The organism is Rubrivirga marina, from assembly GCF_002283365.1.
Classification (GTDB): Bacteria; Bacteroidota; Rhodothermia; order Rhodothermales; family Rubricoccaceae; genus Rubrivirga; species Rubrivirga marina.
In genome coordinates, this window is record NZ_MQWD01000001.1 from 2,389,358 (window position 1) to 2,445,611 (window position 56,254).

The following is a 56,254-nucleotide window of genomic DNA, read 5'->3' on the forward strand; positions in this document are numbered from 1 at the left end:
CAGCGGCCCGAGGTCGATGGTGTGGCGGATGACCGGGAAGTGGGCGTACTGGTTGGGACCGACGTAGACGTTGGTCGAGACGACGCGCATGGGCGGGCGGGGCGAGGGGAGGCCAAAGGTGCCCTACGCTCGCTTCCCGCGCAAGCTCCGTGCGGCCGACCGGTTCCGCCTCGGCGGCCCGCCGGTCGAGGCGGGCGGGCCCAACCCGAACGCCCCGCCCAGGCTAGACCCGGGCGGGGCGTGACGTGCCGGGAGTGTCCTGGCGCTCGTCAGGCCTGCCCTTCGCGTCCACGCATGCGGGGCGCGGGGGCCAGTCGGCGAGGTGCGGGCCGCGGCTGGGGGGAAGTCCGAACCGCCGCAAGCGGTGACGAGAAGGGAGGCCTCGAATCCTAGTCAAGACATGTGCCAAACCGGAGGCGCCCCTCGGGACACATCGGCGACCCGTTGGGAGGAGAAGGCGTCCGCCGTGCGCACGGCCTGCGGGTCCCGCGCACCGCGTGCGCACCCCCTAAAACGAGGCCCGAAGGCGGAGCCCGGTGCCCTCCTCGGCCGTTGTCACCGAGACGCGGCGGACGGGCTCCGGGCCGCCCGTCAGGAGCGCGTCGAGCATCGACGCCCCCCACACCACGGCCGCCCCGCGTACGAGCGCGCTGCTGAGCCGGTACCTCTGGTCGTACTCCTCGTAGAGCTGGGCGATGACCTCTTCACCGGTCGCCTCGAGGTAGGCGTCGCGGGCCTCGGCACGGCGGAGGTCGGCGACGACGGTGGCGGCGCCACCGGCGAGGGCGAAGACGAAGCCTTTCGCGCGGTCGCCCTTGTAGAACTGGCCCCAGCCGGGGAGGATCATGGACCGCAGCGCACCGGCCGTCCGGCGGTCCTCGATCAGGACGTAGCGGAGCTCCGGGGGAGCGGCGCTCGCGCCGTCGGTCGAGGTCGTCGCGCGGACCTCGTCGAAGAACTCGACGGTCTTGGGCGAGACGAGGACGGGGTCGAGCGAGAGCGTGGGGTCGATGGAGAGCGCGGCCTCGAACTGGCGGCGGGCCTCCACGGGCTCGTCCTTGGCGTGGAGGAGGATGCCGAGCGTCGAGTGGACCGTCACGAGTTGGTCCGGCGAGAGCGCGTCGAAGCGGGAGAGGGCCTCGCGGGCGCGGTCCTCGGCCGTCTCGTAGTCGAACCGCGCGACGGCGGCCTCCATCGCGACCAGGAGGTCGGCCGGGGTCGTGCCGGGCTGTGCGGCGGCCGACGCCGCCATCATCAGAGCGAGCAGGAACGCCCTCATCGCGCGACGGTGAGGGGAACGCTGACTGTGCCGTCGGGCCCGTCGAGGCGGACGACGTAGACGCCTGCAGGAACGCGGGCGCCCCAGGCCACGCGGGTGGGGCCCCCGCCCAGGTCGCCGTCGTGGAGCACGGCGACCTCGCGACCGAGCACGTCGAACACGGTCACACGGGCCGATCCAGGCCGACCGAGACGGAGTTCCAGCGTCGTGCCGGCCCGGCTCGGGTTGGGGCCGACGACGGCGATCGCCGGCGACGAGGCCGGGCCGTCCTCCGTCGGCACGTTGACGGGGAAGAGGGACAGCACGCGGACGGCGTCGAGCGCGCCCCCGAACGCGTCGGCGCCGCCGAGGACGTAGAGGGAGTCGCCGAGGACGGCGGCCACGGCGGCCTCGACGGGCTGAGGGAGCTGCGGCTGGGGCTCCCAGACCCGGTCGATCCCCGCGATGAGCTCGTAGACGTTGGCGGTGACGACGTCGTTGTCGTCGCGCCCGCCGACCACCCAGATCGTCTCGCCATCCGTCGTTGCGGCGACGCCGCCGCGGGGGAACGGGAGCGGGTCGAGCGCCCGCATGAGGCCGGTCTCCGGGTCGAACTCGGTGGCCCGGCGGAGCGGCCCGACGGCGCTGAACCCGCCGGCCGTGACGAGGAACCCGCCGCGCGCCACCATCCCGAAGCCCGCGCGCGGCGGGTCGAGGGTCCAGGGCGGCGTGAGCGCGGACCACGTGTCGCCGAACTTCTCGGCGCTCGCGAAGAGGACGCCGTCCGCTCCGGTCCCGCCCGTCACGTAGAGCGTGCCGTCGAGGACGGCCGCGCCCAGGCCCTCCCGGGGAGCCGGGAGGTCGGGGAGGGCCATCCACTCGTTCGCCGCCGGGTCGTAGGCCTCGACGCTGCTCAGCGGCTCGCCCTCAGGCCCCCGCCCTCCGACCACGACGATCCGCCCGCCGAGGACGGCCGAGGCGGCAAACGAGCGGGCCACGCGCAGCGGGGAGAGCGTCGTCCACCCCTCGTCCGGGTCGAATGCCTCGACGGTCGACAGGGCCTCGCCCGTCGTCGTCTGGCCGCCGATCACGACGATCCGCCCGTCGAGGACGACGCCAGTCGCGCCGGCGCGCGCCGTCGGCATGGGCGGCCCCTCGTCCCAGGTCTGGGCAGAGGCCGTGGCCACGAGGGCCAGGAGGAGGACGGGTGCGAACAAGGTGCGCATCGCGCAGGAGGATAGGCAGATCTGAGACGGATCGGACAAAGGGCGTACCGATCCGTCTAGTCCTCATCCATGCGCACGCGAATGGTCCGCCGCTCGCCCGCGGCCACGCGGATCGTCCGAACGATGGGGGCGGGGAACGCCGGGTTCGTGAACGTGAGGGTGTGGCTGCCGGGCGCGAGGATGAGCGGCCTGTCTTGCGGCGGGACCGTGTCCCACAGCTCGCCGTCGACCGTGACATCGGCCCAGGGGAAGACCTCGACGTCGATCCGGCCGACCCGCTCCCACAGGGACACCGAGGCGGCCGTCCGCTCGCCGGGCGCGATGCGAACGCGGACGGTCTGGGGCGGGAACTCGGGATTGACCAGCGTCAGCGCGTGCTCGCCGGCCGGGAGCGACACGGCCGAGACGGGCGTCGTCCCGAGGTCGCGGTCGCCGAGGCGGACGCGCGCCCACGGTTGGGCCGAGACGGTGAGCGTCCCCATCTGGGCCGGCGCGGGCACGTCCGGCTCGTCGGTCGACGCCACGGGCGGCGTCGGTTGGGACCTTGCGGGCGGATCGTCGTCGGGAAGCGTCGGGCTCGGCCGCGGACTCGGTGTCCGCGCAGGGTCGGCCGCGGGTGGAGCGTCGGGCACCGACGCGTCGTCGAGGGGCTCGTCGGCGGTCGAGAACTCGTCATCCGGTGTCACGAGCTCGCCGTCGGCCGAGAGGGGAGAGGGCGGCCCCGACTCGATCTCGACGGGGACGGGCGTCGGCTCCTCCGCGACCGCCGCGGGCTCACTGCCGGGACGGTTGAGCAGCACCACCGCGGCGACGAACGCGACGACGCCACTGACGGCCAGCGCCGCTGGCCAGCGCGGGCGCCGGCGGGACGAGCGCGCGGGCCGGCGCGACATGCCGACCGGCGCCGCCTCGGTGGGCTCGTCGGGGGAGTGGGCTGGAGGTGGGGCGGGAGCAGGGCGGGCGGGCGGCTCGTAGGCCGAGGGATCCGCGAGGAACGCCGCGAGGGCCTCGCCGTCGGGCGTGCCGAGCGCGTCGAGGGCCGCGGAGAGCCGGTCGGCGGCGTCGGCCGCGCTCGGCGGCCGGGCGGCCGGGTCCTTGGCGAGCAGCGCCGCCGCGACGCCCGTGAGCGCGTCCGGGACGCGCGGGTCGGCGGCGAGCGCGGCGGTGGGATCGTCGTGAAGGACCGCGTCGAGCGTGTCGGAGGCGCCGTCGCCCGCAAACGGCGCGCGGCCGCTGAGCGCGTGGACGAGGACGGCCCCGAGCGAGAACAGGTCGGACCGCGCGTCGGCCGTCTCGCCGCGGACGATCTCCGGCGCGAGCGTCCCGAGCGTCCCCCGGACCTCGTCGTCCCGGGCGTCGGCGAGCGAGGCGAGCCCGAAGTCGGTCAGCTTGACCGCCCCCTCGGTGCCGACCATCACGTTCCGCGCCGAGACGTCGCGGTGAAGCACGCCGGCCGCGTGGACGGCGTCCAGCCCGAGCGCCGCCTCCCGCGCCACGAGCGCCGCCAACTCGGGCGGCAGCGCGCCGCAGCGGGCGACGACGCCGGCGAGGTCCTCGCCCTCGACCCACTCGGCCACGAGCTGGTCGTCGCCGGCGTGGAGCACGCGGACGACGTTGGGGTGGTCCACCTCGGCCGCGAGGCGGGCCTCCTCGGCGAACCGCGCCCGCCGCTCGGGGTCAGCCGCGTGGAGCCGCTTGAGGAGCACCATCGACCCGGACGCCTTGTCGAACGCCTTGTACACGGTCGCCACCGGACCGCGGGCGATCTCGGCGAACGGGCGGACGTCGGGGGCGTCGGTGACGATGGCAGGGGGGGCGGGGCGACCGAAACGTACGCGTGCGCGCACTGGTGCCGGCACTCCGGGGATCGGCTTCGTCGACGCTCCGCCCGAGGCGGGCCGGGCTAGGCGTCCTCCTCGCCGGCGTCGTCGGCCGCCCACTCTTTGAGGCGGTACTGGATCCACCGGCGCGAGACGCCGAGCGTCCGGGCCGTCGCCGAGACGTTGCCGTCCTGGGCCTCCAGCGTCTGCTCGACCGCGAGGCGCTCGATCTCCTTCATCGTGAGGCCGGGCGCGAGGTCGACCACGTCCTCCGAGGCCGCTTCGGGCAGGCGGAGATCGTCCACCCCGACACGTGCGCCGCGGGCAAGGACGACGGCCCGCTCGACGGTCCCCTCGAGCTCGCGCACGTTGCCGGGCCAGCGGTACCGCCGGAGCGTGTCGAGCGCCTCCTGCGTGAACCCCTCGACCCGCTCGCGCGGCCCGACGGCGTACCGGTCGAGGAAGTGCGTCGCCAAGAGCGGGATGTCGGCGCGGCGCTGGCGGAGCGGCGGCGTCTCGATTCGGATCGTGTTGAGCCGGTACATCAGGTCCTCCCGGAAGTCGCCGTCCTCGACGAGGTCGACGAGCGGCCGGTTCGTCGCCGAGACCACGCGGACGTCGACGCGCCGCGTGGCCGTGTCGCCGACGCGCCGGACTTCTCCCGTCTGCAACACCCGGAGCAGCGCCGTCTGGAGCTTCGGGCTGAGGTCGCCGACCTCGTCGAGGAACACGGTCCCGCCGTCGGCGGCCTCGAAAAGCCCCTTCTTGTCGGTCGCGGCGCCCGTGAACGCGCCCTTCTTGTGGCCGAACAGCTCCGACTCCAGCAGCTCGTCCGGGAGCGAGCCGCAGAACAGGGCCACGAATGGCTGCTCGGCGCGCGGCCCCTCGTAGTGGAGCGCGCGGGCGACGAGCTCCTTGCCCGTCCCTGTCTCGCCCTCGATGAGCACCGTCGCGTCGGTGTCGATCACCCGGCGGAGCGTCTCGTAGAGCGCCTCCATCGCAGGGCTTGTCCCGACGATCTCGTCGAACCCGTGGCGCTCGCGGGCCTCCGCGAGCAGGCGGCGGTTCTCCTCGCGGAGCGCGGCCTCGCGGCGGGCGCCCTCGATGGCGATGGCGGCCTGGTCGGCCACGGCGCGGAGGAACGGGAGGTGCTCGCGGGTGAATCGCCCCCGTGTCTTGACCGCGTCGAGGTAGATGGCGCCGATCTGCCGCGCGCGGAGGCGGAGCGGGACGCACGCGATCGACTGGATGTGCTGGAGCACGACGCTCTCGACCCCACCGTACCGCTCGTCCTCCTCGGCCTGGTAGACGAGGACCGGCTCGCCCGTCCGCAGGACCTCCTGCACCACGCTCGTCGAGAGCGGGCGGACGCCGGCGAGCTCCTCGCCCGAGAAGTTCCGGCTGGCGCGGACCTCGAAGGGCGCGTCGCCGCCATCCGTCTCGAGGAGGACGAACCCGCGCTCGGCGCCGAGCGCGTCGAGCGCCGCGTCGAGCACGGCGTCGAGCACGGCGGCCGGGTCGCGCGCCGAGTTCAGCGCGGCGGCGATCTCAGAGAGCGCCGCGAGGGCGCTCCGAGCGTCCTGAGGGGCCTCCGTGGCCACTACAGGACGACGCTGAAGCCGGCCTCCTTCGACCGGCTCCGGTTGCCGGCCGCGTCGACGATCCAGACCGTCCAGTAGTAGTTGCCCTCGCCGAGCGTCCGCGTCACGTCGTAGCTCGTGACCGAGGCGTCGATCCCCGACTCGCTCTCGAGGAGGCGCGGGATGCCGGCCCCGTCGACCTGGTAGAGGTCGACGCGGTACGTGAACGTGAACGGGATCTGGGCCGGGCGCCACACGAGCGTGGGCGACGGGTCGGAGATGGTCTCCGTCCCCTGGGGCGAGGCCGTGAGCGGCGTCTGCTCGACGACGCGGACGAGCGTCATCGGTGCCCCGGTGCCGACGTTGCCGTTCACGTCCGTGACCTCGATGCGGAGCGGGCGGCCGAGGAACGCCTGGACCTGGCCGCCGGGCAGCTGCGCGGCGTCGAACTTGCCCTCGTAATGCCCTGGGGCCACCTGCGTGAGCGCGATGCGGAAGCCGATGTCGTCGACGACGAGCTCGACGCCGTTCACGTCCGTCGCGCGGTCCCTGTCGGTCACGATGGCCTCGACCTCGAGCTGGAACAGGGACGACTCCTGGACCCACTGCTCGATGTGGACCGTCCGGGCGTTCTGAGTCAGGATCACCGGGAGCGCGTCGAGACGGAAGTCGACCCTCGCCGTCTGGCCGGCGCGCACCGAGACCGTGTCCGTCTCGGTGCGGAGCCCCTCCCCCTCAGCCATGACCACGTACTCCCCCTTCGGGACGCGGTCGATCATGAACTCGCCCATCGCGTTGCTCGCCGTCATTCGCTCGATCCCCCCCCCGCCGAGGGGACGGACGCGCACGCTAACGCCCTCCCGCGCGGGCGTCGATGGGTAGATCCCCCCCACGGAGCCAAGAACCGCGCCCTCGTCCTCGTAGCGCTCGGACTCCGGGTCGAACGGATTGTCGTGCGGCGCCGAGTCCATGCAGCCGGCGAGGGCCAGGATCAGCAGGAGGGCGGTCGGGTAGCGAAGCACGGATGCGACGTCGGGGGGTGTCGAAGATAGGTGCGAGTGGGCCCGCCTCGGCGCCGGGGTGGGCGGGACCGTGGGTGTGGCGTCAACGTCTTCGAGGACGTGAGCGTACCGCGGAGGTGTCGAGCCTCTGCGAAGCCCGTCGACGGGCGGCGACGCACGCTCGGTGCGCGGGGGTGCGCACCGACTGCGCGGGGCCCGAACACGGAGCGCCCCGCCGGGCCGAGGCCGGGCGGGGCGCTGGGGGGACGACTGGGGCGTCGCGACCGGGGCGCTCGTCGGTCAGCTCCGCGTGCGGGACCGCTCGGGGCGGGCGGCCAAGAGTAGGAGCGCGAGGAGAGCCGCCGGCACCGCGAGTTGAAGCGCAAGAACCATGACGTGCGGCGGCTGGTGAACGGGGACAGGGGGACATTCGTAAAGACGCCCTTCGAGTTGCGGAGCGTCGACGAAACCGCCCCATCTGTCGGAGGCATCTGTCGAACGGGCCGACTGGAGCAGTCAATCGCTTCGGGTAACCGCAACAATGGTGCCGCCGGTAACCTCCGCTCCCCCCTTCACCGCCCCCTCATGCCCCGACACGTCACCGCCCCCACCCGCATCCCCGTTCCCGGCGACAAGACCATCAAGGAACACGTCGGCCGGGTGAACACCGGGACCTCGAGCCTCTCGGTCGCCCACATGATCGCGCCGCCGGGATGGCAAGAGCCGGCCCAAGCGCCTGCGTTCGACGAGGTCACGATCGTCGTCCGCGGGACGATGCGCGTCGAGTACGACGGTGGCCACCTGGATGTCGAGGCGGGCGAGACGGTCCTCTGCGAGGCGGGCGAGCGGATCCGGTATCTGAATCCGTCGGAGGCGGACGAGTGCGAGTACTGGGCCATCTGCACCCCCGCCTTCTCGCCGGACGCCGTACACCGCGAGGCGTAGGACGCGACCGACGGGGAGGTCCGTCGGGCACTCGCCACCGTGGGCCCGCGTTCGGCCGGAGATGTCCACAGACTTCTACGCCCGCCTCCTCCCTGTCGATCGCTTCGAGCAACTCGTCGAAGACGCGGCATACACCCCGCTCCCCGCTGACTGGTCCGTCGTGCTGACCGACGTCGTCGGGTCGACCGAGGCCGTCCGGGCCGGCCGCTACCGCGAGGTCAACTACGTCGGGGCGGCGTCGATCGCGGCCGTCCTCAACGCTGCCGGCCGGGCCGACCTCCCGTTCGTGTTCGGCGGCGACGGCGCGACGCTCGTGGTCCCGCCCGAGCACGTCGGCGCCGGGCTCGCCGCGCTGGCCGCCCTCCAGGAGCACGCCCGCGACCGCCTCAACCTTGGTCTCCGCGTCGGGACGGTGCCCCTCCACGCGGTCCGCGCAGCGGGGCACGAGGTGGCCGTCGCCCGGTACCAAGCGTCGGAGAACTACGCGCAGGCGCTCTTCCGCGGGACCGGCCTGGGGTGGGCGGAGGACCAGGTCAAGGACCCCTCGACGTCCGATCGGTGGGCGAGCCGGGCCTCGCCGCGGGAGAGCGACGGGGACCCGTACGAGGGGCTCGAGTGCCGGTGGCAGGACGTCAAGAGCCCGCGAGGCGAGACCGTCTCCCTCCTCATCGAGGCCGTCAGCGATGACCGTGACGTGACGTACCGCGAGGTGCTCGGCCTCATCGGCGAGGTCTACGGCGCCGACTCGGCGCACCCCGTCGCGCTCGACCGGCTCCGGCTGGCGACGACACCGGCCAAGTTCGGCCCCGAGGTCCGCCTTCGGCACCCCGACCGGCCGCTCCGCCGGCGCGCGACGCTGTGGGCGCTCAACGTGATCGGCCGCGTCCTCATTCGGTTCGGCATCGAGACGTCCGAGACCGACTGGGAGCGGTATCCCAAGCTGTTCCGCGCCTCGACCGACTACCGCAAGTTCGATGGCGTCCTGCGGATGGTTCTTGCGGGCGGGCCCGAGGAGCGAGCGCGGCTCGAGGCCGCTCTCGACCGACTGTACGAGGAAGGCCGGCTGGCGTACGGCCTCCACGTCTCCGACCGCGCCGTCCTCACGTGCCTCGTCTACCGGCGGATGGGCCAGCAGGTCCACTTCGTGGATGGGGCCGGCGGCGGCTACACGAGCGCGGCCGTCGGCTTCAAGCGCCGCCGCAAGGCGCTCGCCGGCTGACCGCCTCCACCTCGGCGCCGAGGCGGGCGGGGCCGGCCCGCGCTTGATGTCGCGCCCGTGGGGGCCGATACCCCTCGCGCGCCCACTCGACCCCCGATGGTCCTCACAGAGACCACCCCGCTCGGCCGGCCAGCCGAGTCGCCCGAGACGACCCTCGCCCGGCTCCGCCGCCTCCTCGACGTCAGCGTCGCGCTCAACGCCTACGGCGACACGTCCCGGCTGCTCGACTACATCGCCCAGACGACGACCGACGTCCTCGACTGCGAGGCCGCCTCGATCCTCCTGTTCGACGAGGTCACGGGTGCGCTCCGGTTCGAGGCCGCGACGGGGGTCGCCGGGTCGACGCTCGTCGGAACCGAGGTCCCGCTTCTCGGCAGCTTGGCCGGCACGACGTTCCGAGAGAACCGGATCCTCTACGCCGCCGACACCGACGCCGATGCCCGCCACCACAAGGCGACCGACCGGCGCACCGGCTTCGCCACGCGCTCGCTGGTCGGCGTCCCGATGCGGATCGACGGGAGTCCCGTCGGCGTGCTCCAGGCGCTGAATCCCCGCCGCGAGGCGTTCGACCGGGCCGACGCCGAGGCCCTCCTCATCGTCGCGTCTCAGGCGGCCGTCGCGATCCGGAACGCGCGCCACGAGGCGGCGCTCCGCCGGGCCCACGACCGGCTTTCCGAGCTCGACCGGCTCAAGACCGACTTCATGGCCATCGCCTCCCACGAGCTCCGGACGCCGATCACGGCGGTCCAGGGCTTCGGGGCGATCCTCGCCGAGGAGGTCCGCGGCGACCTCCACGGGTTCGCCGCCGCCGTCGTCAAGGCCGGCGACCGGATGATGGACGTCGTCGAGACCATCGACGTGATGGCCGAGCTCCGCGCGAGGACGGGCGTCCACCCCGGCGCGCTGACGTCCCTGGCGGGCGTCCTGCGGGACGCCGCCGCCGAGTGGGCGCCGCACGCCGAGATCGCCCTCCCGCCCGGACCGCTCCTCGTGGAGGGCGACGGCCGCCGACTCCGGCTCGCGTTCCGCAACCTCCTCCGCAACGCCGTGCAGTTCTCGGCCCCCGACGGCCCCGTCCGCCTCGGCGCCGAGGTGGCCCACGCCGAGGTCCGTGTCGCCGTCGCCGACGAGGGGCGTGGCCTTGACACCCGCGACCTCGAGCGGGTCTTCGAGGCGTACGTCCAGGTCTCGGACCCCGACCACCGCGACCACGAGGGGCTCGGCGTCGGGCTGACGGTCGCCCGCGCGGTCGTGCTCCAGCACGGGGGGCGGCTCTGGGCGGAGAGCCCAGGGCCCGGCCGCGGCGCCACGTTCCACGCCCGGCTCCCGCTGGCCGCCGCCTAGTTCGGGCTCTCGCGGGGAGTCTCGCAGGCAGAAAAGGGGGGGCGCCTGCGTGCAACGTTGGACAGGCACGGCAAACTCGCCCTGCCGTGCACGGAATCGGAGCGGGTCGAAGACGGCGAGGGAAGGGCGTCGGGAGGAACGGACGCCCACGTCATCGACGCTCTCGGTCTCTCGCGACGGAATCCCAACGACCCCGACGCGGTCCTCCGGTGGGTCGACGGCGCCGCGCCCTCGACCCCTCGGCCACATCGCTGGCTCGCTGGGGGATCGTCCACCACCGCGGTCAGCTGTGGGCCGAGTGCCCCGGCCTCGGGAAGGGGACGACGTTCCACCTGTCGCTCCCGCTCCTGGGGTCGTCCGCCTCGGCGTCTCGCCGGGGGGGCGGAGCTTGCGAGCCGAGGCCGCCCGTCCTCGCTGGAGGTGGGACCGGCCCCGCACGGCCGCGCGTAGGCCCCGGCCCGCCCTGCCGTCTCGTGCCGAACCCGTTCCTCTCCGCGCTCGTCGCCGCCGAGCGTGCCGTCGACCATTCCGTCTCTCGCATCCGCCGCCGCTTCGGACTCTGGGACGACCTCCACGTCCTCCCGTACCACGGCCTCGGCAGGCCCGACCGCGTCCGCCTGCTCGGCCGCGTCCTCGACGACGAGGAGGTCGACCACGAAGGAGCGCTGACCCGGTGGGAGAGCGTCCGTCTGAACGCCCGCCGGTTCCTCAGCGACGAGGTGCCCCACGCCCGGCTGGCCGTCACCCTCGGCCGCCGGACCGTCGAGGTGACGACGGACGACGACGGGTTCTACGACCTCGACCTCGCCGCCGATCTCCCCGACGGTCCCCTCTGGCGGGAGGCCGTCGTCCGCCTCCTCGAGCCCGCCGAGGCCGACCGCCCTGCGCCCGAGGTGGTCCACCGTTTCCAGGTGCCGCCTCCCGGCGCCCGGTTCGTCCTCGTCTCCGACCTCGACGACACCGTCGTGCGGACCGGCGCCACCGACAAGATCCGGTTCGCGCGCGTGGTGATGCTCAACAACGCCACCACGCGCGAGGTCTTCCCCGGTGTCGGCGCGTGGTACCGGGCGCTGGGGGAGGAGGGCGGCGTGGCGACGAACCCCGTCGTCTACCTGTCGTCGTCGCCGTGGAACCTGTACCGCCAGTTCGTCGGGACGCTGGAGCACCGCGACGTGCCGCCGGGCGCCGTGTACCTCAAGAACTTCGGCGTCGACCCCGGGGTGTTCATCAAGTCCGGCCACCTCGACCACAAGCTCGCCCGGATCCGCGAGGTGCTGAGCTTCTACCCCGACCTTCCCGCCGTCCTCGTTGGCGACAGCGGGCAGGAGGACGCCGAGATCTACCAGCAGGCCGTCGCCCGGTACCCGGGCCGCGTCCGGGCCGTGTTCATCCGGGACGTGGGCGACCCGGCGCGGACGCGGGAGGTCGACCGGATCGCCCGCGACGTTGAGGCCCGCGGCGTCCCGATGCGCAGGATCGAGACCACGGCCGAGGCCGCCGAGGCCGCCGCCGAGCTGGGGCTGATCGAGGCCCGGGCCGTCGAGCGCGTCCGCGAGGCCGCCGCTCGCGAACGGGGCGAGGTCGACGGGAGCGCCTGACCCGGCCCGCCTCGGCGCCGAGGCGGGCCTACTCGTCCGCCTCGGGCGCGTCGTCCGCGGCTTCGGTGGGGACCGCGTCGCCGTCGGTCGCGAGGATCGCGACGTCCTCCTCGTCCTCGATCACCACGCGGGCCACGTCGGCGATCGCGTCGTGGTCCTTGAGCCGGAGGATGCGGACGCCCTGCGTGTTGCGGCCGTACGTCGAGATGTCCGAGACGGCCATCCGGATCATGATGCCGGCCTCCGTCGCGATCATCAGCTGGTCGTCGTCGAGCACGCTCTTGAGCGCCACGAGGGGGCCCGTCTTCGCCGTCGTCTTCTGCGCGAGGACGCCCTTGCCGCCGCGGCTCTGGAGGCGGAACGTGTAGTTCGAGTTCGTCTCGCCGTCCTCGCCGCCTTCTTTCAGCGTCTCGACCGGCGTCCGCTTGCCGAAGCCGTTCTGCGAGATCGTCAGCACCTGGGCGCCGTCGCGGCGCACGGCGATCATCCCGACGATCTGCTCGCCGTCGGGGAGCTTCATGCCGCGCACGCCGCGGCTCTTCCGGCCCATCGACCGGACGTCCGACTCGTGGAACCGGATGGCCTGGCCCTCTGACGACCCCAGGAGGATCTCCGTGCCGCCATCCGTGAGGTGCGCCTCGATGAGCTGGTCGCCGTCGACGATGTCGATCGCGATGATGCCGGTCACGAGCGGCCGCTTGAACGCGCTGAGCGCCGTCTTCTTGACGAGCCCCTGCTTCGTCGCCATCGTGACGAAGTGGTTCTCGAGGAAGTCGTCGTCGCGGAAGTCCTCCTTCTTGAGCGCGATGACGGCGCGGACGCGGTCCTCGGCGTCGATCTGGATGAGGTTCCGGATCGAGCGGCCCTTCGCCGTCCGCGAGCCCTCCGGCACGTTGTAGACCCGGAGCCAGTAGCACTGGCCGTGGTCGGTAAAGAAGAGGAGGTAGTCGTGGGCGCCGGCCGTGAACAGGTGTTCCACGAAGTCCTCGTCGCGCGTCCCCGTCCCGCGGTGCCCGGTCCCGCCGCGGTTCTGCGACCGGTACTCGTCGATGGCCGTCCGCTTGATGAGGCCCTGGTTCGTGATCGTCACCACGACGTGCTCGTCCTCGATGAGGTCCTCGAGGTCGATGTCCCCGCCGCCCATGATGTCGATCTCCGTCCGTCGCGGGTCGGCGTACTTCTCGGCGACCTCGCGGAGCTCGTCCGCGATGATCTGCATGCGGAGGTCGCGGGAGGCGAGGATGGCCTGGAGCCGCTCGACCTCTTGGAGGATGTCGCGGTACTCGGCGGCGATCTTGTCGCGCTCCAGCCCGGTGAGGCGGCTGAGGCGGAGGGCGAGGATGGCGTCGGCCTGGGCCGAGCTGAGCCACGGCTGCGGCGTGAAGTCCTCCCGCGAGAGCGCGTAGCCCGTCGCCTCGCGCTCGCCGGTGATCTCCACCGGCGACCGCTCCGGCAGCCCGAGGCGGTCGCGCTGCTCGGCCGAGAGCCGCTGCGGGTAGACGCCCCGCATGAGGTTGACCTTGGCCGCGTCGGTGTCGGCGGAGTGGCGGATGATCGAGATGACCGCGTCGAGGTGGTCGAGCGCGATCGTCAGGCCCTCCAGGATGTGCGCCCGCTCCTCGGCCTTGCGGAGCTCGAACTCCGTCCGCCGGACGACGATCTCGTGACGATGATCGACGTAGTGCCGAATCATGTCCTTCAGCCCCAGCGTCTTCGGCCGACCGCCCACCAGGGCGATCATGTTCATGCCGAAGGTCTGCTGGAGCTGGGTGTACTTGAACAGCTGGTTCTTCGTGACCTCCGGGACCGCGTCACGGCGGAGCTCCATCACGATCCGCATCCCGTCGCGGTCCGACTCGTCGCGGAGGTCGGCGATGCCGTCGACCTTCTTGTCGCGGACGGCGTGGGCGATCTTCTCGATTAGTGTCGACTTGTTGACCTGGTACGGGATCTCGGTCACCACGAGCGCCTCGCGCCCGACGCCGTCGCCGCCGCGGCGCTTGATCTCCTCCTCGTGCATCTTGGCGCGCATCACCACGCGCCCGCGGCCCGTCCGGTACGCCTCGCGCACGCCGCCGACGCCGTAGATCACGCCGCCCGTCGGGAAGTCGGGGGCCGGGATGTGCTCCATGAGCACGTCGAGCTCGACCTCCGGGTCCTCGATGTACGCCACGATCCCGTCGACGAGCTCGCCGAGGTTGTGCGGCGGGATGTTCGTCGCCATCCCGACCGCGATGCCGGAGGCCCCGTTCAGGAGGAGGTTCGGGAGCGCCGCCGGCAGGACCGACGGCTCGTTCAGCGACCCGTCGAAGTTGGGCGTGTAGTCGACGGTCTCCTTGTCGAGGTCGCGGAGCAGTTCCTCCGAGAGCCGCGTCAGGCGGGCCTCGGTGTAGCGCATGGCCGCCGCCGAGTCGCCGTCGATCGAGCCGAAGTTGCCCTGCCCGTCGACGAGCGGCCCGCGGACGTTGAAGTCCTGGGCCATCCGGACGAGCGCGTCGTAGACCGACTGGTCGCCGTGCGGGTGGTACTTGCCGAGGACCTCGCCGACGATGCGCGCCGACTTCTTGTGGGCCCGACCGGCGGCCAGCCCCAGCTCCTGCATGCCGTAGAGCACGCGCCGCTGGACCGGCTTGAGCCCATCGCGGACGTCGGGCAGCGCCCGGCTCACGATCACCGACATCGAGTAGTCGATGTAGGAGGACTTCATCTCCTCCTCGATGTTGATCGGGATGATGCGCGAGGCGCTGTCGGGGATCTCAGCCATGGGGCGAAAACAGGGGCGGGGGGATCTCGGCGAAGATACCGAAAGCCAGCGACGCCGACCTGTCACAGGGCACCCTCTGACCTGCCTCGGCGGGGACTTCGACGGCACCTCACGGACCGCCCTTGGGGGAAACCCTCACGCACTTTCGGCGCGGATGGCTGCGGCTCCGCCTCGAAGCTGTGGTACCCTTTTCCCCCGCTTCTCCTGCTCGCCATGGATTCCGCCCCGACGAACGGCGCTCGCGTCCGCATCCTCATCGTCGACGATCACCCCATCGTCCGCCAGGGGCTCGAGCGGCTCGTCGAGCGCGAGCCCGACCTCGAGATCGTCGCCGAGGCCGCCACGGCCGACGAGGCGCTGGGGGTGATCGACTCGGAGGAGGTCGACTTCGTCGTGCTCGACATCGGGCTCAAGCAGGGGTCGGGCCTCGACGTGATCGGCCAGATCCGCGCGCGCCGCGACGACCTGCCCGTCCTCGTCCTGTCGATGCACCAGGAGCGGTTCTACGCCGAGCGGGTGCTCCGCAACGGGGCCCAGGGCTACGTCATGAAGCAGGGCGACCCGAGCGAGATCATCCCGGCCATCCGGCGGATCCTGTCCGGGGACCTCTACCTCAGCCCGGCCCTCGCCGACGAACTCGTGCGCCGGGCCGTCGAGGGCCCCGAAGAGAGCCGCCCGCCCGCCGAGCAGTTGTCCGATCGCGAGGCCGAGGTCGTTCGCCTCATCGGTGGCGGGATGTCGACGCGTGAGATCGCGGGGGAGCTCAACCTCTCGGTCAAGACCATCGAGAGCTACCGCGCCAACGTCAAACGGAAGCTGGGGCTCCGGAGCGGCGCCGAGCTGGCCCGCTTCGCCTACGACTGGACGAGCCGGTCGATGGGCGTCACGGCGGGGTAGGGCGAGCGACAGCGTCCGCCTCGGCGCGGCGTCGGTCCGAGCGGTTCGGCCCGGACGACCGAGGCGGGCGGAGTTGAGGCCGCGTCCCCGCCGGCCGATACCCCGGCGGAACTCCTCGCACCGCCATGCGCCTCCTCGGCCTTCTCGTCGCCCTCGCCGCCGTTGCGGCGCCCGCCTCCGCCCAGCAGCGGTTCGTCCAGGCCTGCGCCGCGTCGCCCGACGTCCAGCAGGTTGAGGGGATCGACGCCGGCCAACTCTGCGGCTGCGTCGCCGAGCGGACGATCGCCCGCGGCATCCCGGCCGCCGACCTCGACCGGAGCATCGAGTACTCCTCCGCCGACCTCGCCTCCGCGCCGGACGAGATCCGCGCCGTCGCCGAGGCGGCGATGGAGGCGACCGTGCCGTGCGCGCTGGCACAGGCCGGAGTCACCGAGGCGATGATGGACGGCGTTGCAGCGGCTTCCCCGGCTCCGGAGGCCCCCGCGGCCTCGGCCGTGACGGGGACGCCCGTGCCGATGCCCGCCGAGCCCGCGCCGACGGTGTACTCGGGCCTCCGCACGGGGGACGGGACGGGCTCCGTCCGCGTCGAGCAGGAGGGGAAGGGCGGCGCCATCCGGATCCTCGGCGAGTGAGCGGGGGGCACCCCGCCGTGTCAGCCGTGCCGATGAGATTTAGCGGGCCCGCCGCGCAGGTCGCGCGGGGCGAGGCGTAGGTTGGACCCGCCGCACACGTCGCGGCGTCCCCTTCTGCCCGTCCTCTCAGCCCGACCCATGCCCCGGCCCACGCCCCGTCGTACGAAGATCGTCTGCACGCTCGGCCCGGCCGTCGCCTCCCGCGAGGGCGTCCGCGCGCTCATCGGGGCCGGGATGGACGTGGCCCGACTCAACTTCTCGCACGGCTCGCACGACGATCACCGCGAGATGATGGAGATCGTCCGCGAGGAGGCGAAGGCGGCGGGGCGCGTGGTCCCGATCCTCCAGGACCTCCAGGGGCCGAAGATCCGGCTCGGCAAGGTCAAGGACGGCGGCGTGCTCATCCACAAGGGCGCGCCGCTCGTGCTCACGAGCGAGCGGATGGACGAGGGGACCGCCGAGCGGTGCTACGTGAGCTACGACGCGCTCGCCGAGGAGGTCTCCGAGGGCAATCGGATCCTCCTCGACGACGGCCACCTCGAGCTCGTCGTGACCCGCGTCGACGGCAACGACGTCCACACCGAGGTCGTGGTGGGCGGGCCGCTGCGGAGCCGGAAGGGCGTCAACCTGCCGAAGCTCAAGACGGCCCGGCCGTCGCTCACCGACAAAGACCTCGCGGACCTCGCCTTCGGGCTCGACCACGACGTCGACTTTATCGCCCTGTCGTTCGTCCGCTCGGGGTCCGACGTCGAGGACATCAACCGGCGCATCCGGGCCGCTGGCAAGGACATCCCGGTGATCTCGAAGATCGAGAAGCCCGAGGCCGTCGACGACTTCGAGGCGATCCTCGCGGCGACGGCCGGCGTGATGGTGGCCCGCGGCGACCTCGGCATCGAGATCCCGATGCAGGAGGTCCCGATCGTCCAGAAACAGCTCATCCGGGCCTGCCTCGAGGCGGCCAAGCCGGTCATCACGGCGACCCAGATGCTCGAGTCGATGATCGAGAACCCGCGCCCGACGCGGGCCGAGGCGACCGACGTCGCGAACGCCGTGCTCGACGGGTCCGACGCGGTCATGCTCTCGGGCGAGACGGCGGCCGGGAAGTACCCCGTCGAGGCCGTCCGGATCATGGACGAGATCGTTCGTCAGGCTGAGGCCAACCGGCGCGTGCTCGGCGGGCGACAGGCCATGGAGGCGGTCTCCGACGCCGCGCAGCCCGTCTCCGACGCCGTCTCGTACACGGCCGTCCGGCTGGCCGACGAGACCCGCGCGGAGGCCATCTGCTGCCTGACCCACTCGGGCTCGACGGCCCGAGCGATCGCCAGCCACCGGCCCGGCGTCCCGATCTACGCCTTCACCGACGACGAGGCGGCGCTCGGCCGGATCGCCCTGACGTGGGGCGTCGAGCCCATCGCCATCGGGTTCCAGGAGCACACCGACGACGGCGTCCGGACGGTCCACCAGCAGCTCCTCGAGCGGGGCGACTACGAGCCCGGCACGCGGATCGTCATCACGGCCGGGCTCCCGCTGCCGGCCATGGGGCTCACGAACATGGTCCACGTGTCGTCGCTGGGCGAGGACTGGGTGTAGGGGATCGGGCGAGGCACGACCCGGCACAGGAGGATTAGGGAGGAGTCGAACGCGACGCCGTGCCGAGGCGCGTCGGTTTGCCCGAGGTGGTCCGCCTCGGCGTCGAGGTGGGAGGGGGCGAGGGAGGAACGGGGGGCGGTGGCGGCCCGTTGAGATCGGCCCCTCTTTCTCCCGTCCCCCACTCATGGCCCGCTTCCTCTGCGCCGTCCACGCCACCGACGGCGCCCCCCGTGCCTACGCCATCGTCGAGGTCCTCGGCGACGGCTCGGCCCCGACCTACGCCGTCCGCGACCTCCGCCGCGTCACCGGTGACGACCCGCTCCGCGCCGTCCTCGACGCGATCGGGAGCGAGAAGCAGTATGCCGGGCAGACGACGCTCGTGACGTCGGGCGGCCAGGCCGTCGCCGACGCGTTCCACGAGATCGGCCCGAGCGCCGTCGCCGTCCACGTCGGCTCCGGCGATTCGGACGCCCACGACGTTCCGGCGCAGGTCCTCGTCGACACGTTCGAGCGGCTCTACCGCGACGGCGCCATCGACGCTCCAGGCTCGCTCGATGCGGCCTCCGAAGCCATCGAGGCGATGTACGCCTCCGCCGACCTCGAGGCCGCCGCGCCGGATTCCGACCGCGACGCCGAGGGCGACCTCGACGACGACGGGACCGACGGCCCGGACGCCGTCGTCGTCGAGCAGTCCGGCTCGGCCGCCAACACGTCGACGGAGGTCATCAAGGCCCCGATCACGGCCAACGAGGCGAGCGCTGCCGCCGTGGATGCCCGTGAGCCGCAGGCCCGCATCGCGTCCGCGACCGGCGGGGAGGTCGACCTCGGCGACCACGAAGACGTGGCGCTCGCGCTCGCGCTAGCGTGCTGGTACGGAGAGGCCTCCCGCGACGACCTCCCCCAGACCGACAAGGCCGACGAGGCGCTCGCCAACCGCGTCAACCGCCCGACGCGCCGGAACTAGCCCCGGTGATTCAGAGTCGCGCCCCGCCGGTCCGCCTCGGGGAGTCGCCCGACGTGGGCCGAGTCGGACTAGAGGCCGGAGCCGGCGGGCTCGACGGGGAACTGGGGGCGCGGCGGCGGCTTCGCGGCCGGCTGGCGGACGGCCTCCCACACGAGGTGCTGGAGGTCGGGCAAGATGAGCCGGTGGAGCGCGAGGTCGACGGCGGCCGTCGAACCGGGGCAGCAGAACAGGAGCGTCTCGGGGTCGCCGTCCTCGGGTCCGTAGAGCCCAGCCGTCGCCCGCGAGAGCATCGCCGCGGCGCCGATCTCGTCGTACGACAGCATCCGGAACAGCTCGCCGAAGCCGGGCAGGGGCTTCTGGATCAGCCGGTCGGCGACCTCGATGGTCCGGTCGCGGCGCCCGATGCCGGTCCCGCCCGTGGTGATGACGGCCTCGACGCGGCCGGCGAGGTGGAGCAGGACGGCCCGGATGGCCTCGCCGTCGTCGGGCACGATCCGGTAGAACTCGAGCGTGTGGCCGGCCTCGCGGACCCCGTCGCAGAGGAGCTTCCCGCTCGTGTCGTCGGCCTCGGTGCGGGAGTCGGAGGCGGTGACGACGGCGCAGGCGACGGGCGTGTCGCGGGCGAGCGTACGGTGGAGGTCGGCGGACATGCGGGGGTGAGCGTGGGGCCGCTCTCACCCCGGGCCGGCACCGTCCGTTCCTGCGTTCTCCCCGAACCAGCGCGGCGGGTCGTGTCCGTGGCCGCCCCACGGGTTGCACCGGAGGATGCGCCACGCGGCGAGGATCGTGCCCCGGACGGCGCCGTACTCGCGGAGCGCTTGGACCGCGTATTCCGAGCACGTCGGGGTGTAGCGGCACGACGCCGGGAGCCACGGCGAGATGGCCCCCTGGTACAGTCGAACGAGCCCGACGAGCGCCAGACGCGGAAGACGCCAGAGGGTGGGGAGCACGGACACGATGGGGAGAGCGTGGGACCGGACAACGGGCCCCACGCTCTACGTCCTACGCCCTAGGCGTAGATCCCCCGCATCTTCAGCGCGCCGGCCACCTTCTCGATGGCGATCACGTACGCACCGATCCGCATGGACGTGTCGTAGCGCTCGGCGGCGTCGTAGACGCGGTCGAAGGCGGCGCGCATCATCCGGTCGAGCCGGCGGTTCACGCGGTCCTTCGTCCAGAAGTAGCCCTGGCGGTCCTGGACCCACTCGAAGTACGAGACGGTCACGCCGCCCGCGTTGGCGAGGATGTCCGGGATGACGAGGACGCCGTTCTGCTGGAGGATCTCGTCGGCGTTCGGCGTCGTGGGGCCGTTGGCGCCCTCGGCCACGATCTTGGCCTTGACGTCGGCCGCGTTCTTGGCCGTGATCTGGTTCTCCTTGGCGCACGGCGCCAGCACGTCGACGTCGAGGGTGAGGAGCTCCTCGTTCGAGATCGTCTCGGCGCCGTCGAAGCCGGCGAGCGACCGGCCGTGCTCGGCGGCGTACTCGATGGCCGCGTCGACGTCGATCCCCTTCGGGTTGTAGTACCCGCCGGAGACGTCGCTGACGGCGACGATCGTGCAGCCCTGCTCGCGGAGGAGCTGGGCCGCCACCGACCCGACGTTGCCGAAGCCCTGGACGGCGACCGTGGCCTGGCCCGGGCGCATCCCGAGGCGGTCCATCGCGCCGAGCGTCGTCGTCATGACGCCGCGGCCGGTCGCCTCGCGCCGGCCCTCGGAGCCGCCGATGAGGAGCGGCTTGCCGGTCACGACGGCCGTCTCGGTGCGGCGGGCGTGCATCGAGTACGTGTCGAGCAGCCACGCCATGACCTGCTCGTTCGTGTTCATGTCGGGCGCCGGGATGTCCTTGTCCGGCCCGAACACGTCGAGGAGGTTGGCCGTGTAGCGCCGCGTGAGCCGCTCGATTTCGCCGGCCGACATCTCGGACGGATCGCAGCAGACGCCGCCCTTGGCCCCACCGAACGGGACGCCGACGACGGCGCACTTCCACGTCATCCACGCGGCCAGCGCCTTGACCTCGTCGACGTGGACGTCGGGCGCGAACCGGATGCCGCCCTTCGACGGCCCGAGCACCTCGGAGTGGATCACGCGGTAGCCCTCGAACACCTTGAGCCGGCCGTCGTCCATCACGACCGGGATGCTCGTGATGTGGATCCGAGTGGGCGAACGGAGGACGTCGTAGAGGCCGGGGTCGAGCTTGAGGAGGTCGGCGGCGACGTCGAACCGCTCCATCATCGACTGGAACGGGTTCTCCTTGTCGACGGGCGGGGCGGGCTCTTGGTAGATCGCGCGCGTCTCGACGTCGCGCTTGAACGGGGTGGCGGGCATGGCGTCCCGGCGGACCGGGGGAGGGCGGGGGGAGGGCGCCCGGAAGGTAGAGCGCGGAAGCGCTTCCGAACAGGCGGAACAGGAAACTACCCCGCCTATCGGTGGGCACGCCGCTCCGTTCCATCTCCGCGAGGCGTTCATGGATCGGAGGGCTTCGGGGCCCGGAAATGGCGCATCTCGACTCCCACCGGAGTTGGCGAAGGGGCCCCGGTGGGCCCACCTTCCAGCCTTCACCGACGCGTCCCGTGACCCGCCAGCAGCTCAAAGACCTCGCTCAGCTCTCGCGCTCGAAAGGCCGCCGCCAGCAGGGGCGGTTTCTGGTCGAGGGCGTCCGGTCGGTCGAGGCGGCCGTCGACGCGGGGGCGCCGGTCGAGGCGGTCCTCGTCACGGCCGAGGCGGCCGGGGACCACCGCGTCGCGGCACTTCTGGAGCGGACGGGCGCGGTCGTCCACACGGTCGCGGCGCGCGATCTCGACCGGGTCGGCGATGCGCGCACGTCGCAGGGCGTCCTCGCCGTGTCGCGGTCCGTCGTCGGCGACGGCGCGGGCCCGGTCGACGCGCCCGTCCTCTTGCTCGACGGCGTACAGGACCCCGGCAACGTCGGCGCCCTCGTACGGACGGCCGCGTGGTTCGGCGTCAGCACGGTCGTCGGCGACGAGGACACGGCCGACTTCGAAAACCCCAAAGCGGTCCGTGCCTCGATGGGTGGGATTTGGGACGTGGCGTTGGTCCGGGTGCCCGACCTCGGGGCCAGCCTCGACCGACTCGCCGGCGACGGCGTCGCGCTGTGGGGCGCCGACCTCGGCGGCACGTCCGTTACCGAGTGGGCGCCGGGACGCTCGGCCGCGCTCGTCATGGGGAGCGAGGCGCACGGACTGTCCGACGCAGTCGCCGAGCGGCTCCGGCACTCGGGCGGCGGCCTGGTCCACATCCCCGGCGCGGAGGGCGCGCGGGGCGTCGAGTCGCTCAACGTGTCGGTGGCCGGCGGCGTGCTGCTGGCGCGCTGGCTCGGCTAGATCCGCGTGGTCGTGGCCTCCGGCAGCGGGCGGCGCGTGACGCCGTCCGTCATCCAGCAGCCGTCGAACAAGCCGCCGTCCTGGCGCGAGAGGATGAACACGTAGACCGCCCGGCGGCCGTCGTCGTGCGTCAGCGTCACACGCTGGGCGGCCCGGTCGTCCTCGACCGCGATCCGCCCGAAGTCGGCCCGCGCGAAGTCGAGCATGTCGCCGTAGACGGGCCCTTTGACCATCGCGGCGAACCGGTCGAGGGGCCCCGTCGCCACCTGGTTGGCCGGCGACGCGAACCGGAAGGCCGTCTCGATGCCGGCGTCGGGAGACGGGTCGTCGTTGCGTTGGAGCGCCTCGACCTGGATGCGGACGACCTCGGCCGGCGTGAGGTCGGGCGAGGGCTCGGGCCCGCCGTCGGCCTGCCCGGCCAGGAGGAGCGCGGCGGGAAGGAGCAGCACGGCGAGGGCGGCAGTGACGGGGTGGACGGTCGGCATGGGAGTCGGCGCGGGCGACGGGTGCAGTGACGCGAGCGGGCCCAGCCTGGTCCCCCGCGCCCGGATATGGGGGATGGTCTGACATGAGCGCGCCGACCTTCACCGGGACGCGCGCTCGGATCCCGCCCGGCCGCCGCGCGTCCCCGGTCCTCACCGACTGCCCGCCATGGAGTCCCGCGTCCGCCGCGCGACCGTCACGTCGTACGACCCCGCCCGCCTCGGGGAGGCCATGCGCGCGGCGTTCGCCGACGACTCCGCCAGCACGTTCCTGTGGCCCGACCCCGAGACGCGCGACGAGGGGCTGCGTTGGTACTACGGCGTGCTGGTGCCCCGGCTCGGCTTCGGTGGCGGGCGCGTCTACGTGGCCGAGAGCGGGGCCGGCCAGTCGGTGTGGATCGCCCCCGGGAACGGCATCACGGTCCCTGCCGCGGTACGGGCCGGCGCACTCCGGTTCGTCTCGCGGTTCGGCGTCGCGGCGTCGCTCCGCCTCAAGCGGCTGGCCGACACCATCGACGCGCTCCGTGCCGAGGCGGCCCCACCCGGCCACTGGTACCTCCTGCTTCTCGGCGTCGACCCCGAGGCGCAGGGGACCGGCCTCGGCGAGGCCCTCATGGCCCCGCTCTTCGAGGAGGCCGACGTGAACCGCCGCGCGGTCTACCTCGAAACGTCGACGCCGTCGAACCTCCCGTACTACCGACGGCACGGGTTCGAGGTCGTCGGCGAGCGCCGGGTGCCGGGGGCACACCGGTACTGGGGGATGGCCCGCCCTCCGGTGTAGCTTGCAGGATGGAGATCCCTGCCATCCAAGGCCTGAAGGTCGAGTCGTCGCTGATGCCGCTGGAGAAGCCGTCGCAGCTCGGCGAGCGCCAGCAGCGCCTCCGCATCGGCGTGCCGAGCGAGTCCGGCAACGCGGAGCGCCGCGTCGCGCTCTCGCCCTACGCCGCCGCGCTCCTCGTCTCGACGGGCCACGAGGTCCGGATCGAGGCCGGGGCCGGGGCCGAGGCCCAGTTCAAGGATTCCGAGTACGCCGACGCCGGGTGCGACGTGGTCGACTCCGCGGCGCAGGTCTACGGCGAGAGCGACCTCATCGCGAAGGTCTTCCCCCCGCGGGCCGACGAACTCGACCTCATGCGCGAGCGGCAGGTCCTGATCTCGGCCCTCCACCTCGGCGGCCTCGAGGCCGAGACGCTCCGCCGGCTGATGGACCTCAAGGTCACCGGCATCGGCTTCGAGTTCATCGCCGACTCGGACGGGACGCTCCCGATCGTCCGGATGATGCACGAGATCTCGGGGTCGATGGCAGTCCAGACCGCGGCCCGGCTCCTGGAGTCGTCGGAGGGCGGGCGCGGCGTGATGCTCGGCGGGATCTCCGGCGTCCCTCCGGCGACGGTCGTGATCCTCGGGGCCGGCGTCATCGGCGAGTGGGCGGCGCGGACGGCCATCGGGTTCGGGGCCCACACGATCGTCCTCGACACGGACCTCACGGCGCTCCGGGCCATCGAGCACGTCCTCGACCGCCGCGTGACGACGGCCATGGCCAACCCGACCTACGTCGAGAGCGCCGTCAAGACGGCCGACGTCGTGATCGGCGCGGCCATGTCGATGGGCCAGCGCTCGCCTGTCGTGGTGACCGAGGAGATGGTGGCCACCATGCGGCCCGGCTCCGTCGTGGTCGACCTTGTCATCGACCAGGGCGGGTGCGTCGAGACGAGCCGACCGACGACGCCCTCGGACCCGACGTTCGTGTGCCACGGCGTCGTCCACCACTGTCTCCCGAACCTCCCCAGCGCCGTCGCGCGGACGGGCACGTTCGCGCTCTCGAATGCGCTCACGCCGTACCTCCTCGATATCGGCGAGGCCGGGAGCATCAACGACGCGCTGTGGTCGAACGTGAGCCTCCGCACGGGCGCCTACGTCTACCGCCGGCACCTCACCAAGAAGAGCCTCGCGGCCATGTTCAACATGCCGCACCGGGACATCGAGCTCCTCATCGCGAGCGGGATCTGAGGCGGCCCATCGGCGACGGTCCGGGCCGGGTCGTTCCGCCTCGGCGCCGAGGCGGGCGGAGCCGATCCGGTGGTGACGCGGCCGTGAAGACCGCGACGGGAGCGAGAGCGCGGCGCTCCGGGCTGGCAGTCCGTGACGGACAGAGGCACCTTCCACGCGCCACCTTCCACCGACCGCTGTGAGTCCCGAACGAGCCGTCGCCCTCCGCGCCGAGGTCGACCTCTCCGCCATCCGCCACAACGTCCGCCAGCTGGCGGGGCGGGGCGAGATCATGGGCGTCGTTAAAGCCGACGGATACGGGCACGGGGCGGTCCCCGTCTCACGGGTGCTGATCGAGGAGGGCGTCGGGTGGCTGGCCGTGGCGACGGTCCCCGAGGCCGCCGAACTTCGCGAGGCCGGCGTCCAGACGCGGATCCTCGTGCTCGCAGCGCCGCTGCCCGACTACCTGCCGGCCTACGAGGCCTTGGGCCTGGACGCCGTCGTGTCGTCCGTCGAGGTCGCGGACGCCGTGATCGGGCGCGCGCCGTTCGTGCCGGTCCACGTCAAAGTCGACACTGGGATGCACCGCCTCGGCGTGCCCCCGGAGGAGGCCGCCGGCACGGTCCGCCGGCTCACCGAGGCGGGCGTGGAGGTGGTGGCCGTCTGGACCCATCTCGCCACGGCCGACGCCGACGACCCCGGCTTCGCGCTCGAGCAGGTCCGCCGGTTCGACGGCGTGCTCCGGGACCTCGGCGCCGACGCCCCGCCGCTCGTCCACGTGGCGAACGGGCCGGCGCACGTCCGGCTCCCGCCGCTCACGTCGCGGCCCGCGCTGGTCCGCCTCGGCGGCGTGCTCTACGGGCTCGACTCCGACCGCGCGATGACGCCCGATACGGTCGACCTCCGGCCGGCGATGCGTCTCGTCTCCCGCGTCGTCCACCTCCAGACTGTGCCGCCGGGGGAGTCGGTCAGCTACGGGCGGACGTGGACGGCCGAGCGGCCGACGGTCATTGCCACGCTGGCCGTCGGGTACGCCGACGGAATCCCCCGCGCGCTCTCCAACCGGGGCGCGGTCGGCATCCGCGGCGCGCGGTATCCCATCGTCGGGCGCGTGTGCATGGACATGACGATGGTGTCCCTCGGCGACCCCGACGGGGCGGGCCGTGAGGTCCGCCGCGGGGACGAGTCGGTCCTGTTCGGGCGGGGCGGGCCGTCGGCCGAACAGACCGCGGCGGCTGCTGGGACCATCCCCTACGAGTTGACGACGGGCCTCACCCGTCGCGTGCCTCGCATCGTCTCCGACGGGTGACACGGGCGGAGGATGCCGGATGCGGACCCGGGATCGGGTTGTGTGAAGGCGGGGCAGAACCCGAGCGCGCCCGCCGTGTATATCGCAGAGCGCCCTCGGTTTGAGGGTTCCCCTCACCCGATCACCCAACCCTCGCCCCATGGCTACCTCCACTCCCCAGGAGATCACCATCCTCGTCGTCGACGACGAAGAGGACGTCGTCGAGATCATCTCCCACTTCCTCCGTGAGGAGGGCTACAACGTCCTCACCGCCCACGACGCCGACGAGGCCCTCTCGAAGGCGAGCCCCGACGTCGACGCCATCGTGCTCGACGTGATGCTCCCCGGCATGAGCGGGTTCGAGATCGCCAAGCGGCTCCGCGGCCGCGTCGAGACGGAGAAGATCCCGATCATCATGCTCACGGCGAAGACGGAGGAGACCGACCAGCTCGAGGGCCTCGCCAACGCCGACCAGTACCTCACGAAGCCGGTCAGCCCGCAGGTCGTCCTCGCCAACATCCGGGCGGTCCTCCGCCGGACGGGCACCGAGGAGAGCAAGACGCTCTCGGTCGCCGGCCTCACGATCTACGAGGACGAGTACCGGGCCACGCTCGACGGCGACGACCTCGGCCTGACGCTGACCGAGTTCGAGCTCCTCCGCTACCTCGTCCGCCACCCGCGCAAGGCGTTCACGCGCCAGCAGCTCCTGGAGACGATCTGGAAGGACGCCATGATGGTCACCGAGAGGACGGTCGACGCGCACATCAAGAACCTCCGCGAGAAGCTCGGCGAGTTCGCCAAGCACATCCAGACGGTCCGCGGCGTCGGCTACCGGTTCGTCGAGGAAGCCGAAGCCGAGGCCTGAGGAGAGGGCCTAGGGGGCGGGGCGGTTCGCCTCGTGCCCCTTGCCCCGTCCCCTTCGCCCGTTCACCATGCGCTGGCGCAACGTCCGCGAACTGCTCTACCCGCGTCGGGCCTCGACCCAGACGTGGATGATGCTGACGTTCGCCCTGTTCGTGGGGCTGGCCGTCGTGGGCGTCGGGCTGTACTCGTTCCTGATCCTCCGCGGGCAGGTGCGGGACGCGGCCCGGCAGACGCTCCGCGAGGAGGCCGAGCGGTTCGCGGTCCAGCTCGAGGCCGAGCCGGACCGGACGGCCATGCTCGACCTCGGCCAGCAGATCGCCCGGCTGACGCAGATCGACGTGGCCCTCGCCACGCGCGACCGGGTCATCGGTGACTTCGGCCCGTCGACCGAGGCGGACGGACTCGGGGAGGCGACGCCGTTTTTCGAGCGCGAGGAGGTCGTCGAGGCGCTCGCGGCCGCCGACGACGTCGGGTTCGCCGAACGGCGTGGGCCGGACGGCGGGGCGCGGCTCTACCTCGCGCTGTACCGGCCCCAGACGGGTCTCCTGATCCGCCTCGGGGAGCCGGTGCCCCAGCTCCTCCGGGCGATCCAGTCGCTCCAGGCGGCGCTCACGATCGGGATGGCGCTCGCGCTCCTGACCGCGCTCATCGGCGCGTGGCTGGCGGCGCGGCAGGTCACGCGCCCGCTCGTCGCCATCACGCGGAGCGCGCAGCAGATCAACGAGGGCGACCTCGACGGCCGGATCTCGGTCAAGACGCGGGCCGCCGAGTTCCAGGACCTCGCCCGGAGCCTGAACCACATGGCCGGCCGGTTCCGCGCCGACATCCACGAGCTCCAGCGGATGCAGCGGGTCCAGAACGAGTTCATCGGGAACGTCTCGCACGAGGTCAAGAACCCGATCTTCGCCGTGTTCGGCTACCTCGAGGCGCTCGCTAGCGAGTCGCTCCCGGCCGAGCAGCGGAAGCGGTACGCGCAGAAGGGGCTCGCCAACCTCCAGCGGCTCAACACGCTCTTCTCGGACCTCATCGAGATCGCCAAGCTGGAGTACCGCGAGGACCAGATCCGGCCGACCGCGTTCGACCTCCAGGACCTCATCGGGGAGATCGGCGAGATGCTCGACCCGAAGGCCGAGGCGAAGGGCCTCGAGCTGACCTACGACAACGACGCCCTCTGGGTCGAGGCCGACCGGAACCGGATCCGCCAGGTCCTGACCAACCTGATCGACAACGCCATCGCGTACTCCGACGAGGGGACCGTCAAGTGCCGGATGCGGCGCCACCTCGACAAGGCGCGCGTGGAAGTCGTCGATACGGGCCGTGGGATCCCGGAGGACCACCTCGACCGGATCTTCGAGCGGTTCTACCGGGTCGACGCGGCGCGCTCCCGGAAGGAGGGCGGGACGGGGCTCGGGCTGGCTATCGTCAAGCAGATCCTGGAAGCCCACGGCTCGACGATCCACGTCGAGAGCACGAAGGGCCGGGGCACGCGGTTCTGGTTCGAGCTCCCGCTCGCGGAGACGGCGGGCGGCGACGGCGCCGTGACCCAGGCCAAGACCGAGACCGCCTGAGTGCCGCGGCCGTCGTCGCTCAAAAACCTCGGGCCGAAGAGTGACGAGATGCTCGCGGCCGTCGGGATCGAGACGGCCGACGACCTCCGCGAGGTGGGCGCGGCGATGGCCTACCGGATGATGCGCCACCGCTTCGGACCGGGCGTCAACCGGCTCGCGTTGTGGGCGCTGGCGGGCGCACTGCAGGACCGCCACTGGACCAGCTTCACCGACGCCGAGAAGGCCGCGCTCGACGCCGACGCCAGCGGTGACCTCGACGTGGGCACCGCCTGACCTCGTCCGCCTCGGTGCCGGGGCCGGAAGAGCTAGAGGCGCTGGAGTGCCCGGCCGGCGACCTCGTCGCCGACGGCGAGCGACGCCGTCGCCGCCGGGCTCGGTGCGTTGATGACGTGGACGGCCCGCGCCGTCTCCTCGATCACGAAGTCGTCGGCGAGCGTGCCGTCGGGGTGGAGGGCCTGCGCGCGGACGCCGGCCGGGGCTCGCTCCAGGTCCTGGCGCCGGAGCTGGGGGAGGAGCCGGCGGGCGGCCTTCCAGAACGTCGTCAGGCTGAGGGAGCGCGCGAGCTCGTCGAGGCCCGACCGGACGTGGCGGCGGGCGAGCCGACGGAACGCCGGCGAGGCGAGCGCCTCGCCCAGGTCGCGGGGGCGGACGGTCGAGAACCGGTAGCCGTCGCGCGCGAACGCCAGCGCCGCGCTCGGCCCGGCGTCGACCGTCCCGTCGACCCGGCGCGTGAGGTGGACGCCGAGAAAGGGAAGCGCGGGGTCCGGCACCGGGTAGATGAGGCCGCGGACGAGCTTGGCCGCGTCGGGCTTGAGGAGCGCGTACTCGCCGCGGAACGGGACGAGCTCGACCGACGGCGTGGCGCCGAAGAGCTTCGCCACGCGGTCGGCCCAGAGCCCCGCGCAGGTCACGAGGGCGCGCGCCTCGATGGCGCCGCCGTCCGTCTCGACCACGACGCCCGTGCTCGTCTCGCGTCCGCTCATGACCGCCGTGCCCGTGCGGATCTCGGCGCCGGCCTCCTCCAGCCGCTCGGCCATCCGGCGGGCGACCGCCGAGAAATCGGTGACGCCTGTCGACGGGACCCAGAGCGCGGCGACGCCCGCGGCGTGGGGCTCGCGCTCGCGGAGACCGTCGGCGTCGAGCCGCTCGGTGGCGACGCCGTTGGCGACGGCCCGCTCGGCGAGGGCGTCGAGGCGGGGGACCTCGTCGTCGGTCACGGCCACCACGACTTTCCCGGAGCGCGTCCACGGGATCCCCTCTTCGTCGCAGAACGCCTCCATCCGGGCCTTACCGGCCTGGCAGAGCGCGGCCTTCCGGCTTCCCGGGCGGTAGTAGAGGCCCGCGTGGAGGACGCCCGAGTTTCGCCCGGTCTGGTGGCAGGCGACGACGTCCTCTTTCTCGACGACGACGACGCGGAGGTCGGGCCGCGCCGCGAGCGCCGCGCGGGCCGTCGCCAGCCCGACGAGCCCGGCGCCGACGACCACGAGGTCGACCGCCACGCCTAGCGGACGAGGACGACGCGCGTGGTGCCCCGCGCCGTCTCGCCGCGGAGGCGGACGACGTACGTCCCGGCCGGCAGTCGGCGCCCGTCGATCCGGAGCTCCTGCCACTCGCCCTGCACCGCGACGCCCTCGAAGAGGACCTGGACGCGGCGGCCCGTGAGGTCGTACAGCTCGGCCGTCACGGACTGGGTCCGCTCAACGCGGAAGCGCGAGACCGTCGTGAGCGAGAACGGGTTCGGTCGGGCCGACTCGAACTCGACGCCCTCGACCCCGTCGACGGTCGAGAGCTCGAAGCCGATGGGGACGAGCATCGGACCGGCGATGTCGCACTCGAACGGGGAGCCGGCCGTGTGGAGCGCGCCGGAGCGGTACCAGAACACGGTGTCCTCGCCCTCGACCGACTCACCGTCGACGAAGGGCTCGAAGGCGAAGGCGCAGCCGGACGAGATCGTCTTCCCGTCGTCGATCTCGTCCATCTTGTAGCGGAGGACGAGCGCGTCGGTCTTCGAATACTCGTCGACGGGGAGGCGGAGGTCGGCGTCGCTCGGGCGGATCTCGTAGCCGATGCCCGTGGCGCCGTCGACCACGCTCCAGTACGTCGGGTCGGCGGTGCCTCCGAGCACGCGGGACGACTCGGTCGTGAAGACCTGGCCCTCGGTGCCCTCGGCCGCGAACTCGCGGACCACATCGTTTTTGGGCGTCCCGTCGAGGTCGAAGTCGAACCGCCAGTAGGCGTGGTGGCGGTGGCCGACGGAGGTGCAGACGGCGTCGGCGGCGGCGAACGAGAACTCGGGCCAGATCCGGCCGTCGGCGTAGAAATGCCACTTTATGCGGTAGCGATACCACCCGGCCTCGGTGTGGGCCGTGAGCACGAGCTCGTCGCCGTAGTCCTCGACGGCGATCCCCTCGAACAGGCCGACGTCACCGCCGGGCGAGGGGTTCGACGGGGTGTCGTTGGCCTCACAGGCTGTCTCCACGACGCCCGGCGCGCTCAGTGCGATGCCGGTCTGGATCGTGACCTCGCCCCCCGCACTGGCCCGGAACTCGCGGAACGTGCCGCAGTCGGTCACGACCGAGGCGTCGTCGCCGATCTCGATCGAGGCCTCGTCGTCCTGCCAGTCGCGAAAGCACCCGCAGCCGCCCTCATCGTACTCCACGTTGAGCACGGGCACGCCGGCGCGGGCCAGCACGGTCCGCCCGCGGTAGGTCACGTCGCGGATCTCGAGGCCGCTGCTGTTGAGGGTCGTCCGGTTGTTCGGCCGGTACACGTCGAACTCCCAGAGCGGGGCGTCGGCCGGCCACGCGATGTGGCCGTTGGGGACGGTCGCGGGCGGCGGGCCGTCGCCGTACGTGCCGTTCGTGGCGCACGTGGCGTCGGTCAGCCCGACCTGGGCGGAGGGGGAGAGCGCCAGGAGGGCGAGCGCGGCGGAGGCGAAGAGGGCGCGTGTCACTGGCGGCGGGACTGCTGGCGGGCGGCCGGGTGGGCCAGGTTGCTGTCGGCGTCCGCGTCGGCGTCGGCGTCGAGGACGCGGAGCGTGCGGAGGTCGACGACGGCGTAGCGGATCCGGCGGGCCGGGGCCTCGGGCGTCACCTCGAACACATCGACGGTCACGCACCGGCCGCCGGGGCCGCAGGGGTGGCCCGCCTCGCGGACGAGCGGGAAGCCGCCCTCGACGTGGACCTCGCCGCCGGCCGCGTCGATGAGCGGGGCCACCTCGGGGTGCCGCGCGACGAGGAGACGGGCCGCGTCCAACTCGGCCTCGGTCGGAGCGGCGACCGACGTCGAGCGGACGTCCCGGCTGAGCGTCGCGCCGTCGGCGTCGACGGTCTCGTCGGTATAGGTGCCCGCAACGGGGTCGTAGGTCACGGTCCGCGTGATGCGCGCGTGGGTGCCGTCGTCGGTCTTCACTGAATCCGTGACCGCGAACAGGACGCGGGGGGCACTCGCGTTGACGCGGAGAGCCTGCGCGCCCACGGCGGGCACGGTGAGAACCGCCAGCAGAGCGGCTACGAGCAGGCGATGGGCAGACATCTCGTGGGGGGGACGAGGACCCGCCAAGCTACGGGGGTCCTCGCGGAAACCCAATCCCCGCGCACTCGGGCACGCCGTCGTGCCCTTTCTCGGGCGGTCGGGCACCTCGGGGTGGGGGGGAGGCGTTAGACGCCCGCTTATCTTCGGCACGGGCCGTCGCAGCGTCTCGTGCGGTCGCCCCGTCTCTTTTCTCGTTCTCTCCGTTCCCCCGATGGCCTCCGACGATCGCCGCTCTGACGACTCCGCCAACGCCCGCTCGCACTTCACGACGCGGACGTTCCTGATGCCCGACGACGAACCCGGTGACGGGGCCGCCGTCGAGCACGAGGCCCCCGAGGCGTCGTTCGGTACGGGCGGCGTCGACGACGACACGCTCGACGCCGTGGTCGGTGGCGGGGCCCCGGTCTCGGACGAGCCCGCGGCGGAGGCGACCGGAGCCGAGGCGCCGGCCGGGCAGGAGCCCTCGTTCGTGTGGGCCGCCCCCGAAGTCCCCGAGTCGGTCCCCGAGGCGGAGGAGGAGCCCGCGGGCGCCTCCGGCACGGAGCCGACCTACGCCGCCGACGCGCCGCAGGTCATGGACCTCTCGGAGCTCAGCCCGGCCACCGAGACGCTCACGCCGTCTTTCTCTGAGAACGTTCCGGAAGCGCTGCCGGAGCCCGCCCCGTCCGCCTCGGGGCTGTCGCCAGTGGAGTCCGACACCGAGGATGCGGACCAGCCCGAGGACGCCGAGCCTTCCGCGTCGTTGGCGACGGCTGAAGTGGGAGATGCGTCACCGGCCGACGAGCCGGACGCCGCCGAGATCGACGAGCTCACCACGCCCCTGACGGCGCCGCTCGCCGAGTCGAAGCCGGAGGAGGCGTCTGGCGCGGAGGCGCCCGCGATGGCCGAGGCGGCGGCGTCGGACGATCCGCTTACCATGGAGCCTGAGGCCGCGGACGTGCCAGAGGACGATCTCGCTGCAGAGCCATCCGATAACGACCCGTTCCGCTCGGCCGGTGACGGAGCGCAGGCGTCCGCCTCCATCGTCGACGCCGGCGATGACGCGACGGACGCTGAACCCGCGGACGTTGTCGTGGAGGAAGAGGCCCACGACCCCATCGAGGCGGGCGTGGCCGACGAGATGGACGAGGCCGTCGGAGCGGAGCCCACGCTGGCGGACGACGAGCCCACCGACACGGACGAGGAGACGACGACCGCCGCGGTCGACGAGGCGTTCGAGATGCAGGCCGACGCCGGCAAGGCGGACGCGGACGGGGCCGGCGAGATCGAGGGGACCCTCGAGGTCGAGCCGCTCGGGCCGGAGGACTTCGACCCGGACGACCTCCGCGGCGTCCTCCGCACGATGATGCTCTCGCGGCGGCTCGACCAGAAGATGCTCAACCTGCTCAAGCAGGGGAAGGGCTTCTTCCACATCGGCTCGGCCGGCCACGAGGCCAGCCAGACGGCCGTCGCCCGCGAGTTCGAGGGCGGCTCCGACTGGTTCTGCTTCTACTACCGCGACCTCGCAACGGCGCTCACGGTCGGCATCACGCCGGACGAGGTGCTCCGCGCCCACTTCGGCAAGGCCGACGACGTGTTCGGCGGCGGGCGCCAGATGCCCGAGCACTTCGGCAAGCGCGAGCTCAACATCATGTCGACGTCGTCGTCGGTGGCGGCGCAGTACCTCCCGGCCGTCGGCTTCGCGCTGGCGTGCAAGCGGGAGGACGGCGAGGTCTCGGAGGACGCGCCCGGCCGGGCCGTCTACGCGTCCGGCGGCGAGGGCTCGACGAGCCAGGGCGCCTTCCACGAAGCGCTCAACTGGGCCGCCCGCGAGGCGCTTCCGGTCCTCTTCCACATCCAGGACAACAAGTACGCGATCTCGGTCCCGGTCGAGGAGCAGACGGCCGGCGGGTCGATCTGGCACCTCCTCGGCGGCTACGCCGGCCTCCAGCGGATCCGCTACGACGGGACCGATTTCTTCCAGTCAGCGGCGGCGGCCCGGGCGGCGATGGCCCACATCCGCGCCGGCCACGGGCCCGTCGCGCTCCACGCCGACCTCGTCCGGCTCCTCCCCCACTCGTCGTCCGACGACCACCGGAAGTACCGCGAGCAGGAGGCCATCGACGCCGACGCCGCGCGCGACCCGCTCCCGCGCTTTGCCACCCGCCTCGTCGAGGCCGGCGTGATGACCGACGAGGAGGTCGACGCGCTCCGCGACGAGGTCGCCGCCGAGGTCGACCGGATCGCCCGCGAGGTGGCCGCCGAGCCCGACCCGGACCCGGCCGAGGCCACGAGCCACGTCTACTTCGAAGGCGAGGACACCCGCCGCTACGAGGCCGATGGCGAGACGGGCGACCTCGTCGTCATGGTCGACGCCATCAACCACGCGATGGCCGAGGAGATGGAGCGTGACGAGCGCGTGCTCGTCTACGGCGAGGACGTCGGCGGCGGGAAGGGGGGCGTGTTCACCGCCACGCGCGGACTGACCGAGCGGTTCGGGCGCGACAGGTGCTTCAACAGCCCGCTCGCCGAGAACTCGATCATCGGCAGCGCCGTCGGGCTGGCCGGCGCCGGCTACAAGCCCGTCGTCGAGATCCAGTTCGCCGACTACATCTGGCCCGGCATGCAGTCGCTCCGCAACCAGGTGGCCTCGATGCGCTACCGGTCGAAGGGCGCGTGGGCCTGCCCGATGGTCCTCCGCGTCCCGACGGGCGGCTACATTCACGGCGGCCTCTGCCACAGCCAGAACGTCGAGGCCCTGTTCGCCCACTTCCCCGGCCTCCACGTCGTCCTGCCGTCGAACGCGGCCGACGCCAAGGGGCTCTTGAAGACGGCGATTCGCGGGGAGGACCCGGTCCTCTTCCTGGAGCACAAGGCGCTCTATCGCCAGGGCCCGGCCCGGCGCCCCGAGCCCCACGCCGAGTACCTCGTCCCGCTCGGCAAGGCCGCCATCGCTCGCGCCGGTACGGACCTGACCATCGTGACGTGGGGCGCCATCGTCTACAAGGCGCTCAACGTGGCGAAGGCGCTCGAGAAGGAGGGCGTGTCGGTCGAGGTCATCGACCTCCGCTCGATCCTCCCGCTCGACGCCGCGACGGTTCTCCAGTCGGTCAAGAAGACGGGCCGCGCGCTCGTGGCCTACGAGGACCACGAGTTCATGGGCTTCGGCGCCGAGGTCGCCGCCCAGGTCGCCGACGCGGCCTTCGGCTTCCTCGACGCGCCCGTCCGACGCGTCGCCGGCGCCTTCTCGTCGATCCCCTACGCCGACGTCCTCGAGAAGGTCGTCCTCCCGCAGGACGACGACGTGTTCACCGCCGCCCGCGCCGTCCTCGACTTCTAACATGGCCCTCCGCCTCCTCCTTCTCGCCCTCCTGGCGGCGTCCGCCAGCGCCCAGGGCCGCCTCGCCTTCGACGCCGAGATCCTCGACCTCGGGCGGATCGCCGAGGCGGACGGACCCGTCGAGCGGACGTTCCGCTTCACGAACGCAGGCGACCAACCGGTCCGGCTCACGTCCGTCGAGGCGTCGTGCGGCTGCACCACGCCGTCGTGGACGGAGGACGCGGTCGCGCCAGGGGAGGAGGGGGTGATCCGCGTGGCTTACGACCCGGCCGGCCGGCCCGGCGACTTCGAGAAGGCCGTGTTCGTCCAGGCCGAGGGCGCCGAGCCGAACGCGGTGACGCTCCGGGTCGAGGGCGTCGTCCGGCCTGCCCTCGCGGACGCCGGCGAGCGCATCGGCTCGCTCGCGTTCAACCACACGACGGCCGACGCGGGCGTGGCGCCGGCCGGCGAGCCGCTCCAGACGGCGTTCCAGTTCGCGAACGCCGGCGCGGGGCCCGTGCGGATCGAGCGGGTCGATGCTCCCGAGGGCGTCGAGGTCGCCTCGCCGTCCCGCCCCATCTTCCCCGACGGCCTCGGCGGCCTGTTCGTATCGGTTGCCGACCCCGCCGTGCTCGCGGAGGCGGACGCGGTCGCCTTCGAGATCGTCCTCCACACGACCGACGCGGAGGCGCCCGTCAAGCGCGTGACGGTGACGGGGCGGGTCGGGCCGCCGCGCGTGATCCCCGACGGCGAGTAAGACCGCGCGCGGCGGGCGCGTTGAGGGGACATGCGCCGTGTCCTGCTGTCCGCTCTCGTCCTGATGGCCGTCGTTCCGGCTCGTGCCCAGCGTGCCGTCGAGGTCCCCCTCACCCGCGTCCTGCGCGCCGTCGTCACCGACGAGGGGCGCGTGGACTACCGGCGTCTCGCGGCGGAGCACCGCGACGACCTCGACGCCGCGCTCCGCGCCATCGACCGGCAGGACCCGGCCGCGCTCCGCACCGACGCCCAGAAGACCGCCTTCTACGTCAACGCGTACAACGCGCACGTGATGGGGCGCGTCCTCGAGCACGGAGCGACAAACTTGGAGCGCCAGGACCTCTTTCAAGAGTTCTTTCGCTCGCCGCTCCCCGTCGCCGGTCACCGCATGACGCTCGACCAACTCGAGCACGGGGTCCTCCGCCGACAGGCGCAGGTCGACGGCGCGCCCGTCCTCCCGGCGCTCCGCGCCTTGCGGCCGAGCGCGTTCGACGTCCGCATCCACGCGGCGCTCAACTGCGCGGCCGTCTCGTGCCCGCCGCTGCTCGACCGGGCCTACACCGCCGAGACGCTCGACGCGGACCTCGCCGCCCGCTGGCGGGCCTTCCTCGGCTCGTCCCGCGCCGCGCGTCTCGACGGCAACGGCCGCCTCACCCTCTCGTCCCTCTTCGACTGGTTTGCCGAGGACTTCGAGGCCAGCGGCGAGGCACTGGGCGACGTGATCCTCGCGGGCATGCCCCGCCAGCGTGCCGTGACGTACCGCCGTTCCCTCGCCGGCCGCTCCGCCGCCGACCTCCGTGCCGACGACCGCGTCTCGTTCGCCTACGACTGGACGGTGAACCGGTCGAGATGAGGGGAACGGGAAGATGGGAAATGGCAGAGCGCCGCGCGATGCCTCCGACGTAGCCTTCGGGCGCCAGTCGTCTCGAGATTGGTTCGCCAGGTCCCTCGTTCTCGTTGCCCCGTTCCCCATGAGCGCCCGCGTCCTCCAGGTCAACACGTCGCCCGGCGGGGTGCCGAAGCGGGCCGTCGCCGAGGCCCGGGTCGGACGTGAGGGGCTCGACGGCGACGCCGTCAACCACCCGAAGGTCCACGGTGGGCCGGAGCGGGCCGTGTGCCTCTTCCCGCTCGAGCTGATCCAGGCGCTCCAGGCCGAGGGGCACCCGATCTATCCCGGGGCCGTCGGCGAGAACCTGACCGTCGCGGGGCTCGACTGGCCGTCGCTGGAGGTCGGCGCCGTCCTCGACGTCGGCGAGGCCCGGCTCCAACTCACGCAGCGCGCCGAGCCGTGCAACACGATCGCGGACGCATTCGCTGACCGCCAGTTCAAGCGGATCAAACCGGACCGCGTGCCGGACCAGACGCGGTGGTACGCCCGTGTGCTGACCGAGGGCGTCGTCCGTCCGGGCGACGAGATCCACGTGGCGGAGGGCTGAGGCTCAGCTGCCGCCCCGGGCCTGGCCCGTGGGGTCGGGCGGGAGGCCGTCCTCGCCCGCCTCGGGCGTCGGGTCGAGCCGGCCGATGAGGCGCGTCTCCCTCGTCGCCGACACGACGTAGAACACGACGAGGAGCCCGGTGAGCCCGAGGCCGAGGAGGTCGAACAGGGTCCACGGATGGCCGAGGACGACGAACTCGCGCGGCCCGACGGCCCACGCGACGGTGTTCAGGAGGACGCCCCCCAGCCGGAGCTCCGTCGGGCCGACGCCGCCGAACGAGATCTTGAACACGTTCCGTGCGATCGTCACCATGTTGACGAGGAGCATCAGCAGGAGCACGCCGACGCAGATGGCGAGGGCGATCTCCATCCGCATCAGCGACCCGGCCCCGACGCCGACCGTGAGGAGGACGACCGAGATCGCGTCGGCCTGGTGGTCGACGAAGAACCCGTACTTCTCGCGGCGGATCTGGCGGACGCGGGCGAGCGTGCCGTCGAGGCTGTCGCCCCACCAGTGGACGACGAGGCCGAGCGAGGCCACGTGGAGCCACAGCAGGTTCTCGCCCGCGAGCGCGTAGGCGACGGCCGAGAGGAGCGCGCCGGCGAGGGCGATGCCGGTCAGCCCGTCGGGCGTGACCCAGCGGGGCATCCGGGCCGCCATCTTCGGCAGCGCCCAGCGCTCGAAGCGGCCGAGCACGATGTCGTTGACCCGGCGCTTGGCCTTGGGCGGCGTCGTCTGGGCCGTCGCGGCGCCATCCGGCGGCGTCCGCCGCTCAGGCGTTCGGGCGGGAGCGGGGACAGTCGGCACGAGCAGCGGGGAACGTCGGGCGGAGGGCAGAAGCTAACCCTGCCGTAACACGGACCTCTGGTACGATCGCCCCACACACGCGATCCTGCCCGCCTCGGGGGGCTGCCAGAGCCCCCGAGGCGGGCGGCCTCAGACCGCGGCGAGCGCCCGGTCGAGGTCGGCGACGAGGTCGGCCTCGTCCTCGACGCCGACGCTCAGGCGGACGAGGCTGTCGGGCAGCCCGGCCGCGCGGCGGACGTCGGCGGGGATCGAGCCGTGCGTCATGCTCGCGGGGTGCGACACGAGGCTCTCGACGCCGCCGAGGCTCTCGGCGAGGGCGAACAGCTCGGTCGACTGCATGAAGCGGACGGCCGTCTCGAGCGCGTCGTCCTCCAGCACGAGCGAGACCATCCCGCCGAACCCGTCCATCTGGCGGGCGGCGGTCTCGTGGCCGGGGTGGTCCTCGAAGCCCGGGTACAGCACGCGGGCCACCTTGTCGTGGCCGCGCAGGAAGTCCGCCACCGCGCGAGCGTTTGAGCAATGGCGCTCCATGCGGAGGTGGAGCGTCTTCGTTGAGCGGAGCAGGAGGAAGCAGTCCATCGGCCCCGGCGCGGCGCCGACGGACTTGATCTGGAACCGGAGGTGCTCATTCCACCCGTCGTCCGACGTCATGACGGCTCCGCCGACGACGTCGGAGTGGCCGCCGAGGTACTTCGTGGTGGAGTGGAGCACGAGGTCCGCCCCGAGCGAGAGCGGCCGCTGGAGGTACGGGCTGGCGAACGTGTTGTCCACCGCCACGTCGACGCCCTTCTCGTGGGCGACGTCCGCGAGGGCCTCGATGTCGTAGACGCGGAGGAGCGGGTTCGTCGGCGTCTCGATCCAGACGAGCTTGGTCGCGTCCGTGATCGCCTCGGCGAGGGCCTCCGTCGAGTGGAGGTCGACGAACGTGAAGTCGACGCCCATCGGCTCGTGGATCTGGCGCATGAGCCGGTACGTCCCGCCGTAGAGGTCGCTCGTCGAGACGACGTGGTCGCCGGGTCGGAGCCGCCGGAGGATGGCGTCGATCCCGGCCACGCCGGAGGCGAACGCGATCCCGTGCGCCGCCCCTTCGAGCGAGGCCAGATTTTGCTCCAGCGCCGTCCGGGTCGGGTTGGCGACGCGGGCGTAGTCGTAGCCCTGGTGGACGTCCGGGGCCTCCTGCACGAACGTGCTCGTGAGGTGGACCGGCGTCATGATGGACCCGGTGGAGGGGTCGGGCTCCTGGCCGGCGTGGACGGCGCGGGTGCCGAAGCCGAGGGCGTCGGCCTCGGTGTCGAGGCGGGGGGAGTCGGGCATGGAGGGGCGAGCGGAGAGGAGGCAAAAAGAAAGCGGGGGCGCGGCGAACCACGCCCCCGCGGGGGAAAGATCCGAGGTCGGCGCTAGTTCATCGAGATCCCGGCGCACTCGGAGACGCCCTCGGCGTCGTCGACCCGGCCGAGCTGGGTGTAGACGCGGAAGAGGGCGTCGCAGACGCCGGCCTCGTCGGGCGTGCCGGCCGCGAGCGTGCGGGCCTGCATGAGCGGGGCGAGCGACATCTCGAGGTTGTCGTTCCGCTCGTCGATGAGCGCGTTGGCCGCGTCGACGTCCTGCTCGGCGTTGGCCCGCTCGTTGAGCGCGGCCGCGCGGTTCTGGAAGGCCGCGCCGAGGTTGTAGAACGCGTCCGAGTTGTCCGGCGCGAGCTCGGTCGCCCGCGTCAACTGGTCGATGGCCTCGTCGTACCGCTCGGACTCGAGGAGGAGCGCGCCGTAGTTGTAGCGGAGCGTCGGGTTGTCCGGCTGGGCGGCGACGGCGTCGGCGTAGCGCTCGACGGCCTGCTCGGTGTTGCCCGACTGGGTGTAGGCGTTGAGGAGCATCGTCTGGATGTCCTCGTCGTCTGGGAACCGCGTCTGGGCGTCCTCCAGGAAGGCGACGGCGTCGACGCCCCGATCGGCGAGGACGAGGGAGCGGCCGTAGTAGTAAGCGAGGATCGGGTCGTTCGGGGCGATCTGCGTGCCGCGCTCGAGCGCGGGGATGGCCTGCGAGGCGTCCCCCGTGCGGAGGTAGGCCAGGCCGAGGCCGAGGTACCCCTGCGACGAGTCCGGGTAGAGCTCCGACGACCTCTCGAAGTAGTCGACGGCGTCGGCCACGTCGGCCTCGGGGTTCCGGATGATCTCGTTGCCGGCGTTGACGGCGAGGGCCCACAGGCCGAGCCGGGTGGCCGTCACGTCGGGGTCCTCGGGCGCGAGCTGCTGCGCGCGCTCGTAGTCCGCGACCATGACGTCGTAGTTCTGGGCGAGGAACGCGGCCTTCGGCTGGGCGCCGGCCGTGTTCTCGTACTGCTGGCGGCGGACCTCGACGCGGAGGATCAGGGCCTCGACGTTGTCGGGGTTCGCGGCGAGCGCTTCGTCGAGGTTCTCGAGCGCGCGGTCGTAGTCGCCGTTTCGGAGGTCGAGCTTGGCGCCTTCGACGTTCGGGTCGCTGGAGCACCCGTCGGCCCCGCCGACGAGGAGGGCGACGACGAGCGAGAGGGAGAGGGTGAGGATGCGAGAGTGCATGAGAGGGTGGCGGGCGAAAACGAGGAGTGGCCCCGGCGCCTCCCCTGGGGGGATCACGGGGCGGGTCGGGCGGGTCACACCCTTCCACGCCCAAGCTACCGCCCGGGTCCGACCCCACCGGGGCTCTCCTCAGGACTCACGGGCTTCTCGCACGACGCCCCCCGTATGACGCCCGCCGCCGACGCCCTCCTCGACGCCCTGGTCGACTACGCCGGCCTCTTCCCGCCCGCCGGGCTCGACATGGCCCCGGCCGCGGACCTCTACGCCGAGCACCGTGCCGGCCCCGACGCGTTCCTGCTGGGCCGGTTCATCGTCCCGGCCACCCACCTCGGCGAACTCGCGGAAGAGGTCCACCGACTCGGCGGCACGCGGTGGCCGTTGTCCGTCCTCGGCCTCGCGCCTCAGGGCGACGGCGCCGATGCCTGGCTCGACGCGGCGCAAAAGACGCTCCAGACGGCACGAGACGCTGAGGCTCAGCACGACGGCTTGCTGAACGCCGAGCGGTTCGAGCTCAAGCTCCCTGCGCCGCTCGCCCGCGACCCCGACACGCTCGCGGGCCTCCTCGGCGACCTCGACGCGGCGTACCTCGACGGCGCGTCCGTCGGACCGCGCGCCGCGCTCGAGGTCCCCTACCTCGACGACCCCGAGACGGTCGAACCCGCGGCCCAGGCCGTGTCCGACGCGAACGGCCGGGCCGGGCGCCCCGCGTTCGCGCTCAAGCTGCGCTGCGGCGGCGTCACCCCCGACCTCGTGCCCGAGGCGGAGGCGCTCGCGCGGGCGATCCACCACGTGATCCGCGGCGGCGCGGCCTTCAAGGCCACGGCCGGCCTCCACCACCCGCTCCCGAACGACGACGAGGCCGTCGGCACTCGGATGCACGGGTTCCTGGGCGTCTTCGGCGGCGCGGCGCTCGCCCGTCTCCACGGCCTCGGGCCCGACGACCTCGCTGAGATTCTCGTCGACGCCGACCCCGCCTCGTGGTCGGTCGAGGACGGTCTCCGCTGGCGGTCGCTCCGGATGTCCGCGGCCGAGGTCGCCGACGCCCGCCAGCAACTGGCGCTCTCGTTCGGCTCCTGCTCCTTCGCCGAGCCCCGCGACGACCTCCGCGCGCTGGGCTGGATCTAAGTCGAGGCGCCGACGACGCGGAACGCGGCGAGGCGGAGCCCGCCGATTCCCATGCCCGATCTCCCATCCCTCCTTTCCCCATGACCCCGTTTCTCGACATCGACCCCGACACCGGCTTCGGCCTCGAGAACCTCCCCTACGGCGTGTTCTCGACCGACAAAGAGCCGCCGCGAGTGGGCGTCCGCCTCGGGGAGTTCGTGGTGGACCTCGCCGTGTTGGAGAGCCACGGCGTCGTAGGGGTGCCCGGGGCGGGCCGCCAGCCCGTGTTCGACAAGGGCTCGCTGAACGCGTTCATGGCCCTGGGGCCCGACGTCTGGGAGGCCGTCCGGTCGCATCTCCAAGAGCTCCTGAGCACCGAGGGCTCGCCGGCCCTCCGCGACGCTGCGACGCTCCGCCAGCGCGCCATCGTCCCCCTGGCGAACGTGACGATGCACCTCCCGGCCCGGATCGGCGACTACACGGACTTCTACTCGTCGCGCCAGCACGCGACGAACGTCGGGACCATGTTTCGGGGGCCTGAAAACGCACTCATGCCGAACTGGCTGCACCTCCCGGTGGGCTACCACGGCCGGGCGTCGTCCGTCGTGGTGAGCGGGACCGACGTCGTCCGCCCGAGCGGTCAGCAGAAGCCGGACGACGACGCGCCGCCGGTCTTCGGGCCGTCGAAGCTGCTCGACATCGAGCTCGAGCTTGGCTTCTTCGTCGGGCCCGGCAACGCGCTCGGCGAGCCGATCCCGGTCGAGGAGGCGAGCCGCCACATCTTCGGGTTCGTCCTGGTCAACGACTGGAGCGCGCGCGACATCCAGAAGTGGGAGTACGTGCCGCTGGGGCCGTTCCTCGGCAAGAGCTTCGCGACCTCCATCTCGCCGTGGGTCGTACCGACGGCGGCCCTCGCGCCGTTCCGCGTCGAGGGGGAGCCCCAGGGCGCCGAGGCCGGCAATCCCGAGCCGCTCCCGTACCTCCGCCAGTCGGAGCCGCGCTCGCTCGACGTGGACCTGGCCGTGGCGCTCGAGACGACCGCGATGCGGGAGGGCGGCACGGCGCCCGAGATCGTCGCCCGCTCGAACGCGACGAACCTCTACTGGAGCCCCGAGCAGCAGCTCGCGCACCACACCGTCAACGGGTGCAACGCGCGGCCGGGCGACCTCATGGCGTCGGGCACGATCAGCGGCGAGGAGAAGGGGACCTACGGCTCGTTCCTTGAGCTCACGTGGCGCGGCAGTGAGCCCATCGACCTCCCCGGCGGCGAGACGCGGACGTTCCTCCAGGACGGCGACCGCGTGGTGCTCTCGGGGGAGGCGTCCCGCGACGGGCGCCGCGTCGGGTTCGGCGAGGTGTCGGGGACGATCCGGCCGTCGCGGACGTAACTCCTTGTCCCCACGCCTCCTCCGGAGGCGCCTATATTCCGTCGCATTCGGGCGGTCCCCACCGCCGGCCCGTGCCCCCCTCGGCCGCAGCCTCTGCGGTCCCACCGCGCCACGGCCCCGCCTCGTATGCAGGTTGCTCATCCCTCGTTTCGGCAACACTCGCTCCGCCTCAGCGATTTTGACTACGAGTACCCTCGTGAACTGATCGCGGCGTACCCGGCGGAGCCCCGGGACACGGCCCGGCTCATGGTGGTCGACCGGGCGGAGGGCACGATCGAGCACCGGACGGTCCGCGATCTGCCCGAGTACTTCAACGAGGGCGACGTCCTCGTGGCCAACGACACGATGGTGTTCCCGGCCCGGCTCCGCGGGATCAAGGAGAACACGGGGGCCAAGGTCGAGGCGTTCCTCCTCCGCGAACTCAACCCCGAGCACCGGCTCTGGGACTCCATCGTCGACCCCGCCCGGAAGGTCCGCGTCGGCAACAAGCTCGTGTTCGGGGACGGCCTCGCGGCCGAGGTCATCGACAACACGACGAGCCGCGGGCGGACGCTCCGGTTCATGTTCGACGGGACGCCCGACGAGCTCTACGCCCGGATCGACGCCATCGGCGAGACGCCCATCCCGCCGTACCTCCGGCGGCCGGCGGAGCCCGCCGACCGCGTCCGCTACCAGACCATCTTCGCGCGGAAGCGCGGGGCCGTGGCCGCGCCGTCGGCCGGCCTCCACTTCACGCCGGGCCTGCTCCAGTCCCTCACCGACCAGGGCTGCGAGGTCGCCTACGTCACGCTCCACACCGGCCTCGGCTCGTTCAACCCGGTCGAGGTGGAGGACCTCTCGAAGCACCGGATGGACTCCGAGTTCTTCGAGGTGCTGCCCGAGGCGGCCGAGACCGTCAACGCCGCGCTCACCCACCCCGAGCGGACCGTCACGGCCTGCGGCACGACGGTCGTCCGGGCCGTCGAGTCGTCGCTCTCGGCGTCGAAGACGCTCAAGGCCGGGCGCGGCTGGACCGACAAGTTCATCTACCCTGTCTACTCGTTCCACATCCCCGAGCGGCTGCTGACCAACTTCCACCGCCCCAAGTCGACGCTCCTCATGACCGTCGCGGCGTTCGCGGGCTACGACCTCCTGATGGAGGCGTACGAGGAGGCGGTCCGCGAGGAGTACCGGATGTTCGCGTTTGGCGACGCGATGCTGGTGTTGTAGGGGATGAGGGACCGGGGACTGAGGTGGGCCCGCCTCGGCGTCACGCTCGGTCGGGCCAGCCGCAGCACGAGGGGGCGATGAGTGGCTCTGCAGAGCGAGTGGGCGTGGTGCTTCCGGCGGGCGGGTCGGGGTCGCGGATGGCCACGGCTGAGGCGCCGGCGAAGCAGTTCCGCTTGCTCGGCGACGCGCCCGTCCTCGTCCAGACGCTCCGGGCGTTCCTCCGGCACCCCGACGTGGGGCCGGCGGTCGTGGTGGTCCGGGCGGGGGAGGAGGGGGCGACGCGCGACCTCCTAGCCGATCACGGCGCCGAGGCGGACGTGGTCACGGGCGGGCCGACGCGACAGGCGTCGGTCCACTGCGGCGTGCGTGCGCTGCCCGCGCCGGTCGAGGCCGTGCTGGTGCACGACGCGGTCCGTCCGTTCGTGACACGATCCGTGATCGCACACGTCGTGAAGGCCGTTCGCGCACACGGAGCCGCTGCGGCGGCGGTCCGCGTCGCCGACACGCTCCGGGCGGGCGGTGACGGCCCGCTCTTCGGCGCGACCGTCCCCCGCGACGGCCTCTGGGCGATGCAGACGCCGCAGGGCGCCCGCCGCGACTGGCTCCTCCGCGCCGCGGCCAACGCGGCCGGCCACGTCGCCACCGACGAGGTCGGGCTCCTCCAGCACGCCGGCCACCCCGTCTGGATCGTCGAGGGCGATGCCCGGAACGTCAAGATCACGCGCCCCTCCGACTGGCCCCTCGCCGAGGCGCTCTGGACCACCTGGGAGCGCGACGACGTCGGGCAGGGAGACGGGGACTCCGCGGTCTGACCGTTTGGGGTGGCGCCCCGGCCTCCATGCCCGGACCTTCCCACACCTCACACCTCCACCCCGCATGCGCATCGGCCACGGCTACGACGTCCACCGCCTCGTCGAGGGGCGCCCGCTCATCCTGGGTGGTGTGACGGTCCCGGCTGCCGTCGGCCTCGACGGCCACTCCGACGCCGACGTCCTCACGCACGCGATCATCGACGCGCTCCTGGGCGCCGCCGCGCTCGGGGACATCGGCGCCCTCTTTCCCGACACCGACGCCGAGTGGAAAGGCGCCGACAGCATCGGCCTCCTCGACGCCGTGATGGAGAAGGTGGCCGAGACCGGGTACGCCGTCGGCAACGTGGACGCGACCGTCGTCCTCCAGCGCCCGAAGCTCCGGCCCCACGTCGACGCGATGCGCCAGCGTCTGGCCGGGGCGCTCCGGGTCGGCCTCGGGCAGGTCTCAGTCAAGGCCACGACGGGGGAGGGGATGGGCTTCGTGGGGACCGGCGAGGGGGCCGCGGCGCACGCCGTGTGCCTGCTCGTCGCGCGCGAGGGTTAGGTGGGCGAGTGGGTCGCCGACCTCGTCGGGTGGATCGAGGGGCTCCCGCCCGGCGGCATCTACGCGGTCCTGCTCGCCGTGGCCTACGGCGAGAACCTCGTGCCCCCGATCTGGGGCGACACGGTCATCGTTCTGTGCGGCTCGCTCGTGGGTCTCGGCGTGCTCCAGTTGGGGCCTACGATCGCTCTGGCGGCGCTGGGTGGGTCGCTCGGCTTCTTGACGGTCTTCTGGTTCGGGCGGCGGATGGGGCACGCCATCCACGACCCGACGCGGCTGCGGTGGATCCCACGCGACTTTATCTCCCGGGCCGAGCGCTGGCTGAACCGGTGGGGCTACGGCGTCGTCGCGGCCAACCGGTTCCTCGCGGGCGGGCGGGCCGTCATCGGACTCCTCGCCGGCGCCTCCGATCTCCGCTGGGCCCCGACGGCGGTGTGGGCGACGGTGAGCGCGGTCGCGTGGAGCGCCCTCCTCGTGTGGGGCGGCGCCGTCCTGGGGTCCGAGTGGGAACGCGTGCTCGACTGGCTGGCGGCCTACGGGCGGGTCGTGACGGTCGTGCTGGCCGTTGTGCTGGCCGTCGTCGCGGTGCGCTGGTGGCTCCGTCGACCGAAGAACTCACGGCGAAGAGACGCCGAGGCAGGCTGAGTCGGGCCACCTTCGGTTGACGCCCCCCTCCGGGACGGGCTAGCTTCGCGATCCGCGATGCCCGCGCCGCTGGCGTAGCTCAACTGGCAGAGCAGCTGATTTGTAATCAGCAGGTTGGGGGTTCGAGTCCCTTCGCCAGCTCCGCCGAGCCACCCGTGACGCGGCCTCGCACGTTCTTTCTTCCGGGCAGGTGGCCGAGTGGTTAAAGGCGACAGACTGTAAATCTGTTCTCTCACGAGTACGGAGGTTCGAATCCTTCCCTGCCCACGATTAGGCATTGTCGATCGGGAGACCGCCGATTGGTGATTGGGCCGCGCCGCTCGATCGCGAGTCGAACGTCACCCAGTCGCTCATGCGATGCGGGAGTAGCTCAGTTGGTAGAGCATCAGCCTTCCAAGCTGAGGGTCGCGGGTTCGAGTCCCGTCTCCCGCTCCCGGACTTGGCGATGAGGTGATCGGCGATCGATCGATTGGGAACAACCCATCGTTCAATCCCCCTCTTCAGTCGACAATCCACCCCCGCCTCCTTAGCTCAGCGGTAGAGCACTTCCATGGTAAGGAAGGGGTCCCCGGTTCAAGTCCGGGAGGAGGCTCCGCGGCCCGCGCCGCCCAGTGACACCCAACCCAACGCGCAGCGAGCGCTCAGACTACAGACCCATGGCGAAGGAGCAATTCCAGCGGACGAAGCCGCACGTGAACGTCGGGACGATCGGCCACGTCGACCACGGCAAGACGACGCTGACGGCGGCGATCACGAAGGTGCTCGCCGAGGCGTCGGGCGGCGAGGCGAAGAACTTCGAGGACATCGACAACGCCCCGGAGGAGCGGGAGCGGGGGATCACGATCGCCACGGCCCACGTCGAGTACGAGACGGCCGAGCGGCACTACGCCCACGTCGACTGCCCGGGCCACGCGGACTACGTCAAGAACATGGTGACGGGGGCGGCCCAGATGGACGGGGCGATCCTCGTCGTCGCGGCGACCGACGGGCCGATGCCCCAGACCCGCGAGCACATCCTCCTGGCCCGCCAGGTCGGCGTGCCCTACATCGTCGTGTTCATGAACAAGGCGGACCTCGTCGACGACGAGGAGCTCCTGGAGCTCGTCGAGATGGAGGTCCGCGAGCTCCTCTCGAGCTACGAGTTCCCGGGCGACGACCTCCCGGTGATCCAGGGGTCGGCGCTGGGGGCCCTGAACGGGGAGCCGGAGTGGGTGGCGAAGGTCGACGAGCTCATGTCGGCCGTCGACGCGTACATCCCGACGCCGGAGCGGGCGGTCGACCGGCCGTTCCTCATGCCGGTCGAGGACGTGTTCTCGATCACGGGCCGGGGGACCGTCGTGACGGGCCGGGTCGAGCGGGGGTCGATCAAGGTGGGGGACCCCGTCGAGATCGTCGGGATGCAGGAGGAGAAGATGACGTCGACGGTGACGGGCGTCGAGATGTTCAGGAAGCTCCTGGACTCGGCCCAGGCCGGGGACAACGCGGGGATCCTCCTCCGGGGGATCGAGAAGACGGCGGTCGAGCGGGGGATGGTCCTGACGAAGCCGGGGGCCGTCACGCCGCACAAGCGGTTCGAGTGCGAGGTGTACATCCTGTCGAAGGACGAGGGGGGCCGGCACACCCCGTTCTTCAAGGGGTACCGTCCCCAGTTCTACTTCCGGACGACGGACGTGACGGGGGACATCGAGCTGGCCGAGGGGGTCGAGATGGTCATGCCGGGGGACAACACGCAGTTCACGGTGGACCTCATCGTCCCGGTGGCGATGGAGGAGGGGCTCCGGTTCGCGATCCGCGAGGGCGGGCGGACCGTGGGGGCCGGCGTCGTCTCCAAGATCCTCGACTGAGCCGGCCTGGAGTCACCGCCTCGGCGCCCGCGCCGAGGCGGCGGTCTCCATCGGTCCTTCCGAACACGGTGCCCGCCGGTTCGTAGATTGATGCGTCCGCCGGCGTCCTTCGGGGCGCCGGCGGTCCGCTAAACGGGCGTAGCTCAATTGGCAGAGCAGCGGTCTCCAAAACCGCAGGTTGTAGGTTCGAGTCCTGCCGCCCGTGCCCGGCCTCTCGGCCCTCACTGACAGAACCGCCGCCCCGCGGCACGACTCATGGCGACACAGACGCAGACGAAGCCCCCTGGTGGCGCGCTCGGGAACTACCTCGTCGAGGTCCGCAAGGAGATGCGGAAGGTGAACTGGCCCAAGCGCCAGGAGCTCATCAGCAACACGGTGCTCACGCTCGTGGCGGCGCTCATCGCCGCGCTGTTCATCTTCTTCGCCGACGAAGTGATCAGCACGGCCCTCCGGTTCATCTACGGCAGCTAGGCGACGTCCCTCCGCGCTCCGCACCCGCATCGATACCCCCATGGCCCGCCCCCCGATCCGCAAGTGGTTCGTCCTCCGGACGTTCTCCGGCCACGAGAAGAAGGTCAAGGAGTACCTGGAGAGCGAGGTTGAGCGGCTCGGCTACGACGACAAGCTGACCCAGGTCGTGATCCCGACCGAGACGGTCTTCGAGATGCGCGCCGGCAAGAAGCGGACGCGCGAGAAGACGTCGTTCCCCGGCTACATCCTCCTCGAGGCCATCGTCGACCCGTACCTCCGCGAGGTCATCAACGGGGCGCCGTCGACGATCGGCTTCCTCGGCGCCAACGGCGAGCCCGTCCCGCTCCGGCCCGACGAGGTCAACCGGATCCTCGGGATGATGGACGAGGACAAGGGCGAGGTCATGGAGATCCCGTTCAAGGAGGGCGACGCCGTCAAGGTCGTCGACGGCCCGTTCAACACGTTCACCGGCTTCGTCGAGGAGGTCTACCCGGACAAGATGAAGGTCCGCGTGATGGTCTCGATCTTCGGGCGGAAGACGCCGCTGGAGCTCGACTACCTCCAGGTGGAGCACGAGGGCTGATCCGCTCCTCGTCGTCGCTCTGGGAGGGCGGAGAGCCGGTCTCTTCGAACGGCCCGCCGAGGCGGGGTGAAAGGCGGGCGAAGCCGGTCTGAGGGCTCATTCTGGGGCGGCTCCGCCTCTAGCTTCTCCGTTCCGCCGTGCCGCGTTGGCACGGCCTCACATTCGCGGGAGCCGGTGACCCCGGCGTTGGCACCGCACAGATATCGATGGCGAAGAAAATCGACGGCTACATCAAGCTGCAGATCAAGGCCGGCCAGGCCAGCCCGGCCCCGCCGATCGGCCCGGCGCTCGGTCAGAAGGGCGTCAACATCATGGAGTTCTGCAAGGCGTTCAACGCCGCGACGCAGGACAAGATGGGCCTCGTGATCCCGGTCGTGATCACGGTCTTCGGCGACAAGAGCTTCACGTTCATCACGAAGAGCCCGCCGGCGGCGGTCCTCCTCCGGAACGCGGCGAAGATCCAGAAGGGCGCCGGCGACCCGCTCCGCGAGAAGGTCGGCAAGGTGACCTGGGAGCAGTGCCGCGACATCGCTCAGCAGAAGCTCGAGGACCTCAACGCGACCGACCTCGACAACGCCGCCCGCATGATCGCGGGGACGGCCCGGTCGATGGGCATCACCGTCACCGGCGCGCCGGTCGCGTAACGATTCGCGCCGCCCCGGCGGCGACTGACCGGGCGCCCGTCGCGCCCCCCACCGCGGGAGCCAGTCACGCTGGCGTTCGGACCGCACACCCCACACAACCATGGCAAAGAGAGGCAAGCGCTACCGTCAGGCGGCCGAGCTCGTCGCGACCGCGACCGAGCAGGCCGGCGGCGCGCTCCCGCTCGACCAGGCCGCGCAGCTCGTCAAGATGACGGGTCGGGCCAAGTTCGAGGAGTCCGTCGACATCGACATCCGGCTGGGCGTCGACCCCCGCCACGCCGACCAGATGGTCCGCGGCTCGGTCGCGCTCCCGCACGGGACCGGCAAGACCGTCCGCGTGCTCGTCCTCACGAACGAGGGCAAGCAGGCCGAGGCGGAGGCCGCCGGCGCCGACATGGTCGGCCTCGACGAGTACGTCGACAAGATCCAGAATGAGGGCTTCACCGACTTCGACGTGCTCATCGCGTCGCCCGACGTGATGCCGCAGGTCGGCCGGCTCGGCCGCGTGCTCGGCCCCCGCGGGCTCATGCCGAACCCGAAGTCGGGGACGGTCACGAACGACCTCGCCGAGGCCGTCGAGGCCGTCAAGGCGGGCCGGATCGACTTCCGCGTCGACAAGGCCGGGATCATCCACACCTCGATCGGCAACGTGTCGTTCTCGGACGACCAGATCCGCGACAACGCCGACGCCTTCCTGAAGGAGATCGTCCGGCTCCGCCCGGCCGCCGCCAAGGGCCTCTACGTCAAGAGCGTCACGCTCTCGACCACGATGGGCCCGCCGGTCCCGGTCGAGCGCGCCGCCGCTGTTTCCGCCACCCGATAACCGACAACTCCCACTGACATGCCGCTTACCAAAGAGCAGAAGCAGGAGGCGCTCGGGGCCATCGCGGAGACGCTCGAAGGCGCCAACACCGTCTACCTCACCGACTACCAGGGCCTGACGGTCGAGCAGGCGACCGGCCTCCGCCGGGCGTTCCGCGAGGCCGACGTCCAGTACAAGGTCCTCAAGAACACGCTCCTCCGCCGCGCGATGGAGCAGCAGGGCGGGTTCGACGACCTGCTCGAGCAGCTCAACGGCCCGACGGCCGTCGCGTTCACGAACGACCCGGCCGGCCCGGCCAAGGTGCTCAAGAAGTTCCTCGAGGACAACGACCTCGAGGTCCCCCGCTTCAAGGGCGCCTACATCGACGGCGCGATCTACGGCGACGACCAGCTCGACGTGCTGGCCAGCCTCAAGAGCAAGGACGAGCTCCTCGCCGACATCCTCGGGCTCCTCATGGCGCCCATCACGAACGTCGCGTCGGCCCTCGGCGCGCAGGGCGCTGGCCTCGCCAGCGTCATCCAGCAGATCTCCGAGAAGGAGGAAGGCTGATCTCACCCCGCCGGCGCCCGCGCCGGCACTCCCTTAATCAGCGGCGTAGCCGACACCCGGCCGAGACCGCCGCAGGAACCAACCCACCATCATGGCAGACATCAACAGCATCGCCGAGAGCCTCGTCAACCTGACGATCAAGGAGGCCAACGAGCTCCTCACCGTCCTCAAGGACGAGTACGGCATCGAGCCGGCCGCCGCCGCGGCCGTGGTCGCCGGCCCGGCCGGGGGCGACGGCGCCGCCGCCGCCGAGGAGCAGACCGAGTTCGACGTGATCCTCGCCGGCATCGGCGGCAACAAGATCGCCGTCATCAAGGAGGTCCGCGGCATCACGGGCCTCGGCCTCAAGGAGGCCAAGGAGCTCGTCGACAACGCCCCGTCCCCGATCAAGGAGGGCGCCTCGAAGGAGGAGGCCGACGAGGTCAAGGCCAAGCTCGAGGGCGCCGGCGCCACGGTCGAGCTCAAGTAAGCCCGCGCTGGCGGCCCGCCCCGACAGCCCCGCGCTGCACCGAGCGGTCCCCGCCAGCCCGCCGCGTCTCGCCCGCCCTCCCCGGCACTGCCGAGTGGGGGGCGGGCGTTCGCGGCATCCGGCGGCACGCCCTTTTCGAGCGTTCGTCGAATCCCGGCCGGGCCCCGCCCGCGCCGGACGCGAACCGGCTGGAACTCCGCGTTCCACGTCGCGTTCCGCTCCGTCGGCCCCGCTGCGCCAACGCGCCTGCCTCCGGGCAGCGCTCGAGGCGCCCGGGGTCCCGGATGCCCGCGCCGTCCGATCCCACCTCGGCCGGCGCCGCCCGGCGGCTCGCACGCACCCGCGTGTGGGCCGCGGCCGGGCCCACCAGCATCAGCGGTCATCACACCCCAGGGGTACGCCTTGAGCAACAGCAAGAGCGCGGCGCGACCGGCGCCCAGCGGCGAGAGCACTCGTCAGTCGTTCGCAGACATCGCGCCGGTCCTCGATTTCCCGGACTTCCTCGAGATCCAGCTCCGGTCCTACCACGACTTCGTCCAGGCCGAACTGGTCCCAGAAGAGCGTGACCCGAAAAAGGGCCTCGAGGCCACGTTTCGGGAGCACTTCCCGATCACCGACACGCGCGAGCGCTACACGCTCGAGTACCTCCACTTCACGCTGGAGGCGCCCAAGCACTCCATCGAGGAGTGCCTCGCGCAGGGCCTCACGTTCGCCCTCCCGCTCAAGGCGAAGCTCCGCCTGAGCGCCAAGGAGGACGAGGACGAGGACGAGCCCGAGGAGGCGATCCAGCAGGACGTCTACCTCGGCAACCTGCCCGTCATGACCGACAAGGGCACGTTCGTCGTTAACGGCGCCGAGCGGGTCATCGTCAGCCAGCTCCACCGGAGCCCGGGCGTGTTCTTCTCGCAGAGCGTCCACCCGAACGGGACGGACCTCTACAGCGCCCGCGTGATCCCCTTCCGGGGGTCGTGGATCGAGTTCTCGACCGACGTCGCGAACGTGATGTGGGCCTACATCGACCGGAAGAAGAAGCTGCCGGTCACGACGCTCCTCCGCGCGCTCGGCTACTCGTCGGACAGCGAGATCGTCAACCTGTTCGACCTCGCCGACGAGGAGAAGGTCTCGACCAAGAAGGCCTTCGCGAAGCTCGCCGGCCGGACGCTCGCCTCGTCGGTGACCGTCGAGGTCAAGCACGAGGTGATCGACGAGGACACCGGTGAGGTGCTCCAGGAGAACGTCGAGCGCGAGGTGGTCCTCCCGGCCGAGCACGTGCTCGAAGAGGACGACTACGGCCTCCTCAAGGACGCCGGCGTCGAGTCCGTCATCCTTCGCCGCGAGCAGAGCGAGGACGATGACGACGGCGGCCTCGACATGTCGACGCTCCTCAACACGCTCAAGAAGGACCCGACGCACTCGGAGTCCGAGGCGCTCAAGCACCTCTACGAGACGCTCCGGAGCGCCGAGGCGCCCGACGTCGACGCGGCGCGCGCGCTCCTCGACCGCCTCTTCTTCTCCGACAAGCGCTACGACCTCGGCGCCGTCGGCCGGTACCGCATGAACAAGCGGCTCGGCCTCGACAGCGACAACGACGCCGTCACGCTGACCAAGGAGGACCTCGTCGCGATCATCACCGAGCTCGTCAAGCTCCTCAACGGCAAGTCGAACGTCGACGACATCGACCACCTCGGCAACCGCCGGGTGCGGACCGTCGGCGAGCAGCTCCAGGCCCAGTTCTCGCTCGGCCTCGCCCGCATGGCGCGGACGATCAAGGAGCGGATGAACCTCCGCGACGCCGACAAATTCACGCCCCAGGACCTGGTCAACGCCCGGACCGTCTCGTCGGTGATCAACACCTTCTTCGGGACGAACCAGCTGAGCCAGTTCATGGACCAGACGAACCCGCTGGCGGAGCTGACGCACAAGCGTCGGATGTCCGCCCTCGGGCCCGGTGGTCTGACGCGTGAGCGCGCCGGCTTCGAGGTCCGCGACGTCCACTACACGCACTACGGCCGGCTCTGCCCGATCGAGACGCCGGAGGGGCCGAACATCGGCCTCATCTCGTCGCTGTGCACCCACGGCGTCGTGAACAAGTTCGGCTTCATCGAGACGCCCTACCGGAAGGTCAACAACGGCAAGGTCACGTCGAAGATCGAGTACCTCTCGGCCGAGGACGAGGACCGCTACACGATCGCCCAGGCCAACGCCCCGCTCAACGACGACGGGACGTACGCCAACGACCTCGTGCGCGCCCGGATCGGCGGCGACGTCCCGCTCGTCACGCCCGACGAGATCGACTACATGGACGTGGCGCCGAACCAGATCATCTCGCCGGCCGCCTCGCTCATCCCGTTCCTCGAGCACGACGACGCCAACCGCGCGCTGATGGGCTCGAACATGCAGCGCCAGGCCGTGCCGCTCCTCCAGCCGTCGGCGCCGTACGTCGGCACGGGCCTGGAGGGCCGGATCGCTCGCGACTCTCGTGCCATCCTCGTCGCCCAGGGCGACGGCGTGGTCGAGTACGTCGACGCGACCAAGATCACGGTCCGCTACGACGAGACGCCCGAGGACGCCGACGCGGCGTTCGAGGAGCCCGTCCGGACGTACCCGCTCATCAAGTTCCGCCGGACCAACCAGGACACCAACGTCACCCAGAAGCCGCGCGTCGCCGCCGGCATGCGGGTGAAGAAGGGCGACCTCCTGGCCGACGGCGCCTCGACGGAGAAGGGCGAGCTCGCGCTCGGCAAGAACGTCCTCGTGGCGTTCATGCCGTGGAAGGGCTACAACTTCGAGGACGCCATCGTCATCTCGGAGAAGGTGGTCAAGCAGGACATCTTCACCTCGGTCCACATCGAGGAGTTCGACCACCAGGTCCGCGACACGAAGCGCGGCGAGGAGGAGCTCACGCGCGAGATCCCGAACGTCTCCGAGGAGGCGACGAAGGACCTCGACGAGCGCGGCATCGTCCGCGTCGGCGCCGAGATCAACCCCGGCGACATCATCGTCGGCAAGATCACGCCAAAGGGCGAGACCGACCCGACGCCGGAGGAGAAGCTGCTCCGGGCCATCTTCGGCGACAAGGCCGGCGACGTCAAGGACGCCTCGCTCAAGGCCAAGCCGGGCATGAACGGCGTCGTGATCGACACGATGCTCTTCAGCCGCCGCAAGACCGACGCCATCACCAAGAAGGCGGAGGAGAAGCGGCTCGAGGAGATCAAGCGCCAGCTCGACCGCGAGGTCGACGCCCTCCAGCAGTCGTTCTACGAGCGGTTCTTCAGCCTCATCGGCTCGAAGCAGGCGGGCGCGGCCATCGAACTCCGCGACGGCACGATCGTGATCTCCGAGGGGGCCAAGTACACCAAGACGGGCTTCAAGGAGATCGAGCCGGCCGACCTCAAGATCCGCCAGGCGTACACCAACGACGACGACACCAACCGGCAGGCCTGGAAGCTGCTCGCCAACTACCAGCGGCGGCACCAGGAGGTGACCGGCGCGGCCGAGCAGGAGGAGTACCGGATCCAGATGGGCGACGAGCTGCCCCCGGGCATCGTCCAGCTGGCGAAGGTCTACGTGGCCAAGAAGCGCAAGCTCCAGGTCGGCGACAAGATGGCCGGCCGCCACGGCAACAAGGGCGTCGTCGCCAAGATCGTCCCCGAAGAGGACATGCCGTTCCTCGAGGACGGCACGCCGGTCGACATCTGCCTCAACCCGCTGGGCGTGCCGTCGCGCATGAACCTGGGCCAGATCTTCGAGACGCTCCTCGGCTGGGCCGGCTCCAAGCTCGGCGAGACCTACGCCACCCCGGCCTTCGACGGCGCGTCCATGGACGACATCGCCGCGAAGCTCCGCGAGGCGGGCCTCCCCGAGGACGGCCGCGTCCAACTCTACGACGGCCAAACCGGCGCCCCGTTCGACCAGAAGACGACGGTCGGGCAGATCTACATGCTCAAGCTGTCGCACCTCGTCGACGACAAGATCCACGCCCGGTCCATCGGGCCCTACAGCCTCATCACGCAGCAGCCGCTCGGCGGCAAGGCCCAGTTCGGCGGCCAGCGGTTCGGCGAGATGGAGGTGTGGGCGCTCTACGCCTACGGCGCCTCGAACGTCCTCCGCGAGCTCCTGACCGTCAAGTCCGACGACGTCCAGGGCCGCTCGAAGGCTTACGAGGCCATCGTCAAGGGCGACAACCTCCCCGAGCCGAACGTCCCCGAGTCGTTCAACGTCCTGCTCCGCGAGATGCAGGGCCTCGGCCTCGAAGTCCGCATCGACTAGGGGCTCTGGCGACGCGCCCGAGGCCGGCCCCCTCGGCCTCGGGCGCGCTCCCCACACCCCCGATTCCTATACCCTAGTCCCCCAATATGGCATTCGGCATCCAGCCGGCCCAGCCGGCGCAGAAGAAGTACTACAGCTCGATCACCGTC

At 71.9% G+C, this 56,254-nt stretch carries 52 protein-coding genes and 5 tRNA genes (2 of these 57 cut by a window edge); 40 read left to right on the top strand and 17 right to left on the bottom strand.

The window, feature by feature from the left end; translation table 11 throughout:
- On the bottom strand, positions 1–90 hold the 5' end (the start) of the coding sequence (cphA, locus tag BSZ37_RS09745) for a cyanophycin synthetase (protein ID WP_095510370.1). The gene continues 2,769 nt to the left of window position 1, outside the view; the window shows 90 of its 2,859 coding nt (coding positions 1–90); its start codon is at positions 88–90; its stop codon lies beyond the left edge, outside the window.
- A 28-nt stretch (positions 91–118) separates the two neighbouring features.
- Between cphA and BSZ37_RS22645 the strand changes: the two genes are divergently transcribed.
- On the top strand, positions 119–244 hold the full coding sequence (locus BSZ37_RS22645) for a hypothetical protein (protein ID WP_281253022.1): 126 nt from the start codon (positions 119–121) through the stop codon (positions 242–244).
- A 264-nt stretch (positions 245–508) separates the two neighbouring features.
- Here the strand turns inward: BSZ37_RS22645 and BSZ37_RS09750 are convergent, their stop codons facing one another.
- Genes BSZ37_RS09750 through BSZ37_RS09770 form a run of 5 tightly spaced genes read right to left on the bottom strand, consistent with a single transcriptional unit; the run spans position 509 to position 6,906 of the window.
- Complete coding sequence (locus BSZ37_RS09750; RefSeq protein ID WP_095510371.1) at positions 509–1,279, bottom strand: DUF5683 domain-containing protein; 771 nt, start codon at positions 1,277–1,279, stop codon at positions 509–511.
- The gene (locus tag BSZ37_RS09755) at positions 1,276–2,484 is read right to left on the bottom strand and encodes a T9SS C-terminal target domain-containing protein (RefSeq protein WP_095510372.1); all 1,209 of its coding nucleotides are present in this window, start codon (positions 2,482–2,484) and stop codon (positions 1,276–1,278) included. Before BSZ37_RS09755 ends, BSZ37_RS09750 begins: the two co-directional genes overlap by 4 nt.
- A 56-nt stretch (positions 2,485–2,540) precedes the next feature.
- A complete protein-coding gene (locus BSZ37_RS09760; protein WP_179299556.1) occupies positions 2,541–4,331 on the bottom strand; it encodes a serine/threonine-protein kinase in 1,791 nt (596 codons plus the stop codon).
- A 56-nt stretch (positions 4,332–4,387) separates the two neighbouring features.
- A complete protein-coding gene (locus BSZ37_RS09765) occupies positions 4,388–5,905 on the bottom strand; it encodes a sigma-54 interaction domain-containing protein (protein ID WP_095510374.1) in 1,518 nt (505 codons plus the stop codon).
- Positions 5,905–6,906 carry a carboxypeptidase-like regulatory domain-containing protein gene (locus BSZ37_RS09770; protein ID WP_095510375.1) on the bottom strand — a complete coding sequence of 334 codons (1,002 nt, stop codon included), beginning with the start codon at positions 6,904–6,906 and terminating at the stop codon, positions 5,905–5,907. Before BSZ37_RS09770 ends, BSZ37_RS09765 begins: the two co-directional genes overlap by 1 nt.
- A 564-nt stretch (positions 6,907–7,470) precedes the next feature.
- Between BSZ37_RS09770 and BSZ37_RS09775 the strand changes: the two genes are divergently transcribed.
- The 4 genes from BSZ37_RS09775 to BSZ37_RS09790 all read left to right on the top strand — a co-directional run bounded on the left by BSZ37_RS09775 (position 7,471) and on the right by BSZ37_RS09790 (position 11,991).
- On the top strand, positions 7,471–7,830 hold the full coding sequence (locus tag BSZ37_RS09775) for a cupin domain-containing protein (protein ID WP_095510376.1): 360 nt from the start codon (positions 7,471–7,473) through the stop codon (positions 7,828–7,830).
- A gap of 61 nt (positions 7,831–7,891) precedes the next feature.
- Positions 7,892–9,049 (top strand): DUF3095 domain-containing protein, encoded by a 1,158-nt coding sequence (locus tag BSZ37_RS09780; RefSeq protein WP_095510377.1) that lies wholly within the window; start codon positions 7,892–7,894, stop codon positions 9,047–9,049.
- A 96-nt stretch (positions 9,050–9,145) separates the two neighbouring features.
- Positions 9,146–10,393, top strand: a complete 1,248-nt coding sequence (locus BSZ37_RS09785) for a GAF domain-containing sensor histidine kinase (protein WP_095510378.1) — start codon at positions 9,146–9,148, stop codon at positions 10,391–10,393.
- A 473-nt stretch (positions 10,394–10,866) separates the two neighbouring features.
- Positions 10,867–11,991: an App1 family protein phosphatidate phosphatase gene (locus BSZ37_RS09790; protein WP_095510379.1), complete on the top strand. Its 1,125-nt coding sequence runs from the start codon at positions 10,867–10,869 to the stop codon at positions 11,989–11,991.
- 28 nt (positions 11,992–12,019) lie between these two features.
- Here the strand turns inward: BSZ37_RS09790 and gyrA are convergent, their stop codons facing one another.
- A complete protein-coding gene (gene gyrA / locus BSZ37_RS09795) occupies positions 12,020–14,746 on the bottom strand; it encodes a DNA gyrase subunit A (protein WP_425442615.1) in 2,727 nt (908 codons plus the stop codon).
- Between the two features lie 222 nt (positions 14,747–14,968).
- Here gyrA and BSZ37_RS09800 point away from each other — a divergent pair, with 222 nt between their 5' ends.
- From BSZ37_RS09800 to BSZ37_RS09815, 4 genes are all read left to right on the top strand, one after another.
- Positions 14,969–15,652, top strand: a complete 684-nt coding sequence (locus BSZ37_RS09800) for a response regulator (protein ID WP_095510381.1) — start codon at positions 14,969–14,971, stop codon at positions 15,650–15,652.
- A gap of 125 nt (positions 15,653–15,777) precedes the next feature.
- Positions 15,778–16,284 (top strand): hypothetical protein, encoded by a 507-nt coding sequence (locus BSZ37_RS09805; RefSeq protein ID WP_095510382.1) that lies wholly within the window; start codon positions 15,778–15,780, stop codon positions 16,282–16,284.
- 138 nt (positions 16,285–16,422) lie between these two features.
- Entirely contained in the window at positions 16,423–17,874 is a 1,452-nt protein-coding gene (gene pyk / locus BSZ37_RS09810; protein WP_095510383.1) for a pyruvate kinase, read from the top strand.
- Between the two features lie 184 nt (positions 17,875–18,058).
- Positions 18,059–18,838 carry a hypothetical protein gene (locus tag BSZ37_RS09815; protein ID WP_095510384.1) on the top strand — a complete coding sequence of 260 codons (780 nt, stop codon included), beginning with the start codon at positions 18,059–18,061 and terminating at the stop codon, positions 18,836–18,838.
- A 68-nt stretch (positions 18,839–18,906) separates the two neighbouring features.
- Here BSZ37_RS09815 and BSZ37_RS09820 read toward each other — a convergent pair whose 3' ends face one another.
- Genes BSZ37_RS09820 through BSZ37_RS09830 form a run of 3 tightly spaced genes read right to left on the bottom strand, consistent with a single transcriptional unit; the run spans position 18,907 to position 21,164 of the window.
- Complete coding sequence (locus BSZ37_RS09820; protein WP_095510385.1) at positions 18,907–19,488, bottom strand: MogA/MoaB family molybdenum cofactor biosynthesis protein; 582 nt, start codon at positions 19,486–19,488, stop codon at positions 18,907–18,909.
- 24 nt (positions 19,489–19,512) lie between these two features.
- Positions 19,513–19,788, bottom strand: coding sequence for a membrane protein insertion efficiency factor YidD (gene yidD / locus BSZ37_RS09825; RefSeq protein WP_245838622.1), 276 nt, complete (start codon positions 19,786–19,788; stop codon positions 19,513–19,515).
- A 59-nt stretch (positions 19,789–19,847) separates the two neighbouring features.
- Complete coding sequence (locus BSZ37_RS09830; protein WP_095510386.1) at positions 19,848–21,164, bottom strand: Glu/Leu/Phe/Val family dehydrogenase; 1,317 nt, start codon at positions 21,162–21,164, stop codon at positions 19,848–19,850.
- Between the two features lie 245 nt (positions 21,165–21,409).
- On the opposite strand from BSZ37_RS09830, the gene BSZ37_RS09835 reads away from it, so the two are divergent.
- Positions 21,410–22,180 (top strand): TrmH family RNA methyltransferase, encoded by a 771-nt coding sequence (locus BSZ37_RS09835; RefSeq protein WP_218830463.1) that lies wholly within the window; start codon positions 21,410–21,412, stop codon positions 22,178–22,180.
- On the opposite strand, the gene BSZ37_RS09840 is transcribed toward BSZ37_RS09835, so the two are convergent.
- Positions 22,177–22,665: a DUF4864 domain-containing protein gene (locus tag BSZ37_RS09840; protein WP_095510388.1), complete on the bottom strand. Its 489-nt coding sequence runs from the start codon at positions 22,663–22,665 to the stop codon at positions 22,177–22,179. The genes BSZ37_RS09835 and BSZ37_RS09840 overlap by 4 nt on opposite strands.
- A gap of 166 nt (positions 22,666–22,831) precedes the next feature.
- Between BSZ37_RS09840 and BSZ37_RS09845 the strand changes: the two genes are divergently transcribed.
- From BSZ37_RS09845 to BSZ37_RS09870, 6 genes are all read left to right on the top strand, one after another.
- The gene (locus BSZ37_RS09845; RefSeq protein WP_095510389.1) at positions 22,832–23,443 is read left to right on the top strand and encodes a GNAT family N-acetyltransferase; all 612 of its coding nucleotides are present in this window, start codon (positions 22,832–22,834) and stop codon (positions 23,441–23,443) included.
- Between the two features lie 8 nt (positions 23,444–23,451).
- Entirely contained in the window at positions 23,452–24,672 is a 1,221-nt protein-coding gene (locus BSZ37_RS09850; RefSeq protein ID WP_095510390.1) for an alanine dehydrogenase, read from the top strand.
- A gap of 178 nt (positions 24,673–24,850) precedes the next feature.
- Positions 24,851–25,960 carry an alanine racemase gene (alr, locus tag BSZ37_RS09855; protein ID WP_095510391.1) on the top strand — a complete coding sequence of 370 codons (1,110 nt, stop codon included), beginning with the start codon at positions 24,851–24,853 and terminating at the stop codon, positions 25,958–25,960.
- Between the two features lie 139 nt (positions 25,961–26,099).
- A complete protein-coding gene (locus tag BSZ37_RS09860) occupies positions 26,100–26,804 on the top strand; it encodes a winged helix-turn-helix domain-containing protein (protein WP_095510392.1) in 705 nt (234 codons plus the stop codon).
- 67 nt (positions 26,805–26,871) lie between these two features.
- The gene (locus BSZ37_RS09865) at positions 26,872–28,371 is read left to right on the top strand and encodes a sensor histidine kinase (protein WP_218830464.1); all 1,500 of its coding nucleotides are present in this window, start codon (positions 26,872–26,874) and stop codon (positions 28,369–28,371) included.
- Positions 28,372–28,644, top strand: coding sequence for a TfoX/Sxy family DNA transformation protein (locus tag BSZ37_RS09870; RefSeq protein WP_281253023.1), 273 nt, complete (start codon positions 28,372–28,374; stop codon positions 28,642–28,644). It abuts the gene before it with no gap.
- Positions 28,645–28,676: 32 nt separating this feature from the next.
- Here the strand turns inward: BSZ37_RS09870 and lhgO are convergent, their stop codons facing one another.
- The 3 genes from lhgO to BSZ37_RS09885 are packed head-to-tail and all read right to left on the bottom strand — an operon-like array spanning position 28,677 to position 31,905.
- Positions 28,677–29,870, bottom strand: a complete 1,194-nt coding sequence (lhgO, locus tag BSZ37_RS09875; RefSeq protein WP_095510393.1) for an L-2-hydroxyglutarate oxidase — start codon at positions 29,868–29,870, stop codon at positions 28,677–28,679.
- 2 nt (positions 29,871–29,872) lie between these two features.
- The gene (locus BSZ37_RS09880; RefSeq protein WP_095510394.1) at positions 29,873–31,324 is read right to left on the bottom strand and encodes a T9SS type A sorting domain-containing protein; all 1,452 of its coding nucleotides are present in this window, start codon (positions 31,322–31,324) and stop codon (positions 29,873–29,875) included.
- Entirely contained in the window at positions 31,321–31,905 is a 585-nt protein-coding gene (locus BSZ37_RS09885; RefSeq protein ID WP_095510395.1) for a hypothetical protein, read from the bottom strand. The genes BSZ37_RS09880 and BSZ37_RS09885 overlap by 4 nt, the downstream gene beginning before the upstream one ends.
- 211 nt (positions 31,906–32,116) lie before the next feature.
- Here BSZ37_RS09885 and BSZ37_RS09890 point away from each other — a divergent pair, with 211 nt between their 5' ends.
- The 4 genes from BSZ37_RS09890 to BSZ37_RS09905 all read left to right on the top strand — a co-directional run bounded on the left by BSZ37_RS09890 (position 32,117) and on the right by BSZ37_RS09905 (position 37,395).
- The gene (locus tag BSZ37_RS09890) at positions 32,117–35,224 is read left to right on the top strand and encodes a thiamine pyrophosphate-dependent enzyme (RefSeq protein ID WP_218830465.1); all 3,108 of its coding nucleotides are present in this window, start codon (positions 32,117–32,119) and stop codon (positions 35,222–35,224) included.
- A 1-nt stretch (position 35,225) separates the two neighbouring features.
- Positions 35,226–35,960 (top strand): DUF1573 domain-containing protein, encoded by a 735-nt coding sequence (locus BSZ37_RS09895; RefSeq protein ID WP_095510396.1) that lies wholly within the window; start codon positions 35,226–35,228, stop codon positions 35,958–35,960.
- Between the two features lie 30 nt (positions 35,961–35,990).
- Entirely contained in the window at positions 35,991–36,812 is an 822-nt protein-coding gene (locus BSZ37_RS09900) for a DUF547 domain-containing protein (RefSeq protein WP_095510397.1), read from the top strand.
- 118 nt (positions 36,813–36,930) lie between these two features.
- Entirely contained in the window at positions 36,931–37,395 is a 465-nt protein-coding gene (locus tag BSZ37_RS09905) for an MOSC domain-containing protein (protein ID WP_095510398.1), read from the top strand.
- Positions 37,396–37,398: 3 nt separating this feature from the next.
- Here the strand turns inward: BSZ37_RS09905 and BSZ37_RS09910 are convergent, their stop codons facing one another.
- The 3 genes from BSZ37_RS09910 to BSZ37_RS09920 all read right to left on the bottom strand — a co-directional run bounded on the left by BSZ37_RS09910 (position 37,399) and on the right by BSZ37_RS09920 (position 40,754).
- The gene (locus BSZ37_RS09910; protein WP_095510399.1) at positions 37,399–38,202 is read right to left on the bottom strand and encodes a CDP-alcohol phosphatidyltransferase family protein; all 804 of its coding nucleotides are present in this window, start codon (positions 38,200–38,202) and stop codon (positions 37,399–37,401) included.
- Positions 38,203–38,331: 129 nt separating this feature from the next.
- The gene (locus BSZ37_RS09915) at positions 38,332–39,516 is read right to left on the bottom strand and encodes a cystathionine gamma-synthase (RefSeq protein ID WP_095510400.1); all 1,185 of its coding nucleotides are present in this window, start codon (positions 39,514–39,516) and stop codon (positions 38,332–38,334) included.
- Between the two features lie 83 nt (positions 39,517–39,599).
- Positions 39,600–40,754, bottom strand: a complete 1,155-nt coding sequence (locus BSZ37_RS09920; protein WP_095510401.1) for a tetratricopeptide repeat protein — start codon at positions 40,752–40,754, stop codon at positions 39,600–39,602.
- A gap of 165 nt (positions 40,755–40,919) precedes the next feature.
- Here BSZ37_RS09920 and BSZ37_RS09925 point away from each other — a divergent pair, with 165 nt between their 5' ends.
- From BSZ37_RS09925 to rpoC, 20 genes are all read left to right on the top strand, one after another.
- Positions 40,920–41,879 (top strand): hypothetical protein, encoded by a 960-nt coding sequence (locus BSZ37_RS09925; protein WP_095510402.1) that lies wholly within the window; start codon positions 40,920–40,922, stop codon positions 41,877–41,879.
- An 80-nt stretch (positions 41,880–41,959) separates the two neighbouring features.
- Positions 41,960–43,246, top strand: coding sequence for a fumarylacetoacetase (gene fahA, locus BSZ37_RS09930; protein WP_095510403.1), 1,287 nt, complete (start codon positions 41,960–41,962; stop codon positions 43,244–43,246).
- A gap of 126 nt (positions 43,247–43,372) precedes the next feature.
- Positions 43,373–44,455 (top strand): tRNA preQ1(34) S-adenosylmethionine ribosyltransferase-isomerase QueA, encoded by a 1,083-nt coding sequence (gene queA, locus BSZ37_RS09935; protein ID WP_095510404.1) that lies wholly within the window; start codon positions 43,373–43,375, stop codon positions 44,453–44,455.
- Positions 44,456–44,532: 77 nt separating this feature from the next.
- Positions 44,533–45,267, top strand: a complete 735-nt coding sequence (gene ispD, locus BSZ37_RS09940) for a 2-C-methyl-D-erythritol 4-phosphate cytidylyltransferase (RefSeq protein ID WP_095510405.1) — start codon at positions 44,533–44,535, stop codon at positions 45,265–45,267.
- A gap of 64 nt (positions 45,268–45,331) precedes the next feature.
- A complete protein-coding gene (ispF, locus tag BSZ37_RS09945) occupies positions 45,332–45,811 on the top strand; it encodes a 2-C-methyl-D-erythritol 2,4-cyclodiphosphate synthase (RefSeq protein ID WP_095510406.1) in 480 nt (159 codons plus the stop codon).
- Positions 45,812–46,453 carry a DedA family protein gene (locus BSZ37_RS09950; RefSeq protein ID WP_095510407.1) on the top strand — a complete coding sequence of 214 codons (642 nt, stop codon included), beginning with the start codon at positions 45,812–45,814 and terminating at the stop codon, positions 46,451–46,453.
- 68 nt (positions 46,454–46,521) lie between these two features.
- A tRNA-Thr gene (locus tag BSZ37_RS09955) sits at positions 46,522–46,594 on the top strand.
- Positions 46,595–46,637: 43 nt separating this feature from the next.
- Positions 46,638–46,720: transfer RNA gene (locus tag BSZ37_RS09960), tRNA-Tyr, on the top strand.
- A gap of 92 nt (positions 46,721–46,812) precedes the next feature.
- Positions 46,813–46,885 (top strand) — tRNA-Gly (locus BSZ37_RS09965).
- A gap of 88 nt (positions 46,886–46,973) precedes the next feature.
- Positions 46,974–47,045, top strand: a tRNA-Thr gene (locus BSZ37_RS09970).
- Between the two features lie 64 nt (positions 47,046–47,109).
- Positions 47,110–48,297 (top strand): elongation factor Tu, encoded by a 1,188-nt coding sequence (tuf, locus tag BSZ37_RS09975; RefSeq protein ID WP_095510408.1) that lies wholly within the window; start codon positions 47,110–47,112, stop codon positions 48,295–48,297.
- Between the two features lie 132 nt (positions 48,298–48,429).
- Positions 48,430–48,502: transfer RNA gene (locus BSZ37_RS09980), tRNA-Trp, on the top strand.
- A gap of 50 nt (positions 48,503–48,552) precedes the next feature.
- Positions 48,553–48,768: a preprotein translocase subunit SecE gene (secE, locus tag BSZ37_RS09985; protein WP_095510409.1), complete on the top strand. Its 216-nt coding sequence runs from the start codon at positions 48,553–48,555 to the stop codon at positions 48,766–48,768.
- A 40-nt stretch (positions 48,769–48,808) separates the two neighbouring features.
- Complete coding sequence (gene nusG, locus BSZ37_RS09990; protein ID WP_095510410.1) at positions 48,809–49,351, top strand: transcription termination/antitermination protein NusG; 543 nt, start codon at positions 48,809–48,811, stop codon at positions 49,349–49,351.
- Positions 49,352–49,557: 206 nt separating this feature from the next.
- Positions 49,558–49,995, top strand: coding sequence for a 50S ribosomal protein L11 (gene rplK / locus BSZ37_RS09995; RefSeq protein ID WP_095510411.1), 438 nt, complete (start codon positions 49,558–49,560; stop codon positions 49,993–49,995).
- 100 nt (positions 49,996–50,095) lie between these two features.
- A complete protein-coding gene (gene rplA, locus BSZ37_RS10000) occupies positions 50,096–50,818 on the top strand; it encodes a 50S ribosomal protein L1 (RefSeq protein ID WP_095510412.1) in 723 nt (240 codons plus the stop codon).
- 18 nt (positions 50,819–50,836) lie between these two features.
- Positions 50,837–51,367 (top strand): 50S ribosomal protein L10, encoded by a 531-nt coding sequence (gene rplJ, locus BSZ37_RS10005; RefSeq protein WP_095510413.1) that lies wholly within the window; start codon positions 50,837–50,839, stop codon positions 51,365–51,367.
- 91 nt (positions 51,368–51,458) lie between these two features.
- Positions 51,459–51,836, top strand: coding sequence for a 50S ribosomal protein L7/L12 (gene rplL, locus BSZ37_RS10010; RefSeq protein WP_095510414.1), 378 nt, complete (start codon positions 51,459–51,461; stop codon positions 51,834–51,836).
- 402 nt (positions 51,837–52,238) lie between these two features.
- On the top strand, positions 52,239–56,105 hold the full coding sequence (gene rpoB / locus BSZ37_RS10015) for a DNA-directed RNA polymerase subunit beta (protein ID WP_095510415.1): 3,867 nt from the start codon (positions 52,239–52,241) through the stop codon (positions 56,103–56,105).
- 86 nt (positions 56,106–56,191) lie between these two features.
- Positions 56,192–56,254: the 5' portion of a DNA-directed RNA polymerase subunit beta' gene (gene rpoC / locus BSZ37_RS10020; protein WP_095510416.1), read on the top strand. Its footprint extends 4,305 nt past the window's final position; the window shows 63 of its 4,368 coding nt (coding positions 1–63); it begins with the start codon at positions 56,192–56,194; its stop codon lies beyond the right edge, outside the window.

Coding starts and splice junctions, on each gene's coding strand:
- BSZ37_RS09750 (WP_095510371.1), bottom strand. CDS start 1,279: ATGAGGGCGTTCCTGCTCGCTCTGATGATGGCGGCGTCGGCCGCCGCA.
- BSZ37_RS09755 (WP_095510372.1), bottom strand. CDS start 2,484: ATGCGCACCTTGTTCGCACCCGTCCTCCTCCTGGCCCTCGTGGCCACG.
- BSZ37_RS09775 (WP_095510376.1), top strand. CDS start 7,471: ATGCCCCGACACGTCACCGCCCCCACCCGCATCCCCGTTCCCGGCGAC.
- BSZ37_RS09780 (WP_095510377.1), top strand. CDS start 7,892: ATGTCCACAGACTTCTACGCCCGCCTCCTCCCTGTCGATCGCTTCGAG.
- BSZ37_RS09785 (WP_095510378.1), top strand. CDS start 9,146: ATGGTCCTCACAGAGACCACCCCGCTCGGCCGGCCAGCCGAGTCGCCC.
- BSZ37_RS09800 (WP_095510381.1), top strand. CDS start 14,969: ATGGATTCCGCCCCGACGAACGGCGCTCGCGTCCGCATCCTCATCGTC.
- BSZ37_RS09805 (WP_095510382.1), top strand. CDS start 15,778: ATGCGCCTCCTCGGCCTTCTCGTCGCCCTCGCCGCCGTTGCGGCGCCC.
- pyk (WP_095510383.1), top strand. CDS start 16,423: ATGCCCCGGCCCACGCCCCGTCGTACGAAGATCGTCTGCACGCTCGGC.
- BSZ37_RS09815 (WP_095510384.1), top strand. CDS start 18,059: ATGGCCCGCTTCCTCTGCGCCGTCCACGCCACCGACGGCGCCCCCCGT.
- BSZ37_RS09820 (WP_095510385.1), bottom strand. CDS start 19,488: ATGTCCGCCGACCTCCACCGTACGCTCGCCCGCGACACGCCCGTCGCC.
- BSZ37_RS09830 (WP_095510386.1), bottom strand. CDS start 21,164: ATGCCCGCCACCCCGTTCAAGCGCGACGTCGAGACGCGCGCGATCTAC.
- BSZ37_RS09840 (WP_095510388.1), bottom strand. CDS start 22,665: ATGCCGACCGTCCACCCCGTCACTGCCGCCCTCGCCGTGCTGCTCCTT.
- BSZ37_RS09845 (WP_095510389.1), top strand. CDS start 22,832: ATGGAGTCCCGCGTCCGCCGCGCGACCGTCACGTCGTACGACCCCGCC.
- BSZ37_RS09850 (WP_095510390.1), top strand. CDS start 23,452: ATGGAGATCCCTGCCATCCAAGGCCTGAAGGTCGAGTCGTCGCTGATG.
- BSZ37_RS09860 (WP_095510392.1), top strand. CDS start 26,100: ATGGCTACCTCCACTCCCCAGGAGATCACCATCCTCGTCGTCGACGAC.
- BSZ37_RS09865 (WP_218830464.1), top strand. CDS start 26,872: ATGCGCTGGCGCAACGTCCGCGAACTGCTCTACCCGCGTCGGGCCTCG.
- BSZ37_RS09885 (WP_095510395.1), bottom strand. CDS start 31,905: ATGTCTGCCCATCGCCTGCTCGTAGCCGCTCTGCTGGCGGTTCTCACC.
- BSZ37_RS09890 (WP_218830465.1), top strand. CDS start 32,117: ATGGCCTCCGACGATCGCCGCTCTGACGACTCCGCCAACGCCCGCTCG.
- BSZ37_RS09895 (WP_095510396.1), top strand. CDS start 35,226: ATGGCCCTCCGCCTCCTCCTTCTCGCCCTCCTGGCGGCGTCCGCCAGC.
- BSZ37_RS09900 (WP_095510397.1), top strand. CDS start 35,991: ATGCGCCGTGTCCTGCTGTCCGCTCTCGTCCTGATGGCCGTCGTTCCG.
- BSZ37_RS09905 (WP_095510398.1), top strand. CDS start 36,931: ATGAGCGCCCGCGTCCTCCAGGTCAACACGTCGCCCGGCGGGGTGCCG.
- BSZ37_RS09915 (WP_095510400.1), bottom strand. CDS start 39,516: ATGCCCGACTCCCCCCGCCTCGACACCGAGGCCGACGCCCTCGGCTTC.
- BSZ37_RS09920 (WP_095510401.1), bottom strand. CDS start 40,754: ATGCACTCTCGCATCCTCACCCTCTCCCTCTCGCTCGTCGTCGCCCTC.
- BSZ37_RS09925 (WP_095510402.1), top strand. CDS start 40,920: ATGACGCCCGCCGCCGACGCCCTCCTCGACGCCCTGGTCGACTACGCC.
- fahA (WP_095510403.1), top strand. CDS start 41,960: ATGACCCCGTTTCTCGACATCGACCCCGACACCGGCTTCGGCCTCGAG.
- queA (WP_095510404.1), top strand. CDS start 43,373: ATGCAGGTTGCTCATCCCTCGTTTCGGCAACACTCGCTCCGCCTCAGC.
- ispD (WP_095510405.1), top strand. CDS start 44,533: ATGAGTGGCTCTGCAGAGCGAGTGGGCGTGGTGCTTCCGGCGGGCGGG.
- ispF (WP_095510406.1), top strand. CDS start 45,332: ATGCGCATCGGCCACGGCTACGACGTCCACCGCCTCGTCGAGGGGCGC.
- tuf (WP_095510408.1), top strand. CDS start 47,110: ATGGCGAAGGAGCAATTCCAGCGGACGAAGCCGCACGTGAACGTCGGG.
- secE (WP_095510409.1), top strand. CDS start 48,553: ATGGCGACACAGACGCAGACGAAGCCCCCTGGTGGCGCGCTCGGGAAC.
- nusG (WP_095510410.1), top strand. CDS start 48,809: ATGGCCCGCCCCCCGATCCGCAAGTGGTTCGTCCTCCGGACGTTCTCC.
- rplK (WP_095510411.1), top strand. CDS start 49,558: ATGGCGAAGAAAATCGACGGCTACATCAAGCTGCAGATCAAGGCCGGC.
- rplA (WP_095510412.1), top strand. CDS start 50,096: ATGGCAAAGAGAGGCAAGCGCTACCGTCAGGCGGCCGAGCTCGTCGCG.
- rplJ (WP_095510413.1), top strand. CDS start 50,837: ATGCCGCTTACCAAAGAGCAGAAGCAGGAGGCGCTCGGGGCCATCGCG.
- rplL (WP_095510414.1), top strand. CDS start 51,459: ATGGCAGACATCAACAGCATCGCCGAGAGCCTCGTCAACCTGACGATC.